Here is a 57,132-nt window from a genome sequence, read left to right as displayed (position 1 = left end):
CGCTACCTCGAGTTGATGGCCGAATCCATCGACCACCACCATCACGCCGAGGACGACATCCTGTGGCCGGTGATCGTGCAGCGGGCCGGCGCCCAGATCGACCTGACGCCGCTCACCGAGGATCACGAGGCGCTGACTCCGCTGCTGGAGCGGATGCGAGGCGGCGCGCTGGCCTTCCGGGCGGCGCCATCACGGCAGTCGGCCGCGGCTCTGGCGGCCCGGCTCGTGGAGCTGCGTGGCGTCCTCACCGAGCACATCGCCGAGGAGGAGCGCGCCACCTTTCCGGTGATCCGCCGCTATCTGTCGGTGGCGGACTGGCGCGACGTGGAAGCCCGGATCCGCCGGAACGCCCGGATGTCGTTCGAACTGCCCAGGATCGGCGCGGCGGTGACACCCACCGAGCTCGCCGCGCTGAAAGCCGACGCGGGTGCGGCGATCACGCTCATGCTGGCTCTGTTCCGGCCGGGTTACCGGCGGATGGAGCGGGCGATCTGGGGCTGAGCGCCGCTGCGACGCGCGCGCGGACCGCGTCGGCGCCGGCACGGTGGCGGGCCACCTCGTCGCCGGCGCGGCCCAGCGCCTCGGCCAGCAACGCCAGAGTGTCGTCGACGGTACCGAAAGCGACTGAGCCCGAATCGATTCCGGCCACTCGTCCCGCCCAGGGAGTGAGTTCGCGGTACACCTGCTCGCACTGCTCGAGGTCACCCAGGCGGATCGCGGCGCGCGCCAGCAGCACCATCCTGGCCAGCCAGTAGTAGTTACGCCGCACCGGAGCCCGCGAGAGCCACCATGCCCGGGCCTCCTCGGTACGTCCGGCGTCCAGCAGACACAACACCAGCGCCTCGTTCATCGCATCGGGATAGAGCTGGTGGACCGCGATCATGGCATCGGTCAGGTCCGACATGTCCCCGCGGGCGAAGGCCAGCACCAGCTCGAACACGACCGCGACCTCGGTGGCACTGGACATACCGGTCTCGGCCATCTGACCGGCCAGGCGCCGGTACCGGCGGGCGGCGTTGTCGAGATCGCCGGCCAGGACGCACAACACGGCCTGGTAGACCTCGACCACCACGACGAGTGCGGCGACCTGCCCGCTGGTCGACCGCTCGACGGCCAGATCGGCCTCGCGGATGGCCTCGGGCAGATCGGTACGGGCCGAGGCGAACATGAACAAGAACCAGTGGGCCAGCGCCTCGTAGCCGAGCAGACCGTGCGCCGTGGAGACCGCCAGCAGCTCGGCGGCGAGGCTCTCGCGTTCATTCGCCAGGTCCGGTCCGGTCGACAAATAGGCGCGCGCGTTGAGCGCGGCGCACAGGGCGACCGGGTCCCCTGAGGCGCGAGCGATCTCGAGGGCCTGGGCCGACACGTCGATCACCTCGTCCATCCCGTACGCCGCGGCGTCGTTCTCGATCTCGAAGATCAAGGCCACCATCAGCCATACCCGGGTCACTGGATCAACCCCATCGGGCTCGGCCAGCTTGCGGCGCAACGGTTCCCGGACGTCAGTGTGGTCCGGCGCCAACGCGCTGACCGTCCACGAGATCGGGGCGCGGAAGGCGGTCAGCGCGTCCAGCAACAGCGGGTCGTCGCCACTATCGGCGGCCAGCTGCACGGCCCGGGCCCGGGCCGAGCGGGCGCGGGTGGCATCCCCCGCCAGAGCCGCCGCCCGCGTGAGCAGGACCAGCAACCGGACCTGCGACGCCAGCGGGGTGCTGCTCTGCGTCAGATCGATCATGCGCACCGCGGCGTCGGCCAACGCCATGGCCTCGGCGGCGGAGTTGAGCGACAGCGCCTGCTCGGCAGCGGCCGACGCCAGCCCGGCGGCGTCCGCCGCCGTCGCGGGGGTGGCTGCCGCCAAGGCGTGGTACGCCAGCGCCGCCACGTCGGGATCCTGGACGTCGCGCAGCTCGGCCAGCGCCGCCGCATGCCAGCGCGCCCGGCGCAGCGCCGGGGTGTCCTCGTACAGGGTGTCGCGGACCAGGGCGTGGGTGAAGCGCACCCGGCCCGGTCCGGGCTCGTCGAGCAGTCCCGCCAACACGGCAGCTTCGAGGCCGTCGAGCACGTCGTCCTCGTCGTGGCGGGCGATGCGGACCAGCAGCTCCACGTCGAGCTCGCGGCCCAGGACCGCCGCCTGTTGCAGGACGGTCCGGGCCGAGCCGGGAAGGCGGGAAAGCCGGCGCCGCAACACCTCCCGCACACCAGCCGGCACAGTGGCGGAGGCGGCTGCCCGGCCTTCGGAAGCCAGCAGACGCGCGAACTCCGACACGAACAGCGGGTTTCCGTTGGTCCGTTCGATCAGGCGGTCCAGCACTCCGGCATCGTCGCCGATGGTGCTGTCAGGAGCGAGCTCGCGGACCAGTGCGACGACGCCGTCTCTGCTCAAACCGCCCAAGTCGACCCGTTCGGCGGTGACCGCGGCCAGCGCGGCCCAGGTGGCGGTGAGCTCGGGCCCGGCCTCGGTGCTGCGGTGCGCAGCCAATACGACGATGGGGCGGTCGGCGAGGTCGTGGGCGAAACCCCGCAGCAACTGCAGTGTCGCGCCGTCGGCGCGGTGCAGGTCGTCGAGAACCACCAGCAGTGGCCCGTCGGCAGTGACCCGCCGCAACCGGTCGGCGACCGCGTTGGCGAGTTCGAACGCCGACTCACAGTTCGGCGCCGGATGGCCGAGGGCCTGCACGACCTCCGACCATGCCCACGCAGGAGGAGCACCATCGACTTCGGGACAACGGCCGCGCGCCACGGTCCACCCGTCGAGGCCGAGCCGCTCGCCGATCACCTCGGCCAGAGTCGTCTTGCCCGCCCCCGGTTCGGCACCCAGCCAGATCGTCCGCAGCCCCGCGGTGAGCGCCGTCGCCGCGGCGGCGGTGATCCGCTGCACCTCGGCCGCGCGGCCGATCAGGGTCGCGCGGTGTCGCGACACGAGCACCGGGAACTCGCGGTGGCGCCTGGGTGTCTCGACCGCTATCGGGAGCGTGGGGGATCGCGGCCGGTCGAAGAGGTCCTCGGACTGCGCGAGGATCTTCGCTTCCAGCGTGCGCAACGCCGGGCCCGGGTCGATGCCGAGTTCGTCGGCCAACCGGTCACGGATCGCACGCAGTTGCGCGAGTGCGTCACGCTGGCGGCCGACCCGGTACAGCGCGAGTGCCAGCAACCGCACACCTTCCTCGCTGAGGGGGTCCTCGGTGAGGTGGCGTTCCAGCTCCGGGATGACCCGCGCTTCCCACCCCAGGTCGAGGCCGATGGCGGCGTACTGTTCGACCGCGGCGGCTCGAATCCGGGCGAGCCGAGCGGCTTCCGTTGCCGCCCAATCGGTATCGCAGAACTCCGGGAGCACCGCGCCGCTCCAGCAGTCCAATGCCGCTCGCAACGATTCCGCCCGCGACTGTGGGGCATCGCTGGCGGCGGCATCCCGCACCAGCGCCTGGAATCGCCACGCGTCCACGGCATCGACCGGGAGCCGCAACGCGTAACCCGGCGGTGAGCTGATCAGCACCCGGGCGGGCGTGCGTTTGGCGCGGCCGGGCTCCAGCAGTCGCCGCAGATTGGAGATGTGGACCTGCAGACCCCCGAGCGCCTTCGGCGGCGGGTCCATGGCCCAGATGTCGTCGATGATGCGGTCCGCGGAGACGACTTCGCCGGCCGCCACGGCCAGCCGCGCCAGCACTGCCCGGGGTTGCGGACCGCGCAGGTCGACGACCTCACCCGCCACGCGGACCGTCAGCGGCCCGAACAGGGTGATGAGGATCTCGGTCATGGCCGAGCCAGGATATGCAGGCACCCGGCGGCGCACCACTTCACCCGCCGGTCTGTCAGTCGAACACCAGCAGCAGCGCGACCAGGACGCCGATCACCGCGAAGACCAGCGCAGAACCGAACACGAATCCACCACCGCGGCTCCGAAGGATCACGAAGCCCAGGCGGGTCTCCTGCACGTAGCGGTGCCGGGACAGCGCAGCGAGCCCGGACAGCACTCCCGCGCAGATCAGTGCGATGCCCAGGACGTGGGCCGGTTCGGTGCGCACGAGCAGAATCGTCGTGACGACGAACAGTCCGGCCAGCCCCAGCATCGTCATCGTGCGCTGGGCGGCGTTGCGTTCGAACGGGTACTGGTCCCCCCACAGATTGCCGGGCGTGGTTTTCACCGGCGCTCACCCCCTGGGCATCAACACGATGACGAGGACGCCCGCTCCGGCCAGCAGCACGGCCACGATGCCGAGTAGTGGGGCGCCGAAACCGGGCAACGGCCTGCGTTGCCGGAGTGCCCGCTCGGTGACCCACCAGCGCCGGACCCCGACCCCGCACGTGCCGAAGGCGACGGCGACGAGGCCCAGCGCGAGGGCTTCACTGCCCCACCACGGGCGGTCGAGGAACAACCGGTCGATGGCGACAGCGCCGGCCAGCAGCGTGACGGCAAGACGCAGCCACGACAGGTAGGTCCGCTCGTTGGCCAGGCTGTAGAGGGGATCGGGTTCTCGCCCCACCTCGTACACGCTGCGCGGCGTGCGCGATCCGCGCTGCGCGTCGCCGTCGAAGTCCATCACCTCGTTGTCGGCCACTCCCTCACGGTAACCGGGGGCCGCAACGCAGATCAGGTAGTCCACCGATCAGTTGCGCACCCTGGTGTCGACCTTCGGCACCTTGACCGTCGGGACCAACTGGTTGATCCACGGGTTGTTGAAGCCACCGACGTCGTAGTAGCCCCCGCGGCCGTAGTAGTTGGAATCCCTGTCACGTCCGCTGTCTTCGGCACCGCCGTCATCGGCCTGGGCCGGTCCAGCCAAACCGATCACGGCCGCCGACAGTGCACCTGCGATGATTCCGACCCGTCCGATCTTCTTCATCGATCTCGCCTCTTTCCTTGCCGCTTCGTCGCGAGCGGTGGCCCTGCGACAGTGGGGTCAACGGGCTATGGGCTCGATTGATTCCTGCGGCTGATCCGCCAGCCCATGTACATCATTCCGACACCGGCGACCGCGATGATCGGGCCGGCAACAGACCACGTGGTGGTATCGGTCATCGGACTGCCGCCGACGAATCCGAACCCCTGCAATGCGAACAGCACACCTGAGAGGGCCACAAGGACTCCGACTCCGAGAAGAAAGATCCCCGAGATGGTTCTCACCCCACCGAGGCTACCGCTGCGGATTGATACGGTTCGGCAGAACGAGAAGCATCGGAGCGCGCCTGAAGGGCACCATGGGTCGGATGGACGTGTTGGTGGTCGGAGCCGGGCCGGCGGGCATGGCGCTGGCGGCACAGTGCGCCCGTCGTGGACTGCGCACCGGGCTCGTCGACCCGGCGCCGCAACGCCCGTGGACCGCTACCTACGGCATGTGGGCCGACGAGCTGCCCGCCGGCCTGCCGGCGTCGGTGGTCGCCGCCCGCGCCGCCGGCCGGGTCCACGCGGTCACCGAGCACCACGTGGGTTGGGACTACGCCGTTCTCGACGTTCCCGCTCTCCACGCGCACCTGGCCGATCAACTCACCGATGTGCGCATCCATGCCGGACGCGTCGTCGGTTCGCCGCAGCGCGGCGTCGTCGCCCTGGCCGACGGCTCCTGGCTGCGCGCGCAGATCATCGTTGATGCCGGGGGACGTTGGCGCCCAACAGATCCGGTGTCGCCACGCAGCTATACGGCCGAGCAGACCGCCTACGGGGTGATCGTCGACGACGACACCGCCGCGCCCGTCGTCACTCCCGGTCAAGCATTGTTCATGGACTGGCGCCCCGACCACGGCGAGCACGGCTGGCCGACGTTCCTGTACGGCGTTCCACTGGGTGACGGTCAGGTGCTGCTGGAGGAGACCTCGCTGGCGCGACGGCCGGGTCTGCCTCTGGCGACCCTGCGACGGCGGCTGCACGCGCGGCTGGCGCGGCACGGTGTCACCCCGGCCGCCGATGCCCGCAGTGAGAAGGTCTGGTTCCCCGTCGACCAGCCGCGACACGACGGGCGCGGCGTACTCGGGTTCGGCGCGGCCGCGCCGCTGATCCACCCCGCGACGGGATTCAGCGTGGCGGCTTCGCTGAGGCTCGCCCCTGCGGTCGCCTCGGCGCTGGCCGTGCACCTGGCCGATGGACCGGATGAAGCGCTGTCTGCCGGGAAGCGCGCCGTCTGGCCGCCGTCTGCGGTGGCGATCCACCGGCTGCGCCGCATCGGGCTGGAAGCCCTGTTGCGTATGCCGGCCGAGGATGTCCCCCTGTTCTTCGAGAAGTTCTTCGCCCTGCCCGAACACCACCGCTGGACCTACCTGACGGCCCGCGACGACGTCCGCGGAACCGCGGCCGCCATGGGCTGCCTCTACCGGAACACCAGCGGACGGTTGCGTCGAAACCTCGTCACCGCTGCGGTACGGCGACCGGTCAAAACGAACGCAACAGCCGCCGACGAGGATTCGCACGCCGGTCGACGGTGAGCGGGGCACCGGGTCATCGGCTGCCGGATCCGGTCGATGCCCGGCGTTGCCGCAGTTCCTCCAGCAGCCGGTGCTCGGCGTCTTCACCCGGTGCAACCCCGGTGGGGACCCGGAACAGGAAGAACAGACCCAGGACCCACCAGCCGCCGAACAACAACCACGGCTGCGGATCGAGGAACGCAGGCATCCCCGGGAGATACAGGCTCAACAGGCCTGCGCAGAGAACCACGGCCGCTCCGCCGATCAGCAAGCCGCCCTGACCTTTTCCACCGATCCGCAGCGGCCGGTCCATGTCCGGTTCCCGTCGCCGCAGCACGAGGAACACGATGGACACCAGCAGGTAGGCGATGACGATGCTCGGCGATCCCGAGTCGACGAGCCAGCCCAGCATCGCCTCGCCGAGGAACGGTGCGAGGAACGACAGGCCACCGATGAACAGCAACGCGTTGACCGGTGTGTGGAATCGCGGGTGCACCTTGCCGAACCAGGCGGGCAGCATGCCCGAGCGTGCCATCGAGTACATCAGCCGGGAGGCGCCCAGCAGCAGCGAATTCCACGACGTCAGGATCCCGGCGATGCCGCCGGCGATCAGCAGCTTCGCCATCACATCACTGTTGAACAGCGCGCCGAAGGCGTCCGCGGTGGCGATGTCCGCCTCACCCAGGTCACCCGGCGGCATCGCTGACGACGTGGTCGCGATGACGAGCAGATAGAAGATGGTCGCCAGGATCACGGCGATGACGACCAACCGGCCGATCTGGCGAGCGGGCACGTTCACTTCCTCCGCCGACTGCGGGATGACGTCGAACCCGACGAACAGGAACGGCACCACGACGAGGACGGCGAAGAAGCCCGCGACTCCGCCGGTGAACAGCGGCTGCATGTTGTCCGGCGAGCCGCCGGTGAACGATCCGAACACCAGCATCAAACCGATGATGAGCAGGAGTACCACGACGAACGTCTGCACCACGCTGGCGAACTTCACCCCGAGGATGTTGATGGTGGTGATGACGACCGCCGCGATCGAGCCCACCAGCGCCCAGGTGAGATGGACCTCGCTGCCCGCGACATCCCACAGGTGAATCTGGTTGAGGTCGGGGAACAGGTACAGCGCGGTTCTCGGCAGTGCCACGGCCTCGAACGCGACGATGGTGACGTACCCACCGACGATCCCCCACGAGCCGATGAACGACCAGCGCGGACCCATGCCGCGCAGCAGGAAGTTGTGTTCTCCGCCCGCCTTGGGCATCGACGCGGTCAACTCCGCGTAGGTCAAGCCGACCACGGCCATGATCACGCCGCCCGCCGCCATCGCCAGCACCGCCCCGAGGGTGCCCGCGGAGCCGATCCAGTCGCCGGTCAACACGACCCAGCCGAACCCGATCATGGCCCCGAACCCGAGCGCGAGGACGTCCCAGTTGCCGAGGACTTTCAGGAGGGAGGCATCGTCGGGCTTGGTTGCCACGTCTCGGTCCATGGTCTCCGGCCTTTCCCCAGCTCAACCAGTGCGATGGACCTACCCGTATCGGCCGGATCGGAAACCGTCGATCTGATGCGGTGGGCCCGCGACGGGGTACCCGGGCCCGATCAGCCGTTTAGGGTGGATGAAGGGCGGGCCGGCGACGGCCCGCCCTTCCGGAAGCGATGTGGAGGACACCGATGCGCCGACTGCGACTGAACAGGGCGGGAGCCAGGGCGGCGATCCTCGGCGTCGCGTTGCTGCTGGGAGGATGCACGCCCCAGGTGTCGGGCGCGCCGCCCGCCGCCGATCACACTCCGCACGCGCCGCGCCCGACCCTGATGCCCCAGGCCCCGCCCGCTGCGCCGCCGGTCCCTCTCGCCGGGCTCGACGACCGCGTTCAACAGGCGGCCGCGCAGGCCGCCGACGTGGGCGCCCAGATCGAGGCCGCCGTGTTGGACCGGCAGACCGGTCAGCTGGCGGCCCACGGCGCGAACACGCCGTTTCCGATCGCGTCGGTGGTCAAGCTGTTCATCGCCGACGATCTGCTGCTGCGGGAGTCGCAGGGGGACATCGAACTCTCGGCCGCCGATCGGCAGTCCCTGGATACGATGCTGCGGTCCTCCGACGACAGTGCCGCGCAGATGTTCTGGGACCGCAGCGGTCAGAACGCGGTGATCGACCGCATCGTCGCCCGGTACGGTCTGACCGGCACCACCGCGCCGTACAACGGACATTGGGACGTCACGCAGAGCACCGCAGGCGATCTCGTCCGTTACTACGACATGCTGTTGGCGGGCACCGGCGGGTTACCGCGCGAGCAGGCCGACATCATCATCGGCAACATCGCCCGGTTCACTGCGACGGGCAATGACGGCTATCCCCAGCGGTTCGGCATCCCCGACGGCCTCTACGCCGAACCCGTTGCGGTCAAGCAGGGTTGGTTCTGTTGTTGGAACGGCGGCAACCAGCTGCATGTGTCCACCGGCTTGATCGGGCCCGACCGCCGCTATGTGATGGCGATCAGCTCGCTGGACCCCACCGACGCCGCCACCGCGCGGGAGCACATCACCGAGGCCGTCAAGACGGTCTTCCCGGGTGGAACGGTCTGAGCGGAGAACCCCCGATAGAACAACCGCCCGTCAGCCCGCCAGCTTCGGATGACTCGCGGCGAGCTCGAGAAGTTGCAGATATCCGCGCAACTCCCAAGCGGCCCGGCCGATGAACAACCCGGTGACCTCGGCGATGCCGAGAAGATCTGCCGCGTTGTCGACGTTGACCGAACCTCCGTAGAGCAGTCCACCTATGCGTCCGAGGTATTCGCGACCGAGTTCGGCGAACGGCGCCCGCATCTCCTCGGCGGTGGCGGGGCGGCCCTTGTCGCCGATTGCCCACACCGGTTCATAGGCGATGAGGACCCGCTTCATCTGCTCGGGGGTGAGGCCATCTAATGCGCCGGCTGCTTGATCGAGAATGAATCGTGACGAGTCCCCGGCACGTCTGACTTCGTCGCTCTCGCCGATACAGAGCAAGGGAACCAGCCCGTGGGCGAGCGCGGCCGCCACCTTCAGCCGGGTTGTCGCGACTGTCTCACCGAAGTGCTCGCGCCGCTCGGAGTGACCGATCTCCACGAGCTGAGCGCCCGCGTCCTTGGCCTGAGCGACGGACACCTCGCCCGTCCACGCGCCATGGTCGTCCCAATGAGCGTTCTGCACTCCGAGCAGTACCGGCGTGTCCTGCCCCAGTGCCTCCCGGGTTGCGCTGACCGCGGTGAACGACGGAATGATGAATGGCTGCACTCCAGCGAGTTTCGTGCGCCTCAGGTAGTGGTCCAGCTCGCGAGCGTATCGACGGGCCTCGTCGAGACTCTTGTTCATCTTCCAGCTGGTGCCGACCCACAGGGTCGCCACGCCGTCGCGGGTCTCAGTCACCCTCGTACGCGCGGATGTCGTCGACCTTCGCCGCGGAGGAGGACTGTGGGTCGAACTCCAGCCCGAGCCACTCCTTGACCAGCGCACGCGCCAGTTCGAGTCCCACCACACGTTCCCCCATGCACAGCACCTGCGCATTGTTCGACAGGACGGAACGCTGGACGGAGTAGAGGTCGTGCGCGGTGACCGCGCGGACACCCTTGACCTTGTTCGCCGCGATCGCGACGCCCAATCCGGTGCCGCAGATCAACAGTGCCCGGTCCGCTTCCCCCCGTGCGATCTTCTCCGCGGCTGCGACGGCGACGTTCGGGTAGGACGTGTCGTCCTCGTCTTCCATGACCCCGACGTCCTCGACGGTGTCCACGCGCTCGTCGGACTCGAGGTCCTTGCGCAGCGCCTCCTTGTAGTTGAATCCGGCGTTGTCGCCGCCCACTACGATCCTCATTGTCATATCCGTTCCTCCACAGCGGTTGTCGTTCAGCGGGTCAGGTGCTCGCCGAGCGCCGTCATGAGCAGCGCGAAGGACAACGCTCCCGGGTCGGGGGTGCCGACGCTCTTCTCGCCCAGCACTCGCGCGCGGCCCAGCCGCGCTGTGATGTCGGCGGTCTTGGCGGCGGCGTCGTGCGCGACGCGCGCCGCAGCGGTGATCGCAGGGCCTGCGTCCGTGTCGAACGCGTCGGTCAGTGCGTCACGAAACGGCACGGCGGCGTCGACCATGGTCTTGTCTCCGGGCTCCGCTCCACCGAGCCGGAGGACGGCATCGATCCCGGCGGTGACGGCATCGACGACGCTTCGCTCGCCGGCCCCTTCGGTGTCGGTGAATTCGCCACCGGCACTGGTCAATGCGGCGCCCCACAGGGCTCCGGAAGTTCCGCCCGCAGCGTCCGCCCAGGCTTCACCGGCCATCAGCAGCGTGGTGCGAGCACCTGCGCCCTGATCGACCGCGGTGCGCGCGGCGCCGGCCGCGCCCCGGGAGCCGAACACCATGCCCTGGCCGTGGTCACCGTCACCGGCGACCGCGTCGAGTCGACCGAGTTCGCCTTCGTTGTCGGCACAGACCTGCCGGAACCTTTCGAGCACTGCGACGATCTTCTGGGCGCAGGTTCGCGAATCCTCGCTGGCATCGGGTATTTCGGTCTTGCCTGGATCCCAGGTGCCCGTGCGGGGGGCCCGATCGACGACCGGCATCGAGCCTCGCCGATAGGCCGGTGTCTCGGCCGGCGCGAGCCAGAGCTTTTCGAGTTCGTCGTCGAGGAACACCAACGTCAGCGACAGACCCGCCATGTCGAGGCTGGTGACGAATTCGCCCACCTCGGGTCTCACGACTGTCAGTCCTCGTTGTTCCAGTCGTTCGGCGATACGCCCGTAGACGACAAAGAGCTCTTCGTATTTCACCGTGCCGAGTCCGTTGAGGATCACGGCGACTCTGCCGTCGTAGCCGTCCTCGCCCCGTGGCGGCTCTTCGGCCAGCAGTTCGTCGACCAAGAGATCGGCGATGTCTGCGGCACTACCGATATCGGCGTCTCGGACCCCGGGTTCGCCGTGGATTCCCAAACCCACCCCCATGCTGCCCTTTTCGACGTGGAACAGCGGGTCGTCAGAGCCGGGTAGGGTGCAGCCCTCGAAGGCGAGTCCGAAAGAACGTGTCGCGTCGTTGGCCTTCCACGCCAGGCGTTCGGCCTCGTCGAGATCCGCCCCCGCCTCGATGGCCGCCCCGGCGATCTTGAACACGGGTAGATCGCCTGCGACACCCCGCCTGTCGCGGTGATTCTCGGAGGTGTTGGAGGCGATGTCATCGCTCACCGTGACGATACGGACGTCGATGCCTTCGTGACGGAGCTTCTCGGCCGCCAGGCCGAAGTGGAGAACGTCCCCGGCATAATTTCCGAACCCGAGGATCACGCCGCCACCGTTCTCGGCGTTGCGCACCACGGAGTAGACCTCTGAGGCTGAGGGCGAGGAGAAGATCTTGCCGCATGGGGCCCCGTGTCCCATGCCGGGGCCGACCCAGCCCGCGAATGCGGGGTAATGCCCGGAGCCGCCGCCGATCACCAACGCCGGCTGGCCCGCCGGTGTCTGCGTCGAGCGAGCTACTCCGCCGGGGACCTCGACCAGAAGGTCTGGATGAGAGGCGACGAGGCCGCGGACCGCCTCCTCGGCGAAGTCGTCCGGCGAATTGAGGAGGTACGTCATTGTTCCGTCCTTCACAACGCGCCGGCGACGAGACGTCCAGCGCTACGAACCAGAGTGTGTGCCCCCGATCCTATAGGATTCTCGGCGCTTAGTCAGCCGTGTTCACAGAATCCGACGGGCGGCGTCGCGACCTCTGCCGGCCGGTGACGCGTCGCTGCGCTTCCGCATGCTCGGCCAGCGCCCGCTCCTTCACACCGCTGATGTGGCTGTGCATGATGCGGTAGACCTCGGGCCCGTAGCCGCGCCGGAGCGCGGCCAGGATCTCCCGGTGTTCGGCGATCGCGCAGGCGGAGTCCTGCACGCCGACTCCGATGAAGAGTCGGAAACGCTGACCGTGACCGCCCAAGGCGTCATACGCCCTGAGCAATGCGCTGTTGTCTGCGTGTTCGGCGATCAGGCGGTGGAAGTGCTCATCGGCGCGGTGATACTTCCTGATCGCCGCGGCGTCAGGTGTATGAGGTGCGCGATCCTGCTCATCGATCGCCTGTTCCAGCGCATTCAACAACCGGGTATCGGAACGCTCGCAGGCCAGTTCGGCCAGCCGGGGCTCGATGAGCAGGCGCGCGTCCATGATGTCGGAGATCTCCTTGGCGCCGGGCATGTCGGGCACGCGGTAGCCCCGCATGGCGACCCGGACGACGTTGCCCGTGGACTCCAGACGGGCCAGCGCCTCGCGCACCGGAGTCGGCGAGACGCCGAGGTAGCGAGCCGTGCCGTCGATGCTGATGGGATCCCCCGACTGCAACGTGCCGTCGAGGAGCAACTCCATGAGTCGCTCGTAGACCTGGTCGACCAGCGTGTTGCGCACCGGTGCCGGGTACTCGTCGGCTCCCACTTCGGGCCTTTCCGCCGCTCCGGATCAAAGGACGAAATTCTAACCCCTGTTGACATTGAGCCCCAGAAATCCTATATCCTATGCGATCTAGAGGTTTGTGACTCAGACCACTTTGGAGGACGTCGATGCACTCGGCTCACACCTGGCCGATCTCAGCCAACATGCTCAGCTTCGGTAATCGGGCACCCGACGGCGGCCACATCAAGGACGCCCCGGCGACAGTGTGGGCTTCACAGCTGCGTCAAGTGCGCGAACTCGGGTTCGACTACATCGACCCCACCGATGCCTGGGTTCCGCTCGCCGCATTGTCGGACGCGCGCGTCGATGAGTTCGGCACCGTGCTGAGCGACGAAGGACTGGCCATCTCCTCCATCTCGATGACCCGGAACTCGGTGGTGGATGTCGAACACGGCGAGCAGAACCTGGCCGATGCCCACCGCCTCATCGACCTCGCCCCCACTTTCGGCGCCACCATCGTCAACACCGGTTTCATGCAGGCGATCACGCCCGCGCAGAGCGAGCAGATCTGGTTCTGGCTCGTGGAAGGCCACGTCGACGACCCTGCTCTGCGTGAGCTGGCGATCGAGCGGGTTCGCGAACTCGGCGATCATGCCCGCTCCAACGGAATCCAGCTGAGCCTCGAGATGTACGAGGACACTTTCATCGGCACTCCCGACGAGGCAGTGCAGTTCATCAGCGACGTCGACCACGATGCTGTCGGACTGAATCCCGACCTGGGGAATCTCATCCGGTTGCACCGCCCGATGCCGCATTTCACCGAGATGTTCGCCAAAGTGCTTCCGTACTCGAACTTCTGGCACATCAAGAACTATTCGCGTGATCACGATCCGGCGACCGGCGCGTACAGCTCGGCTCCGCTGCCACTGAAGTACGGGTACATCAACTACCGCCAGATGATTCGGCTGGCACTCGACCTCGGTTATTCCGGCCCGTTCTGTTGCGAGCACTACGGCTCTGACTCCCTGGGGGTGTGCGCCGAGAACCGCGAGTACATCCTGCAGGTTCTCACCTCCGCCCTCGCCTGACCCACGACCCGAAGGACATCCGCATGCGCACGATCAACACCGTCACCGTCGTCGGCGCCGGCTACATGGGCGGTGGAATCGCCCAGGTGCTCGCCCTGAACGGGTTCACCGTCCGGATCGCCGACGTCGACGCCGACGCCACCCGCGAAGCCCTCGCACGTCTGGAGAAGGAGGCCGAGGAGTTCGAGGAACAGGGTCTCTTCGAACCGGGCAGCGCCAAGACCATCATGGGCAACCTCACCGCGGGAGACAGCCTCGAGGACGCGGTGTCGGACGTCGACTTCGTCATGGAGGCCGTGTTCGAGGATCCCGACGTCAAGAAAGATGTGTTGAGCCGGGTGTGTGCGGCCGCCCGCCCGGAGGCGATCATCGGCACCAACACCTCGACCATCCCGGTCAAGGTCCTGGTCGAGGCGGTCACCCACCCGGAGCGGTTCCTCACCGTGCATTTCTCCAATCCCGCGCCGTTCATCCCCGGTGTCGAACTGGTCGCCGGCGAAGCCACCACCCAGGAGGTCATCGACTCGGTCAAGGACCTCCTCACGCGAGCCGGGCGCGAGGGTGCACAAGTTGCCGACACTCCGGGAATGGCATTGAACCGCCTGCAGTATGCGCTTCTCAAAGAAGCGACCCTGATCGTCGAACAGGGCGTGGCGTCGGTGGAGGACGTGGACACGATCGTGCGCACGACCTTCGGCTTCCGGCTGGGGTTCTTCGGCCCGTTCGCTATCGCCGATCAGGCCGGACTCGACGTCTATGCCAAGGGTTACACGACGCTGGAGAACGAATTCGGTGAGCGGATGGCGACCCCGAAGCTGCTCACCGACGCCGTCGCCGCGGGCCGCAAGGGAACCAAGAACGGCAAGGGTCTGACCGGTGACTTCGACGACGAGACCAAGGCGCAACTCATCGCCTACCGCAACAAGGCCTACTCCCGTATGGGTGAACTCCTTCGCGAACTCGGGCCGGCGCCGAAAGGCGACTGATGTCCCTGCTGCTCCCCACGACCGCCACGCAGACCTGATGACCACGAAGGGAATTCCATGGACGAGGTAGTCCTCGCGGAGCGGCCCGCCGGCCTGCTCGTCGCCATCGCCGTCGTGGCCATCGCCGTACTCCTCATTTTGATCATCAAGGTGAGGTTGCACGCGTTCTTCTCGCTCATCGTGGTCAGCGTGCTGACGGGTATCGCCGCCGGTATCGGCATCGGTGATGTCGTCAGCGTGGTCATCGACGGCTTCAGTACCACCGTCGGCGCGGTTGCGTTACTCGTCGGTTTCGGCGCCGTGCTCGGACGACTCGTCGAGATGACCGGCGGTGCACAGGTTCTGGCGGACAGGATGCTGGCCAGATTCGGTGAAGAGCGGGCGCCGCTGGCGTTGGCCGTGGCCTCGCTCTTCTACGCATTCCCCATCTTCCTTGATGCCGGCTTCATCGTCATGCTGCCCATCATCTACACCGTGGCGCGGCGTCTCGGTGGCTCGTTCATGCTGTACGTGCTGCCCTCAATCGGCGCGTTCTTGATGATGCACGCCCTGACTCCTCCACACCCGGGACCCACCGCCGCGGCCACGGTGATGGGCGCCGACGTGGGAATGGTGGTCATTGTCGCCCTTCTGGTCGGCCTGCCGACGTGGTATCTGGCCGGTTACCGCCTGGGCCTGTTGATCGCCAAGCGCTACCCGGACATGCCGGTGCCGACTCTGCTCGGCGAACCGAAGGACTATCCCGAGGAGGAGCGTCCGGGATTCTGGACGATCATCTTCGTCCTGCTGCTGCCGTTGCTGTTGATCTTCTTCAACACCGTGTTCTCGACACTCGAGGCCGACGGTGTCGTGACCGAGGACAACCTCGCCTTTCAGCTGTCCCGACTCATCGGCACCACCGCGATGGCTCTGCTGATCACCGTCCTGCTGGCGATGCTGTTGCTGTATGTCATTCCGAGGCGGCGCCGGGAACCCATCGGGGGAGTGCTGGAAAATCTCGTCGACGACGCCCTGGCACCTGTCTGCTCGATAATCCTGATCACCGGTGCCGGTGGAGCTTTCGGCAGGATACTCACCGAGACCGGAATCGGGCAGACCCTGGCCGACGGATTGGACGCGCTGGGCCTGCCGATCATGCTGGCCGGATTCCTCATCGCCGTCATCTTCCGCGTCGCCCAGGGCTCGGCCACCGTCGCCGCGACGACCGCAGGCTCCATCATGGCCCCGGCCGTGACCGCGATGGATGTCGGCACGATCGCGTTGGCGGCCGTGGTCGTCGGTATCAGCGCCGGTTCGATCACGTTCTCGCACGTGAACGACTCCGGCTTCTGGTTGATCGGACGGTTCTGTGGATTCGACACGGTGACCACGCTGAAGACGTGGACGGTGATCGCCACGGCCATCGGATTCATGGCCTTCGGACTGGCGTCAGTGGTCTATGTGGTGGCGAGCTGAATCGATCGACTCAGCTCGTCACCCGTCATGCCGGGATGAGTCGCACCGGAAGGTGATCGTGACGGTGGATGATGTTGTTGACCGCCCACGTCGGCGCACCGGACATCTCGATTCGCGCTACCCGGTCGACGAGAGCGCGCAGGATCGCAGTGGTCTCCAGTCGAGCCAGCCCCTGCCCGGCGCACGCGTGTGAGCCATTGCCGAATCCGACGTGCCGGCCGGCGTCGTTGCGGATGTCGAAGACATCCGGCGCTGCCCACTCGCGTTCATCGCGGTTCGCCGAGGCGTATAGCACCAGTACCCGGGCGCCGGCCGGGATGTGCGTACCGGCGACGACGTGTGCGCGCAGCACTTTGCGCGTGAACGCGCGCAGCGGCGACGCGTAGCGGACCACTTCGTTGACCGCGTTGGGAATGAGCGTCGGGTCACTCTTCACCAGCTCCCACTGCTCGGGGTGCGTGGCGAACAGGTGGATCGCACTGGAGATGGCGCTGATCGTGGTGTCCATGGAGGGGCCGATGTAATCGACCAACAGTGGCGGCACCTCGTGTGCCGGTAGGGTTCCGTCGTCGACCGCGCCGAGCAGCTCATCGGCCATGCTGCCCGGCATCACCATGCGCTCGCGGACGACACGGCGAGCGAACCGCAGCATCTGCAGGGCCCGCGGCGCCGCCTTGGCCGCCTGCCAGTTCAGCGGCCCGAGGATGTCGAATGTGGCTGCGCCCCAATCCAGCAGCTTGTCGCGTTGATCGGTAGGCCAGCCGACCAGATCGGGGACGACAGCCGCCGGAAGGGCTGTCGCGATCTCGGCGACGGCGTCGACATCTCCTTTGCGGACAGCTGCTTCGACGACCATTCCTGCTTGCTGCTCGACGCTGTCAGCCAAGGTGCGGAGTGCCCGCGGCATCAACCGGTGGGCCACGAGCTTTCGGCGGCGGTTGTGCTCGGCGTCGTCGCTGTTGAGCGTGGTGCCACGGGAGAGGCGGTTCGCGACCGAGTTGGCGCCGACCCCGTGCCCCGACCGGTAGAGACCGTCATCACGCAGGGTGGCTTTGCATTCGGTATAGCGGGGCAGGGCGTAGAGCCGGTGCCGGGCCAGCCACACCACGGGCCCGAGCGCCCTCAGGGCCCGGTAGTGCGGGTGAGGATCGAGTATCGCCGATCTGCTGTAGATGCTCGGCCGGTACAGCGCAGCATCTTTCGGGCGGGTCATCACAGGTTGCCTCTCACTCGGTCGGGACGTCCCCTGGTCCGCTGCCGGCCCTGACGGCCGGCGCATGATCGACCCGGAATGTCGGTAACGCCCGGCACAGCGCGGTCAGATCGCGCCCGGCGCACATGACCGTGCGGTCGGGTCGAACGACGACGGCCGTCACGTGCCGGTCACGCAGCCAGTCGAAAAGCTCCGAACCCGGGGAGACGGTGACGGTGTGCGCTCCCCTCTCATCGACCGTGCGCTGCTGCTGCGGTGTCAGTGGTGCTGCTGTCACCACGCCGAAGCCGCTGCCGAGCTCCTGATCGATCCGACAGCCGTTGTGCAAGCGGGCATTCGGGCACAGCCGTCCGACGACTCCACGGGTGGTGACGGTGGGTTTCACCATCCTCGATCGCCGCAGTGCAGGGGTTTCGGAGTTCGTGATCCTGGTGCGGACGCCCGGTACCAGCCGCAGCTTGGGCAGGACGAGACGTCGGACGGCCGAGCCGAATCGACCACCCGCGGTCATGGCGCGACCGATTCTCAGGGCCAGCGCGATCATCTGCCGTGCGTGTGGTTTCCGCTCCTGCTGATAGCTGTCGAGGACGTCCGCCGACAGCTCCCCGCGGCACACACCCGCGATCTTCCATGCCAGGTTCATCGCGTCGCGCAGCCCGGCACCCATGCCCTGGCCGATGAACGGCGGCGTGAGGTGCGCGGCGTCGCCGAGCAGGAAAATCAGCCCTGAGCGCCAACGGTCGGCGATCTGAGCGCGGAAGGTGTATTCGGCCACCCGCATGATCGTCAGCTCGGCATCGCCGACGTGACGAGTCCACGGAGCGATCAGAGGCCGCAGTGCCGCCAACGAGGCGAATTCGTCTGCGGACTCGTTGTCGAGGAGGGCGAACTCCCAGCGGTAGCGAGCGTCGCCGATGCGCATGTAGGTTGCGGCGCGCTGCTCGTCACAAACCTGGTGGACGCCATCCCACTGGCGCAGGTCCACCGTCGTCTCCACGTCGACCACGAGCCATCGCTGGTCGAACTTCAGGTCCCGCATCGTCGAACCGATCGCGTCACGCACGACGCTGTTGGCGCCGTCGCAGCCCAACACGTAGTCCGCCGTCACGACCGACTCATGTCCGCTCGTCCGGTCCCTCACCTGCAGGCGCGGTCGTCCTGACACCGCAGTGGTGATCCCGAGCACCTCGGTGTCCGGCCGCAGCCGGGCGCACGGGTACCGCTTCAGGTTTCGTCGCAGCAGTTCTTCGAGCGCGGGCTGGTCGAACATGTTCGCGGCCGGGAATCCGTTCGGGGTCACCGCACTGTCCCGGTTGAATTCCGCCAGCACGGCCAGGTCACGGGTGACCAGGCGCAGCCCCCGGGCCGGCCTGGAGATGACGCCGAACTCGTCGGCGACGCCGAGCCGGGCCAGGATGCGGTAGACCTCGTCGTCCAGGTGCACGGCGCGGGGCTGGGGATAGACCTGCGACCAGCGCTCCAGCACCATGGTGTCGACGCCGTACTGGGCGAGCAGCGTCGCCGCGGTGATTCCGGTGGGTCCGCCGCCGACGATCACCACTGAGACGTGCTGGCTGTCGGCGGTGGGCCCGGTTCCCGCACTCACGGCACGCTGGCGCGGAGCGGCTCCGGGACGACGCAACTCATGCGTGTCGTACCGTCAGCCGCTGCGCACCGAGGTCGATGGCACCGTCGTCGGTGGCGATCGTCGCCTCGATCCGGTCACCGTGCTGAAGGTAGTTGGGGTTCTTCGCCTGCCGGGTGAAGAACGCCTTCCATTTCACCGCCGGCGGCAACAGGTTGCCGATCAGCTCGATCGGCTTCGGCGGCGCTTTGAGCGCTGTGCCCGACGGCGTGCCGGTCAGGATCAGGTCGCCGGCACTGAGGTGTTGGAACCGCGTCAGCGCCTGCAAGGCCTGCAATGGCCGATACAGCATGTCTCCGTCGACGACGGAGTTCTGCCGCTCGTCACCGTTGACACTCAAGCGCAGCCGCAGATCGCCGAAGCGGGCCAACTCCGCTGGGTCGAGCAGCACCAGGGCCGGACCCACGGGCGTGAATGTCGGATAGGACTTCGCCTCGTAGAACTGGGTTTGCGGCAGCTGGATGTCGCGGGCCGACACATCGTTGGTGACCGTCAGGCCCGCGATGTAGTCAGCGAGATTGGCGTCGGTGAGGCTGGTGCCGACCGGGACATCTCGTCCGACGACCAACCCGATCTCCACTTCGTAATCGAGCAGTGTGACGTGGGACGGGCGCACGATCTCGCTGTGCGGGCCGCTGATCGACGCTGATGACTTTCGAAAGAAGGTCAACGGCACCGTCTTCGGGTCCATCCCGGAGTCGACTACGTGGGATTCGAAGTTCGTCATCTGCGCGACGACCCGGCACGGCGCAGTCACCGGCGACAGCAGGTCCAGATCGTCCACCGCGACCGTCCCCTCGGAGGCGGCGGCCGCGTCGACCGCGGCCCGGTCCGCGAGAAGTTCACCGGTACTGGTCGCCGTGGTCGAGATCTTGGCTGCGCCGGTCGGGGTCTGCACCCACCAGGCGTCGGCGGTGCGGAGAACGGAAACGGTCACGAGGCAGCAACTTTCAGTAGGCCGATGAGGCGGTTCAGGTCGAATTCGTTGTCGTGGCGTAGGGCGGTGAGCATGGAGGTGAGCTGATGACGCGCTGCGCGCGGGCTGGTATCGAGAAAGTCGCTGGTCGCCGGCGGTCCCCATTGCGCCAGCCCGGACGCCGTGAATGGGGCCCACCCGGGTTCGAGCGAGTTGTCGAACTTGTCGCCGTCGGCGAAGTGCTCGACGAGGAAGCCGTCAGGATCCCGCCAGTAGTCGAACAGTTGGCTGCCCTGGATGTGCCGGCCGATGCCCCAGGACCGGACGTAACCGCGGTCGTGGAGGTACTCGCCACCGGCGGCCAGGGCGTCGAGATCACAGACTTCGTAGGCGGAATGGACGTATCGATCGGCCGGGCCGAGCGCCAGCGCGAGGGTGTGATGGTCGGCGGGAACAGACCCGAGGTCGCAACGGATGAAGCTCATGGCCGGGCCCCGGTCACGTTGGCCCGGGAAGAACAGGAAATCGCTGACGATCATGCCGAGGGTGTCCAGGTACCAGTCGAGGGTCCGCCGGTAGGTGGTCGACTGCAGCACCAGATGTCCGAGCCGTTGCACACGCGCCGGAACGCGCGGCGGCCGCACCGTGGCGTTGATGCGCGCATCACCGCACCCGGTGTTGGCCACCTGCGGCGCCTGCGACGGATACGCCGGGAGCTCATGCATTCCGGCTACGACCTTGACGGCGTTGCCACTCGGGTCGGTCAGCTGCACCGACAGTCCGCCGATCGGTTCCGGCAGCCGTTGCACGGGCACTCCGAGCTTGTCCGAGAGCCGTAGCACGTCCACTTCGTCGGCCGCGCGGAAAGCGGCACCGGCGAAGCGGGTGCGCGGTCCTCGTCGCAGGATGACGCACGCAGCCCCGGCCTCGGTACCGCGAAGATGCAACTCCTGCGGGGAGCGCAGCGCGACACCGAACCCGAAGGCCCGCGCGAACGCCTCGGCGCGGACCAGGTCGGGTTTGTCGAACTCGAGCCACGCGATGTCGGCGATGCGGATGACCGGGTCGCGGGAGCGGCCCGCGTGTTCCCCGCGCAGCGCACCCCGCTCAGCGTGCAGGTCGGTGTGCGCGCCGGACATCGGCGTCTCCGTAGTCGACATGGACAACCACAACCTCTCATTGGTTGACGAAATCGTCACATGCGATCGAAGCGTCAGTCAAGAGTTTCTGACGAAATCCTCAGAATTGACTCCTGCTGGTACTCTGCCTGCCATGGATGCGCCCGAGCGCGAGAGCCGCGAGCGGTCAGAAGAACCGGTCAACCGGCTGGAACGGCGCAAGATGCGGACCCGGGCCGCCCTCATCCGTGCCGCCCAGGGATTCATCGCCCGAAGCAGAATGGACGTACCGGTCCTGGAGATCACTCAAGCTGCCGACGTCGGAATGGGTTCGTTCTACAACCACTTCGGCAGCAAGGAGGAGTTGTTCGAAGCTGCCGTGACCGACGCCCTCGACAGGTTCGGGGCTCTGCTGGACGGTCTCACGTCATCGACAACCGACCCCGCGGAGGCCTTCGCGGCCAGATTCCGCCTCAGTGGCCGGCTGTTTCGACACCGCCCGCAGGAGGCCGCGCTGCTGCTGGCCAATGGCAGCTCGCTGATCCTGTCCGAACGCGGCCTGTCTCCCCGCGCGCAGCGAGACATCACCACGGCGATCGAGCAGGGCCGCTTCACGATCGGTGATCCCGAGTTGGGCCTCGCAGTCGCCGGCGGTGCGTTGTTCGGTCTGGGCGCACTGCTGCGTGACCGTCCCGAACGGGACGTGGACGCCACGGTCGACGAGATGACCGAGAAGGTGCTGCGCATGTTCGGTATGACGCCGAAGCAGGCGCAGGCTCTGTGCCGAAAACCGTTACCCGATCTGTCGTCGTTGCACGAATCGCCGGTCGACTGGCCGACGCCGCGGCGGTGAATCGGGCCTGCTGGGCGGACGAGGCGAGGAGGCCCGCCGCTCATTCTCTCCGGACGGCCGCCGGTCCGTGCAGTACAGCCGGCGGCGGTCGGTGTCGTACCCAGGTGCTGTGATCGACGTCCGCCGCCGCGGCGTGGCGCCACTATCAACAGCTGTCACTTTGTTAACATCCCGCCGTGCCGGAGACACCATGGGCCAGAGCTGAGCAGCGCTCGCGCCCGGTAAGCCGGCGACAAGCACTGCGCATCGCGGCCGCCATGTCCGCGCTCGCCGGGTTCGGCGCCGCGTCCACCCACCGAGCGCCCGAGGCGTCCGCAGCGCTGCCGACGCTCATCGACTACGCCATGCGCCAGATACCGGCACAGGACATCCGCGCCGCCGGCCATGCCGGTGTGATCAACTACGTCTCCACGTCACGACCAGGATCGAACTTCGGCGCCAAGCCGATCACCCTGCCCTATGCCCGCTCGCTCAACGCCGCGGGGCTGGCCATCGTCAGCAACTACCAGTACGGGAAGCCCGGCGGGACGGCGCCGTCGGACTTCACCCGGGGTTATGCCGGCGGGGTCGCCGATGCGCGCACCGCATGGGCGCTGCACACCGCAGCAGGCGGCGGCCGCAGCGCACCGATCTTCTTCAGCGTCGACGACGACATCGACCGCACCGCATGGAACGACCTGGCACTGCCGTGGTTTCGCGGCATCAACTCCGTACTGGGCGCGCAGCGCACGGGCGTCTACGGCGGCGTCAACACCTGCCAGTGGGCCGCGGCCGACGGAGTCATCGGGCGATCGCTGTCACCGGGGCACGTGTGGGCATGGCAGACCCGATCCTGGTCTCGCGGTCAGATCTACCCGGCAGCAGTGCTCTACCAACGCATCATCGACACCGCCTCGAATCCCGGCCCGATCGTCGGCGGCATCCGCGTCGATGTGAACGACGTGCTGGCCCAGGACTGCGGCCAGTGGAGTCTTCACCCCTGAGCGCTGCAGCTCACCCGGGCGTCGTGGTGATGTGAACGTGGTCGTAGTGCCCGTAGCCTGAGGCTTGCGGACCGGCCGGCGTGTAGTACGTGCCGCGCCAGATCACGTCCTGCAGCCCGAACCGGGCCGCGTTGCTCATCGCGAAGGCGAGTATTTCGTCCCCGAGCGCGATGCCCTCGGGGCTTGCGGAGTTGGGAATCATGATGTCGATCGCCAGGCCGCTCGGATGCCAGGGCTTGGAGTCCGGGCGCACGCCGTCGATGGCGGCGATCTGGGGGAACCTGGCGCTGACGGCTCGGGCCGCCAGGATGGTGTTGGGCTGCAGCCCCGCCTCGTTCGCCACACCCACCGGCAGCGACTCGGGGAGGCCGGGCGGCTGCGCCGGTACCGCCGCGATCGGGGGGTCGACCGGGGCGGGCGCGGCGGGCGGGGGCGGGAGGACGGCGGCGGCGTTGTCGACAGCAGCCCGCTGGGGTGGCGTCAACGCCGCATACTGCGCCTCGGCCGCCAGGATCTGCTGTTGCAGACCGGTCCACTTGACCTGCAACTCGGTTCGCACCTTTGCCGCCTGCTCGGCGGCCCCTCGGGCGTCGGCGGCCGACTTCTCGGAGGCCCGGGCGGCCGCGGCGGCGCGTTCGCGCGCTGCCCGGAAAGCGTTCATCTGATCGGCCATCTCCGCAGCCATCGCGCGTTGCAGAGACAGCTCGTCGATCAGTTGTTGCGGGGACGCTGCGCTGAGCACGGCGGCCAACTGATCGGTGCGGCCACCCATGTACGTCATCGCTGCGACCCGGTTGACGGCCTGCTGGTATGGCTGCAGCGCCGAGTTCGCTTGCTCGAGGGCCCGCAGTTCGGCGCGGTGGCGGTCGTCGGCCGCGGCCTGGGCCGCCAGTGTGGCGTCCACGTCACGCTGCGCGTCCGTCACCGCCTGGCGCGTCTGCACCGCCTCGCGGGACAGCTCGTCGAGCCGGGACACCGCGTCCGAAGCCGGGTCCGCGTGGACGCCGACCGTCGTCACCGCCACGGTCAGGATCGCGGCCGCGAAACCGTACGTCAGGCGCCGGAGTGCGCAGCGTCCTGACGTCATGCGCAGCGTCACCATCCTTCGCGGCAGAGGCCGGTGTCATCCCGGTCACAGGTCTGGGACAGGTTACGAAGTGGCCCCGGCGATGTCCACCCGACGGGAGTTGCCCCCTGCTGGCGCTGTTCTCAGCCACATCGCCAGCACCGCGGCGATACCGATACCGCCGGTCACGGCCAAGAGCACCGACTGGCTACCCACGTTGACGACCACTCCCACCAACGCCCACACCGCGGCCACCGCGACGCCGTCGGAACCTCGCCCGAGCCGCAGGGCCGCCAGTACCGCCGCAAGCGCGCAGACCAGGACGACAGCCTGCCAACCGACCGACGCCGGATCCGCCAGTTCCTGGTCGCCGAGGGCGGAGGCAAGGTTGACGAACACTGCGACGGTCACCCAGCCGCAGTACAAACCGACCGTGAAACTCTCCAGACGCGCCTCCCAGCGGCGCACGCCCGAGCGCAGCGGATGGTTCATCGCCACCCACAGCGCGCGCAGCGCGGCAGCCACCATCACCACGAGGACGGCGAAGGTCAGCCAGGAGTTGCCGACTGTGAACGCCACCGACCACGACGCCGAGGCCAGGTACAGCGCCGCCAGGGGCGTGACCAATGCCGCCTGATCGGTGACCGCGGTGCCGTTTCGCACCACGACCACGGCGTGGACCACGCACAGCAGGTAGATGACGCCCCAGACGGCGAAGGCGTAAGGCGCGGGACTGACCAGCAGATCCACGCCGCGCCCGCCGGGTGAGTCGCCGCCCGAGAACTGCACCACGGTCATCGCCGCCTGCAGCACCGCCAGGAGCACCAGCACCCACGACCCGGCACGCCGCTGTGTCGATGTCATCGTCCCCAAGCTAACGCCTCCACCGAATCGGTGATCGGGCCCCGGGGTGACGAATCCCCCACACATGGTGATCGGAGACGTACCGCCCGGCCGTTAGGCTGAGTTCGCGAATCGGTCGGGCCTGGGGGGAGGTCGTGATGCCAGGTGAGGCACCACCCGGCTGGTACCCCGATCCGTCCGGGTCGGGGTCGCCTCGGTGGTGGGATGGACAGCAGTGGACCCTGCACTTTCGTTCCACCGGCCCGCGACCTGACGCTTCTGCGACAGCCAGGATTCCGCTCGGTGGCACCGAGCGGATCGCCGTCTTCGTCGTTCTTGCGTTGCTGACCGTGGGCATCGGCCTGGCAGGGGTGCACGTCCTCCGGGGTCGCGACGAGGGAGACTCGTTCCAGCAGGGCTACGAGCTCGGGCGGCGAGTTGTGCACTTCGTCGAGGACGGCACCTCACCGCAAACGGCGTGCGAAACCATGGTGTGGGCTGACCAGATCGGCCGGGGTGCGCGATATTCGCGAGCAGAAGTCCGGGAACGCACAGCGGGGTGTCTGGAAGCAGTGAGCGACTTGACGGAGCGGTGAAAGCGCGCGTCGACACGTCCCTGGCCGAGTCGGACTCACCTCGGCCAGCAGCCCGGGTCCCGACGCGGCCCTAATCGCACGATCAGAGGATTCCCCACGGGCTAGCCTGCACGGATGCCATCGACGCCTCTCCCCGTGGTGCTGGCCACCCTCGCCCTGCGGCGCCGCCTCAAGCAGTTCGCGGACCGACTCGTGCCGCCCCAGATCGCGATGCTCGATCTCGGCGAGGGCGTCGGCGGGGTCCAGGTCGCGGCCACCATCGCCGAACTCGGCATTGCCGACGTTCTCGCCGGTGGACCGATGACCGCACAGCAGATCGCCGCCCGACTCGACTGCGACGCGGAGACCACGCACCGCCTGCTTCGCGGCGCGGTCGCGTGCGGACTGTGCACCATGAACCGCCGCACGGGGGTGGTGACGCTGACCCGGACCGGGGCCGTGTTGCGCAGCGACCATCCCGCGTCACTACGGGCCTGGATGCGCTACAAGGGAATGCGGTCGACCGTCGACGCCTGGGGCGGGCTGGCCGAGAGCGTGCGCAGCGGCCGCAGCTCGTTCGAGATGGTGCACGGCACGTCGGTCTGGGAGTGGTACGCCCAGCATCCCGACGAAGAACGCGTGTTCGCGTCGACGATGCGTCAAGCCACCGAGATCAGTGCCCGCGCCATCGCACGGGTCTACCCCTGGCCAAAGGACGCCGTGGTGTGTGACGTGGCGGGCGGGATCGGAACGCTGCTGTCGACGGTCGTTGCCGAGTCCGGCGGGACTCTGCGTGGTGTCCTGGTCGACAGTGCCGGAATGATCGCCGAAGCCGAGCAGTTCCTCGCCGACCGGGGTGTCGCCGACCGGATCGATTGCGTCGAGGGTGACATCTTTCGCGCCGTGAACGCCACCGCCGACGTCTACCTGCTCAAAGATGTCCTGCACGACTGGGACGACGAACGCTGCCGCAAGATCCTCGCCGCGGTGGCGGCGAGCATGCCCAGCGGCGCGAAGCTCGTGGTGGCCGAATACCTCCAGGAACGTCATCGCCCGAATCCGTTCTCGCCGCTGATCGACCTGCACACGCTGACGCAGCGGGATGGCGGACGTCTGCGCTCGGAGGCTGAGCTGTCGGCGCTGTTCACCGACGTCGGTTTGCGCCCCACCGGCCGGAGATTCTCGGTGGTACCGCACGACCTCGTCGAGGCGGAGAAGATCTGATCGTCGGTAGAGTGGTTGAGCACTATGGCTGTCAGACGCGGTGCGATGCGGTGGACGCTTCTCTTCGCTGCTCTGGTGGCGAGCGCCGGCCTCGGATCGGGTACGGCCGTCGCTGCTGAACTCGGTGACTACCGCTGGGAACGCCGCCCGCTGTTGCTGTTCGCTCCGACGAACAGCGATCCACGCCTGGTGGAAACCCTGAGCCGAATCGACGCCGATCGCTGCGACGTGCTGGATCGCGACATGGTGGTCGGCGTCGTGGTCGGCGGGGGCACCAGCACTCTCAACGGTCAGGTCATCGACACCCAACAGGCGCAACAGCTGATGGGCCGATATGGCGTCGGCGATACCGACTTCACCGTGGTGTTGATCGGCAAGGACGGCGGCGAGAAGTGGCGCGTCAACGACGTGCCCAGGCTCCGAACAGTTTTCGCCGTGATCGACGGGATGCCCATGCGCAACCGTGAGATGGCCGCGGATCCCGGCCGATGCTGACTCCGGCACTAGGTCGGCGACGTGGCGACACCGTCGACCGGGGCCGGTGCTCACCACACTGTCACCCTGAGAGCGGCGCGGCGCACATATATCCATGCCGGAACGCTCAGCGCGACATTGCGTCTACCCGGAGGCCTGGTCGGCTGGTCGGAATGCTCATCTGGGTTGCACTCGTGGTCGCATCGTGCGGCAAGGCGGGGCCTTCGCCCGCCGATGACACGACGGAGCCGACGGCGACAGCCGGCGCGTCCGGGCGAGCCGTGGCGCTCGTCGACCTCGAGGATGCCCGCGAGGTGGCGGCCTGGACCACGGTGAACGACCCGGTCATGGGCGGCATGTCGACGTCGAGCATTGCGTTCGGCAACGGTGGCCTGATGTTCTCCGGGGTCATCTCGCTGGAGAACAACGGCGGATTCGCTTCGGCCCGCAGCCCGCAGAACCCGGACATCGGGCGGCGAGCCGCAGGCGCGAAAGCGCTTCGTGTTCATGCTGAGGGCGACGGCCACACGTACATGGTGAAGGTGGGCATCGCGGGGCAGCCATGGTCCTACATCCAACGCTTCCCCACCGAGGCGGGCGTCCCACGGATCTACGACCTTCCCCTCGACGAATTCGAGCCGGTGGGCAAGCGGCTCAAGCCGGCCCCCGACGCGCCCCCGACGATGGATCCGTCAACCATCGACCAGTTGGCTGTCTACATTCTCGACAAACAGCAGGGACAGTTCGACATCACCGTCACCGCGATCGACGCCACCACCTGACGACGCCGCGCGATCGACGCACGCGTGATCGGCCTCTCGTCCGCTCGGCCATTGCTGGGTTTCGGCTGAGCGCGTCGGCGTCCGATTCGCCAGCGCGGAAGTCGCGAAAGTCGTTGGGGTCGAGCGCCGAAATCCGCACGGTGTACCAACCCACGGACGGGGCAGCACCGCCGAAACCCCGGGTGCCGGTCGGTGCCTCAGATCGATGGATTGATCAGCGCGATGCTGCTGCGGACGGCCTCCTCGGTGACCTCGGCCAAGGGTCGGTCGCGTTCGACGGTGTGTGCCGTCAGTTCCCGGAGGCCACCGATCAGGAGCACCGCGCGTGCCTGGGGGATCCGGCTGATGCCCGCGGCTTTCAATTCATCGGTGTCGCTGAGCGTTTGGACCAGTTGAACGAAACGGTCCATGGCGTCACGCTGCAGCGAACGTGCCGCGGGACCGAGCGCGGGGACATCGCGGATCCAGCTGAGGGTCACATGGCGGCGACGCTCGGACCAGTCGAACCACGTCTCGACCGCTTGCCGGACCTGGGTCTGCCATGGCGCGGAGGGGTCGACCGCGGCGGCAACGGCCGCGAGGTTGGCGTCATTGGTCTCGGACAACAGCGCGAGGAGGCAGGCCTCGCGGTCTTCGAACTCCGCGTAGAACTTCGACTTCGATGTCCGCGCACGCCGCACCACGTCGGCCACCATCGTGCTGCCATACCCCACCTCGGCGATGGATTCCGCCATCGCGTCGAGGAGGCGGCGTCGGTATACGCCAGCGACATCTCCGTCCGGTCGCGCGCGTGCGCGCTCGTCCACTGCGTTCAACCCGCGTCCCTTCTGCCAGGTCGATGGTAGGCCCGGCAGCGCGGGCGATGGTGGGGCGAGCCCGCGATACCCGGTTCGCCGTTTCATCACGGCGCTGTGTGGTACACCGGTGTACTAAGGCTAGTACACTGGTGTACCAAAGGAGGCTTCATGGCTCACGCGACACTCGACCCCGTCCGGCTGCCACCCGGTCCGACGGCTCCGCGCATCGTCCAGGGCGCGGCCATGCTGCTCAACCGACCACGTGCGCTCGAGTTCGCCCGCCGGCGCCACGGCTCGGCATTCACCGCCTCGCTGCCGCTCTTCGGAGACAGCGTGGTACTCAGCGATCCCGATCTGATCAAGGAACTGTTCACCGCAGGAGACCTGGTCGAGACGATCACCAACCTCGGCGACGTCATCGGCCCGGGTTCCACGTTCAGCCTCAACGGTGAACCGCATCTGGCCCGGCGCAAACTGCTCATGCCACCCCTGCACGGCAAGCGGATGCAAGTCTACGAGCAGATCATCGAGGAGGAAGTGGCCCGCGAGCTGTCGACGTGGCCGGTGGGGACGCCCTTCGCCACGTTGCCGTCGATGATGCGCATCACCCTCAACGCGATCCTGCGCGCGGTGTTCGGCGCCGAAGGGCCGGAGCTGGCGGCCATGCGGGAGCTACTCCCGCCGGCGGTCCTGCTCGCCTCCCGGCTCACGGTGCTGCCCCCTGCCTTGCGTCGCGACCTCGGGCGGTGGAGCCCGTGGGGCCGACTGGAACGGATGCGCCGAGAATGCGACGAGCTCATCGGCACCCTCATCCACCGCGCCAGATCGGCTCCGGATCTCGACGCACGCACCGACGTGCTGGCCATGTTGGTCGCCGCCCGAGACGACAGCGGCCAACCGATCCCCGACGACTACATCATCGACGAGCTGCAGACACTGCTGGCCGCCGGCCACGAAACCACGGCCACCACGCTGGCGTGGGCTGTCGAGCGGCTCCGCCGCCACCCCGACGTCCTGTCCCGGCTGGTCGAGGACGTCGACGCAGGGGGCTCGGAGTTGCTGCAGGCCACGGTGTGGGAGGTGCAACGCAGTCGACCGGTGATTCCCGGCGTCCTGCGGGTGACGAAGGGCCGCACCCGGTTGGGCGAATGGGTCCTGCCCCCGGGGCACACCGTCATCGCCAGCATCGCGCTGTCGCACAGTTCCGCGGCGAACTACACCGACCCGTCCCGCTTCGATCCGGCCCGCTTCGTGGAGACCAAACCCGACACCAGCTCATGGATTCCGTACGGGGGCGGGGTACGTCGATGTGTGGGCGCGGCGTTCGCCAACACCGAAATGCTCATCACGCTGCGCGAGATTCTGCGCACCTACACACTCGAACCCACGTCGGAGCCGGATGAGCGCCCCCGCTCCCGAGGAATCGCCAATGCCCCGGCTGCGGGAGCCGTGGCCGTCGTGCACCCGCGGAACCTCGCACAGCCCAGCGACTCCTGACGATCCCGAACGACGGCACGCTGACCGGGACGAGGTGGTGGCTCAGGTGAAACGGCCCTGGTTCGCCGAACTGGCACCCGCCACGCCCCGTGAGATTCCCGGCGACTCCGTGCTCCCCGATCGCGCTCGGATGCTCGCCGAGCTGCTCGGGCCGGGGCCGGCCGGCTGGGCCGTCGAGCTCGGCGCCACGATGGCGGCCACCATCACCGCCGCCATCCCCGAGCTCGCGGTGGACGCGGTCGCCGACGAGGTCGCCAAGGGGTGCGAGGCTGTCGCCCTGGGAGCCCTGTCGGCGCTGGCGTTCGACGAACAGGTGCCTTTTGCGGCGATGCCGGAGGTCCTCGCAGGACCGACCGAAGTCGTCTCCCGCGGCATCGGTATCGAGCACATGCTGCGCAGCATCCACCTCGCGCACTCCACCGCCGTCGACGTCCTGCTCGACGCCGCCGAACGCGTGGTGCCCGAGCGGCAGCGCTTCACCGAGATGCGGCGGATCAACGAAGCCTTGTTCAGCATCGTCAACCTCCTGACCAAGAACATGGCCGACGAGTACGCCCGCGCGCACGAGGCATGGCTGACGAGTTCCGTGGCGCTGCGCGCGGAGATCGTCGAGGATCTGCTGCGCGGAACCGCCGTGCCGATGGACCGCGCGAACCGAATCCTGGGCTACGACCTGAGTCGCTGGCACCTGGCGGTCGTCGTCTGGACCGCCGCGACCAACCCCGCCGAGCCGATCTCACTGAGAACCGCGGCGACCCAGACGCTCTCCGCTGCAGGGTGCACGTCGACGCTCGTCCTCCCGGTGGGCGCACAGCGCGTGTGGGCCTGGGGTTCTCGAACGTCCACTCCGCCGGAACCGGTAGCACCCTCGGCGGTGCCCCCGGCACCTGTTGCACCGCAGGCACCGCCTGCACCGGGCGTTCGCATCGCCGTCGGGATGGCGGGATCCGGTGTCGAGGGTTTCCGGCGCAGCCACCGGCAGGCCGCCGAGGCCGCGCGGGTGGGTGTCCTGTCGACGCGTGAGACATCGGCGTTCTGCTATCAGGACCTCGACATCGTGGCGATGCTCAGCTCCGACCTGCCCGCTGCCCGCGAGTTCGTGGGCCGCGAACTGGGCGACTTGGCAGGCTGCACCGAAGCGGTGACCGCAGTGCGGCATACGCTCAAGCGCTACCTCGACTTCGACCGGAGTCTGGCCCGCACCGCGGCCGATCTCCACGTCGCGCGCAACACCGTGGCCTACCGTGTGCAACGCGCCGAACAACTCCGGGGTCGGCCGTTGACCGTTCGCCGCCTGCACCTGCACGCGGCCCTGGTCCTCGCCGAGGAATTCGGTGACGTCATTCTTAGGCCGGACCCATCGTTGGACTGAAGTCCATTCGGACGCCGCTATTTCTGGACCCTGGACCAGGCACCACGTGGTCGTGTCGCAGTTCACTCGGAAAGTGAGCCGGTCGACCGACCGGCAGAGGCGGAGAAGTCGATGGTCGTCCATCTCGTCCGATACGAGCACAACGCGGGAGCCTCGTGGGGTGTCCTCACCGGCGACCTCATCTCGCCGCTGCGCGGCGAGTACCCGGCCACCGCCGACCTCATCGAACACGGCAGATCCGACTGGACGGCCGCGGCTGCCCGACCCGGTGACGTGAGAGCAGGCGACGTCGAGCTGCTCTCCCCGGTCACCACGCCGTGCCGGGTGATGTGCCAGGGCGCCAACTACCGTCAGCACGCCATCGAGTCCGGGATGGACCCCGACAACCGCGACTTCAACCTGTTCTTCGACAAGACCGACGCCGCCGTCACCGGGCCCTGCGCCCCGGTCACCCGCCCGGCGCACGTCACCCTGCTCGACTACGAGATCGAGCTGGCGCTGGTCATGCGCGCCACGGTCGACGCACCGACCACGGTCACCCGGGAGAACCTGCACGACTACGTCTTCGGCGTCACCATCGCCAACGACCTGTCTGCCCGCGACGTCCAGCTGCCCCAGGGCCAGTTCCTCAAAGGCAAGAGCTACCGCGGGTTCTGCCCGCTCGGGCCTGTGCTCGCCGTCCTCGAGCCCGAGGACTTCGGCCTGCTGGACGACCTCGAGCTGCGTCTCGAGGTCAACGGGTCACTGCGCCAGACCGACAACACCGCCAACCTGCTCTACAAGCCGGCCGAGACGCTCACCGAACTGAGCGAGTTCTGCAACTCCAGCCCCGGCGACGTACTGCTGACCGGCACCCCGCACGGCATCGTCGCGGGCTCGCCGCCCGCCCTCATCCGCCGGCTCGCCACCGCGCTGCTTCCCGAGGACAAATTGTGGGCGGCGTTCGTCAAGATCAACCAGCGCAAGCCCTACCTGCAGCCCGGTGACGTCGTCACCGCCTCCATTCGCAACTCCGCCGGGACCCTCGACCTGGGCACCCAGCGAAACCCCATCGTCGCCCCCACCCGCTGAGAGGAGAAGGCGAATCATGAGCGCCACACCGAGCCCGCTGCATCCGTCCGACCCGGACCGTTCCGACACCGAGGACTCCGCTCCGGATCTCAGTCAACTCCCCGACCGGCTGGTACCCGACTTCATCGCCCACTGGGTCGTCAAGACCGCACGCAGCGCCGAGATGATCGACTGGTACGGCCACGTTTTCGGCGCACGTGTCGTGCACGAAGACGACCAAATCGCCTTCCTGACATGGGATCACGAGAGCCACCGGCTGGCGTTGGTGAAGCTCCCGCCGCCAGTTCGACTCGCGTTCCCGCTGTCGCGCTGGCGCCGCAAGACCTATGGCATCGACCATCTCGCGTTCACATTCACCTCGGTGGAGAAGTTGCTGCTGACCTACGAACGGCTCAAGAAGGTCGGGATCCGCCCTGTGTGGTCCATCAACCACGGACCCACGACGAGCCTCTACTACGAAGACCCCGAGGGTATCCGGCTGGAGTTCCAGACGGAGAACTTCCCCACCGCTCAGGGGACCGCCGAGTACTTCACCAGTCCCGACTTCGCCGAGAACCCCATCGGTACCGACATCGACCCGGACTACCTGCTCGAACAGCTCCGCGCGGGAGTGGAACAAGAACAGCTACTCAAGCGTGGTGCCGGCACCCGGCCCGGCACCAAGCCGCGCTCCAACAAGCGAGCCATCACGTGGAAGACGCTGTGAGACAGAGATGTTAGATACGGACACCGAATCTGTGGTCATTGTCGGCGCCGGCGCCGCGGGATGCACCATGGCGCTGCTGCTGGCCCGCTACGGCATCGCCACCACCGTGATCGAAGAACGGCAGGACACCCGACTGCATCCGGCCGCGCACGTCATCAACGCCCGCACGCTGGAGATCTGGAATCAGGCTTCCCCCGCCCTGGGACGGGCCCTGGCAGCGATCACGCCGCCGATCGACACCGTCAACATCATCCGCTGGTGCACCGACGTGCGATCCGATCCGATCGGTGAGATCGACCTGCTCTCCCAACCGGACCGGCTCGCGGAGGTCCGCTCGCACAGCCCTCACCTGATTTCCCACATCGGTCAGCATCTGCTGATGCCCGAGATGTGGCGGGCTCTCGACGATGAACCGCTGGTTGAGCTGCGGCGTGGCTGTCGTGCCGAGCTCGATGGTGAGCGGTTGACCCTGAGGTCGGCGGACGCCGATCCTGTTGTTGTCGAGCCGAGGTTCATCATCGCCGCAGACGGCGCGAACAGCGGGTTGCGCGATGCCGCCGAGATCGCCATGACCGGGCCAGTCCTGGCCAACATGGGCAGCGTGTTCTTCCATGCGCCGCAGCTCTACCCGAGCGGTGCCAGCCGTCCACTGCTCAGCTGGATCTACCACCCACGATTCAGTGGCGTGATGATCGCCCATGCCGACGACGACTACGTGTTGATGACACCCTATCTGCATGCGGCCCAGTCGATTGCGTCGGACAGTCGGGGGTACTGGAATCGCGTTCTCCCCGAGGTGATCGGGTCCACCGACTACCGCATCCGGTCGACCGGAACATGGACGATGACCAAGCAGATCGCCGATCGGTTCCGGCGCGACACGCTCCTGCTCATCGGAGACGCTGCTCACCGCTTCCCCCACACCGGTGGCTTCGGACTCAACAGCGGTGTGCAGGACGCGCACAATCTGGCCTGGAAGCTCGCCGCCATCCTGCGCGGCGGCGCGTCGGAGTCCCTGCTCGACACCTACGAAACCGAACGACGTCCCGTCGTCGCACGGTTCGCCGAGCAGAGCACCAGCAATCACTTCAAACTCGACGACGTCACCGCGCCGCTGGGCATCACCAACCGCTCGCTGCACACAGCCACCGAGATCATCGGCAAGCTCCCGGTGAACTGGCTGCCCGATCCGGTGATCGCACGTGCTGCCGATGCACTGACCGGCGCGCAGATGTCGCGAACACGACGACTGCTCCGTCAGAATGCGCGCAGCAATCTGCTGCGCCAACGGATGTCGGCCGCGATCCCGGGCCAAGAGGAACATTTCGTGGCCAGCGGCCTGGAATTCGGCTACGCCTACGCCAGTCCCCTCATCGACACCGCCGAGGGTCGTTGTCCCGACGGGGACGTCGCCCTTTACCACCCCACCACCCAACCCGGTGCGCGCCTCCCGCACGCGATCGTCCGCGATCAGGAAGGCAGGGAGGTGTCGACCCATGACGTCATCGCGCGCAGAGGACTGACGGTGTTCACCGCCGATGCGAGCGGCTGGACCGATGCCGTCAACAGCACATCGGTATCGGTGCCGCTCACCGTGGTGGCTCTGACGTCCGCCAGCGGTGAAGGTCGTTCCGCGGTCGAACTGTTCGAGGTCGGCGACCGGGGCGCGGTGGTGGTACGACCCGACGGTCACGTCGTATGGCGTAGCCGCATCGGCCCGTCCGAGGTGGACCGACTCCGGACGTTCCTCGTGCGCCGCTGGGAGTCGGTGTATCCGGACATCCCCGCCGACGTGAATCTGTACTCCGTGAAGGCCGAAGGACGGTAACGTCATGACGATCGCTACGCCCTCTGGACCCGTGCCCGGCGCCGAAGCCCGCTCGGATCCCGCCGATCTGGATCTGATCGCGTCGCGGGTACTGTGGCTGTCGACCGCGATGGTTCATCACGCCAACCGGATCCGGCCCAACCCGACCGGCTTGAAGGTCGGCGGCCACCAGGCCTCGTCTGCGTCGATGGTGCACATCATGACCTCGCTGTACTTCGGCCAGCTTCAGGTTGATGACCGCGTGTCGGTGAAGCCACATGCCTCACCGGTGTTACACAGCATCAACTACCTTCTCGGCGCGCTCGACGAGCGCTACATGACGACGCTGCGCGAGTTCGGCGGCATCCAGAGTTACCCGAGCCGGAGCAAGGACCCCGATCCCGTCGACTACTCCACCGGTTCGGTGGGCATCGGTGCCACGGCCCCGATCTGGGCCGGCTTCGCGCGCCGTTACGTCGACACCGTGTTCGGTGGCGCCGGGACCGGGCGTCAATACTCACTGGTCGGCGATGCCGAACTGGATGAGGGGGCGATCTGGGAGGCGGTGATGGATCCCGCGGTGCAGGACCTGGGTGAGATCGTCTGGATCGTCGACATGAACCGCCAGTCGCTGGACCGCGTCGTACCCCACATCGCGTCGGGGCGGCTGCAGAACATGTTCGCCGCCGCGGGATGGCAAGTCCTCACCGTCAAATTCGGCACACTGCTCGACGAGTTGTTCAGCCGTCCCGGCGGTCAGGATCTCCGGACCCGGATCCTGACCATGCCCAACGCCGAATATCAACGGCTGCTGCGCTGTTCAGCGGACGAACTACGCAGCAGGATACCCGGCGACGGCGCGGAAGCCGGCGGTGTGGCCGCGCTGACAAACGACCTCGACGACGCCACGCTGCTGAAGGCGATCGGCAACCTGGGTGGGCACGACATCGCGACGATGCAGCAAGCCTACGGACAGATCGACGATACGCGTCCCACGGTCATCTTGGCTTACACGGTCAAAGGCTTTGGCCTGCCGACGCAGGGCCACCCGCAGAACCACTCGTCGCTGTTGACCGACGAACAATTCGCGCAGCTGGCCGGGGAACTCGGCGAGGACCCCCAGCATCCATTCCGGCGTTTCGACCCCGAGTCGGCGCCCGGAAAGCTGTGCCGGGAGGTCGCCGAGCGGTTACGTCGAGACGACGTCCGCTGCGTCGACCCGCCACGGGTCCCGACCGAGATCGGACGCACCCCACCGGCGGTGTCGAACACCCAGAGCGCGCTCGGACGCACTCTGCTCGACCTGACCCGCGACGCACCCGAGGTCGCGCAGCGCGTGATCACCGTGAGCCCGGACGTCAGCTCCACCACCAACCTGGCCGGCTGGGTCAACAAGGTCGGCGTGTGGTCGACATCGGAACGGCCCGACTGGTTCGCCGACGACGCCGACACCCTCCTGCACTGGCGTGAACGCCCGACCGGGCAGCACATGGAACTCGGTATCGCCGAGGTCAACCTGGTCGGTCTGCTTGGCGAACTGGGCGCCACCTGGAGCCGGTGGGGGCAGGCGCTGTTCCCGATCGGCGTGCTCTACGACCCGTTCGTCGAGCGTGCTCTCGAACCGTGGTCATTCGGTATCTACGCCGGTGGCCAGTCCATTCTGGTCGGCACGCCCTCCGGGGTCACGTTGGCGGCAGAAGGTGGCGCGCACCAGTCGATCACCACACCGTCCATCGGGCTCGAGCAGCCCGGTTGCCTCAGCTACGAGCCCGCCTTCGCGGTCGAGGTGGAGTGGATCCTCCTGCATTGCCTGAGCCAACTGGGGCGACCGGACGGCTCGTCGTCCTATCTTCGGCTGTCGACCCGGCCGGTCCAGCAGGAACTGGCCGGCATCCCCTCCGATCCCGCGGCTCGCGAGCGACGCCGCCTCCAGGTGATCGCGGGTGCGTACACGGTGCGTCACTGCGCTGCACCGGAGGTGTGCATCGTGGCAGTCGGCGCCCTGGTCACCGAGGCCGCTACGGCTGCCGATCGGCTCGCCGACATGGGTGTCGATGCCGAGGTCGTGTGCGTGACGAGTCCAGATCTGCTGTACCGCGCCCTCCAGGCCCGCAGCGGTCTCTCCGACGCGCCGACCTGGATCCTCGACCAGGTCTTCCCCGCCGAACGCGCCGCGCCGATGGTCACCGTTCTCGATGGACACCCCCATACGCTGACCTTTCTGGCAACGATCAACCAGGTTCGCGGTAAGTCGTTGGGCGTCAGCACTTTCGGACAGGTCGGCGACCTCGACTCGGTTTACCGCTACCACGGCATCGATTCCGACAGCATCGTCCGGGCAGCGCTCGACGCCGTCGGGTAGCCGGTCCGCTTCGGCGGGCAATCGCACCGACGCCTGCCACGATTTTGGTAGCGTGCGCAGACCATTCGTCAGAGTCCGAGGAGTCCGCATGCGCGTCGCCGCGCCGATGTGCCCGCAGTACGCGCCGTCTCGCGGTGTCGTTCGGCATCCGGCATGACCGACGAACCAGAGATCGCGCCGCCTGGCTGGCTGTCGGCGACGATCCAGACCTACCTGCGGGTGTACCACCGCCATGAGGTTCGCGTCGACGCCCCGGTCCCCGACCGTCCCGTGCTGTTCGTCTGCAACCACGGCTTCGGCGGCGTGATCGACCTCAACGTCGCGGCTTTCGTCGCGGCACGGCAGGCTGCCGGGGTCACACGCCCCACCACCGCGATGGTGCACCAAATCGCCTGGACGCTCGGTGCCGGCCCGCTCGTCGAGCGATTGGGCGGCACACCCGGCAGCCGCGAGGCCGCCAACGCCGCGTTCGAGGCGGGTCACAACGTGCTCGTCTTCCCTGGCGGTGACGTCGACGCCGGCAAGTCGTGGCGCGACCGCAACACCATCAAGTTCCATGGCACGGGTTTTGCGCGACTGGCGCAGGAACACCGCGTGCCCATCGTGCCGGTCGTCACCGCCGGCGCAGGTGAATCACTCCTGGTCCTCAGCGACGGTCAGGCTGCGGCCAAGGCGCTGCGGTTGCCGAAGTTGTTGCGGGTCAAATCTCTTCCGCTCAGTGTCTCGGTCCCCTGGGGTCTGAACTTCGGCGTGGTCGGCTTGTTGCCTTATCTGCCGCTGCCCAGCAAGCTCGTCACCGCGGTGCTGCCCGAGATGCTCTCAGGGGACGACGAATCGGCGGAGGACTTCGCGGAGCGGGTGCGGGAGGCCATGCAGGATCGACTCGACACGTTGACCGCCCGGCGCAAGCCGCTCATCGGCTGATCGGCGACGCGCTCCGGCGGGCGTCTTCGCCGTTCCGGTGGGCTGGCTACGGTTCGGTCGGCCAAGTGATTCTCACCGGTCCAGGTCGTGCCTACCGGTACTGGTCGTCCTCGATGGTGCGGCGGACGGTGGTGAGTGCGTCGGCGAGTGTGCTGAGTTCTGTGGAGCCGAGGGCCAGGCGGATGGCCTGTGGTGGGTTCTCGGTGATGGCGAACGGCTCGGCGGTGGATATCGAGACCCCGTGTGTCGCGAGCGTCGCAGCGATGCGGTCGGCGCGCGCGTTCTCGGGTAACGGCACCCAGGTGAAGTATGAGTTCGGATGTGCCATCGGGCGAAAGGGTTTCAATACTTCGTCGGCGAGGGTCTGCCTCTGCCTGGCGTCGACACGCTTCTCTGCTTCGAGGCGGTGCACGGTGCCGTCCTCGAGCCAGCGGGTGGCAATCGCGGCGGTGAGAGCGGGGGTGTTCCACGCGGTTGCCCGGATCGCCCGCTCGATGGCGGGCATGTGCGATCGCGGCGCGGCGACGAATCCGACGCGAAGTCCGGTGGCCACGTTCTTGGACAATCCGGAGACATACACGGTGATATCGGGAGCGGTGGCGGCCAGCGGCGCCGGCGGCCGGTCGGCGAGGTAGGCGTAGGAGGCGTCCTCGATGAGCAGTAACCGATGCCGTCGGGCGATGGCGACCAGTTGTCGGCGTGCGGCATCGTCCATCACCCAGCCCAGCGGGTTGTGCAGGGTCGGCATGGTGTAGACGGCGCGGACCGGCCGAGCCACGCACAGGTGCGCCAGCGCGTCCAGATCAGGTCCGGTGGGAGTCGTTGTTATGGGCACCAATTCGAGGCGCAGAGCTTCAGCGATCACCTTGAACCCGGGGTAGGTGATGGCGTCGGCGGCGACCAGGTCACCCGGCCGCAAAGCGGCCAGGGCGACGACGGTCAGACCGTGTTGGGCGCCGTTGACCACGACGACGCCGTCGGGCGTGGTGTCCAGTCCGCGGTGGAGCAGATGGTTGGCCACGGCCGCCCGGTCGCGCTCACGGCCGCCGTGCGGTTGGTAACGCAGGAGTGATTCCAGGTCGCCGGAGCCGGCCAGCTCGCGCAGCGCCAGGCGCAGTAGGTCGACCTGGCCGGGCACGGCTGGATAGTTGAAGTTGAGGTCGACGGTGTCGGCCGCGAGCGCCTGCTGGTCGATACCGTGGCCGGGAGGCAGCGCCTGATCTCGAACGAAGGTTCCGCGGCCGTGCTCACTGCTCACCAGACCCATCGCTTCGAGTTCGGTGTAGACGCGAGAGGCGGTGACCACGGCGATGCCCTCCCGCTCGGCGAGGCGGCGGTGGGTGGGCAGCTGCGTGCCGGAAGTCAGCTGGCCGGAACGAATCTCGGCAGCGAAGGCGTCGACGAGACGTTTGTATCGCGCGGCGGGCACCCGTGAAGTGTATCCATGACAATTCTTTGATAGTCCTGCACAGTGCGTCCTACGGTGGTGACACCACCGATGAGAGGACATCGACCTTGCACATCGCCATTCTGACTTTCGAGGGATACAACGAACTGGACTCCCTGATCGCGCTCGGGGTGCTGAATCGCATCAGCCGCGACGGTTGGCGAGTGACGATTGCGACTCCGACCGCCCGGGTGACGTCGATGAACGGCGTCACCGTGGAACAGATGTCCGGCCTCAAGGAGGCGGTGGAAGCCGACGCGGTCATCGTCGGCAGCGGCATCGCCACTCGCGAGGTGGTCCGAACCCCGGCGATCATGCAACTGCTGGGCGGGTTGGACCCGGGCCGTCAACTGATCGCCGCGCAGTGCTCCGGGGCCCTGGTGCTGGCCAAGCTCGGCCTGCTGCGCGATGTGCCCGCCTGCACCGATCTGGTCACCAAGCCCTGGGTGATCGCCGCAGGCGTGCACGTGCTGAATCAGCCGTTCTTCGCCAAGGGCAACATCGCCACCGCCGGCGGCTGCTTGGCGTCGCAGTACCTCGCCGCGTGGGTGATCACGCGACTGCTCGGGAGGGACGAGGCCGAAGCGGCGTTGCACTACGTGGCCCCGGTCGGTGAGAAGCAGGACTACATCGAGCGAGCGTGGCACAACATCGAGCCTTATCTGCCGGCCGAGAACCGTGTACCTCTCGGTGACACCGCGTTGCCCACTCCTCGCCTCTCGTCATAGGTGATCCACCCACTGCGAAGATGATCGCGTCGTCACCAGAGATTTCGGCGAAGCAGGTCGTGCACGCGCTCCCAGTGCAGTTCGGAGGCGGCCCGGTCATAGCGCAGCCCGGCTGGGGCGAACCCGTGCACCGCATCGGTGATGACGTCGACGGTGTACACCACCCCGGCATGGTCGAGCGCGTCGCGTGTCACGCCGAGGGTTTCCGGCGGAGCCGTGTCGTCGGGGTCCACCCACGCGAAGTAGAACTCGGCCTGGGTCGTGTCGTGGTGCAGATGCGGTGAGTCGTCACTGTCGCGGACGATCCAGGCTCCGTGGATCGACGCCGCGGCGCGCACCCGGCCCGGGAACGCGCGGGCCACCGACAACGCCAGCCCACCGCTCATGCAGAACCCGACGGCTCCGGCCGGGCCGTCACCCGCCGCCGGGTCGTCGGCTGCTGCGGCGAACAGCGCCGCGGCGTCACCGACGATGTTGCCCGGCGTGACCGAACCCATCAGATCCTTTCGGGCGTGCATGTCCTCATCGCTCGTGCCGAACTCGCGAAACGGACCGCCGCGGTAATAGAGGTAGGGAAGCATCACGTAGTACCCCGCCGACGCCAGACGGGTGGCCATGTCGACGAGCGCCGGCCGGATGCCCGGCGCATCCATCAGGTACATCACCACGGGATGGGGGCCACCGTGGGTCGGATGGACGATGAAGGTGGGCATTTCGCCCTCGGGCGTGGTGACGTCGATCCTGCGCTCGATCATGGACCGAGTGTTGCACGCTGCCCTGGCGAGATAAGTCTCGCGGCCATGCGCCACGAACCAAGGACTACGGGGTTTCCGTGGCGCCTGTCGCGCGCCCGGCTGTCATCGTCGTAGGTGTGCACGACTCGACACCGCGTCGCGCACGATTCAGCGGAGCATCACCACGTGGTGGAGTCAACCTCCGGCGAAGCCCTGCTCGCCTCCGCCCGACCTCTCCAGCAGCGTCAAGGAGCCACCATGACCATCACCCGCGTCGTGCTCGTCGGCGGCGGATATGCCGGCGTGCTCGCCGCCAACCGCTTGAGCCAGCGCTCGGACCTCGACATCACCCTGGTCAATCCGCGCCCGATGTTCGTCGAGCGAATACGGCTGCACCAGTTGGTTGCCGGTAACGACGACGCCGTCGAGGACTATGCCGACATCCTCACAGACCGCGCCGAACTCGTGGTCGACAGCGCTCAACGCATCGACGTCGCCGGCCACCGACTGCGGCTGGCCTCCGGCGCCTCCCTGGGCTACGACTATCTGGTCTACGCCGTGGGCAGCACCGCCCCGGTGCCCGCCACTGTGCCTGGTGCTGCGGAACACGCCTGGCCGCTGGGCGAATGGGAATCGGCGCAGCGCCTGGCCGAGCGACTGGCCCAGATCCCACTGCAGGCGCCGATCGTCGTCGTCGGCGGGGGCCTGACCGGAATCGAAGCCTCCTCGGAGTGGGCCGAGCTCGGCCGAAACGTCACCCTTGTCACCGGTGTGCTCGGCCCGTCGCTGGCCAACGATGGTCGCCGATCTGTGACCAAGCGGCTGAGGAAGCTCGGCGTCAGCGTCGTCGAGAACGCCACCGTCAGCCAGGTGGCAGGCAACCGAATCACGTTGCGCGACGGCACGGAACTGCCGAGTGCGGTCACCGTGTGGACCGCGGGCTTCGGTGTTCCCACCCTTGCCACTGACAGCGGACTCTCCACCGACGCACTCGGTCGGCTGCTCACCGACGAAACCCTCACCAGCATCGACGATCCCTCGATCATCGCGGCCGGTGATGCCGCTTCCCCGTCGGCGCAGCCGCTACGGATGAGCTGCCAACTCGCGATGCCACTGGCCTCGCATGCCGCCGACACGTTACACGCGCGACTCGACGGCAAGGAGCCCACGTGTCTGAACCCGGCGTCGGTGGGTCAGTGCATCAGCCTCGGCCGCCACGCCGGCACCATCCAGATGTCACACCTCAACGACGAGGCCCTGCCGTTGCACATCGGCGGCCGTCTGGCCGCCACCATCAAAGAGTCGGTATGCAAGGGCACACTGTCGTTCCTGGCGAAGGAGGCTCGCAAGCCCGGCAGTTACTTCTGGCCCAGAGGCGGCAAGCGGCAGAAGCGGTATCAATTGCACCGCCCTCCAGCCCGCCTCCGCGGAACCCAGAACGTCGCCACCGACGACTGATATGGACGACGCGTTGTCACTCACCACGGGTCAGCCGAAGATCCGGTGGAAAGAGGAACTGGGCGCGCCGCCGCGGCACGCCCCGCAGAGTCTCAAAGACGAGCTCCGCGCCCTGCTGCTGTTCAAATTCCTCACCGATGACCAACTCGATGCCCTGTGCGGCAACGGCCGTTGTATGTCGGCTGCCGTGGGCGCGATCTGCCGCGAGGGTGACCCGGCACAGTTCTTCCACGTGCTACTCGACGGCGGTGACGTGGTGGTGTCGAAGCGCTGGGGCAACCGCGACGTCGAACTTCACCGCACGTCGGAGCGCGGAACCTACTTCGGTGCGATCTCCGGCGCCACCCACGTGTACGACGTGTCGGTACGGGCGACGGGTCCGTCGCGGATGTTCGTCGTCGAGGCCGGATTCTTCGCGCGGTTCACCCAGATGGTGTGGCCGGTAGCAGTCCACCTGCTCGAACGCTCCGTCACCAGCGACTTGCGGCAGCGTCAGCTCCTCGGCCTGCAAGAGAAGCACGACGCGCTTGCGACCATCACGGCGGGACTCACCCATCAGCTGAACAATCCTGCGGCGGCCGCCGTACGGGCCGTCGCCGACCTGCGAGACAGCATGGCCGAATCGCACCGCCATCTCGCGGAGCTCGCCATCACCGCTCCGCACGCGCTGAGCGGACTGCTCGCCATTCAGGACGGGATCGCCGAACTGTCGGCCGGCGCGACGACGCTGTCGCCTCTGCAATCCGCGGATCGCGAAGAGACGCTGGACGACTGGCTCGCCAATCACGGTGTGGCGGAAAGTTGGCGCTACGCCTCGACCTTCGTGGAGGCCGGTGTTGATGAGAGCTGGCTGGACCGTATTGCTGCCGCTACGCAGTCATCGCTGCCCAGCGCCATCTGCTGGCTCAAGCACATCATCGACGTCGAGATGCGGACCCGGGAGATCGCTGAGGCCACCAGCCGCGTATCGACGCTGGTCAACGGCGCAACGACCTACTCCCAGATGGACCGCGGACCCTACCAGTGCATCGACGTCCACGACATGCTGCGAAGCACGGTGCTGATGTTCGGCGACAGGATCGCCACGGTCGGCAAACGCATCACCTTGGTCAAGGACCTCGACCACTCACTGCCACAGTTGTGCTGCTATCCAGCCGATCTGAACCAGGTGTGGACCAATCTGATCGACAACGCCGTGTATGCGATGAACGGACGCGGCACGCTGACGGTGCGCACCCGACGAGAGGGCGATTCGATGATCCGGGTGGAGGTCTGTGACGACGGACCCGGCATCCCCGACGACATCGCCACCCGTATCTTCGACCCCTTCTTCACCACCAAACCCGTAGGCGAAGGACCCGGTCTGGGTCTGGATCTGGCACGGCGAATCGTCGTGGACCGGCATCGCGGCAACATCTGCGTGCAGTCGAAGCCCGGTGACACCCGCTTCATCGTGTGCCTGCCGTTGGAAGCGCCCAGTCCGGGCTGAGCGTGGTCGGGCGACCACGCCGGAAGCGAATGCTCCTACCTCGATCAGCTCGCCGCTCGCGCTCTTCTGCCCGGGTTGGTGCGTTCACACCTGCTGGCACAGTGTGCTATTTCGCCACGTCCCTATTCTTCTCCGCGGAAATAGGGTTCCACCGTGCCCTTCAGCTTGACGACCATGGGATTCCCGCGGCGATCCTTGGCGGTAGGAACCTCGACACGCACCCAGCCCTCGGTCACGTCGTATTCGTGCACATTCGTTTTCTCGACGCCGTTGAAACGGATGCCCACATCACGCAGCAGGACCTCTTCGTCGTAGAACTCGCTGCGCGGATCGATGGACAGATGATTCGGCGGGACGTCGGGGTTCTGATCGTCAGACATGATGGCCTTCGTCGGATGCTGCTTCTGGTGCTGGGATTGCGGGAACGAATCTACGCGAACCTGCCCTACCGGGCTGCGGGTAGGTCGGAGGATCCGCCACATCACCGCGACCCGCACCGTCCGGCCATTTTCACGCGGCCACTTCTTGCCTGAAAGCAACGTGTCTTGCCGGGTGGTCAGCGGTGACGTCATCCTCACGAGGAGACCGGATCATTCAACCCATTCGACGACCCGCCCGGTCTCGGTGATGGCGCTTCGGACCCACACCGCCATTCTCCAGGAACCGGCGCCGATCTGACACCCGACGGCCCGCTGCAGCCATCACGGGCACCACCGACTGGTCGAGGGAAACCTCCAGGGTGGACACTGAGGCGTGGCCCTTTCCGCAACGGTGTTCAAGGTGGAACTCGGCGTCTCCGATATCGATCACGGTTACTACGCCGATCACTCGCTGACCGTCGCCCGTCACCCCAGTGAGACCGATGAGCGGATGGTATTGCGCTTGCTGGCATTTGGGCTGCGTGCGCACCGGTTGAGCGACGTCGACGGCGAGTTGACGTTCGGAGCGGGCCTGTCCACTCCTGGCGTACCGGACTTGCGACTCGCCGATTACACGGGCCGGATTCTGGAGTGGATCATCGTCGGCCAGCCCGATGAACGCGCCTTGAGCAAGGCGGCCGGCCAAGGCGAACAGGTGCTGCTGTTCCCCTTCGCAGCCGGAGTGCCCAGCTGGTGGCGCACCGTCGGCCCCAAAGTGGCGGGACTGTCGAATCTGTCCGTGGTGCAGATACCGCACGATCCGGTGCAGCGGCTGGCTGAGACTGTCGATCGGCGGATCGCGGCGCAGGTGATGGTGCTCGAAGGTCAGGTCACCATGACGGTGGGCGGAGTTGACGTCACCTTCACACCCGACCGATTGATGTGATGGTGACGTCGGCGATCCGCGCGACGTCGCCTGGCGAGTCATCGTTCCCGCCTCGGGCTGGCCTTCGAGGTGTCCGGTGTCCCATTCGGGGTGGGGCATCACGCAAGCCAGCGTGCATGCACTACAGCACAACCGGTCTTGGTGCGAGCACGATGCGCCCAGATGTGTTGTCCAGCTTGCGCAGCCGAGCGTAAGACCTCAACTTCGGTTCAGGTCAAGCGGCAGGCTGCATCAGTCAGCGGCGGCGACAGGCGATCCGGATCAGCATGGTTTGCCGGGTCGTAGCCATCGGGCCCGCTCGTCTAACAGGACCACTACGCCGACGGACCTAAAGTTACGCATCGCGCAATATTGCGTGCCCAGCAATAATTAGGTAGCGTTGCTAACCATGCCGAAGCCTTCAGTCTTGATTTCCGGTGCCAGTCTCGCCGGCCCTGCTACTGCGTACTGGCTCGTCCGAGGCGGTTTCGAGGTGGCCATCGTTGAGCAGGCCCCCGCCCTGCGCGCAGGCGGCAATGGTGTCGACATCCGGGGTGAAGCGCTGGACATCATCAACCGAATGGGCCTCAGTGCGGCCGTCCGGGCCCACGCGCTCAACACCCAAGGCATGCGATTCGTAGACAGCCGCGATCGTCAACGCGCACGCGTCACGACAGCCGGCCTGCATGCCATGGTGGGTTCCGAAGACATCGAAATCACCCGCGGAGATCTGGCGTCCCTGCTCAACGAGGCGACTCACGACGACGTCGAGTACCTGTTCGACGATGCAGTCACTGCCCTTGATCAAGACCGTGACGGAGTCGACGTGACCTTCCGCGGCGGGTCTCAGCGACGCTTCGATCTGGTAGTCGGCGCTGACGGAATCCATTCCGGCGTAAGACGTCTGGCGTTCGGGCCGGAAGAGAGTTTCCGTGTCTTCAAACACCACTATTACGCAGTCGCCAGCGCCGATCTTGCTGTGGGCGAGAGCCTTTGGACCACGTTCTACAACGAGCCCGGCCGGTCGGCAGCCGTGTTCCGCGCTGAGACCGGGCAGGGGCTGATGAACTTCATGTTCCACAGCAAGTACCCGCTGAGCTATGACTACCGCGATATCGCCGCGCAGCGGCGGCTGCTTCGGGAGGCGTTCGCCGGGATGGGATGGTATGTCCCCCAGATGCTCGCTGCCGCCGATGCCGCCGGGGATTTCTACTTCGACGCCCTGGACCAAGTGCAGATGCCGTCCTGGTCGAAGGGACGCGTCGTCCTGGTCGGCGATGCCGCCTACTGCGCATCACCGGCCTCGGGCGCCGGCGCACTACTGGCGCTGGCCGGCGCGTACCGACTCGCCGGCGAGATAGCTGCGGGCGGCCCGATCACCGCAGCATTGGACCGCTACGAAGCGGCCCAACGCCCTCTGGTCGCACAGAAGCAGTCCGGACTCTTCACCAACATCTCGGTACCGAGGACTCGACTCGGTATCCTCGCCCGGAACATGCTGCTGTCCACCCGCCTGACGTCCTACCTGTTGGGTCACCAATCGGACACGCCACGTACCCTGCGCGAGTACGCCTTTGCCCACAGCAACGAAAATTCACCCCATGACCGCCCCTGAGCATGACGACGGCCTCGGACTGCGCGAACGCAAGAAACGCCACACCCGCGCCCAGCTCAGTTCCATCGCACTGCGGCTGGCAGTCGAACGGGGAATCGCGCACGTCCGCGTCGAGGACATCGCCGCGGAGGCAGGAATCTCGCCACGCACGTTCAACAACTATTTTCCCAGTAAAGAGGCCGCCATCGTCAGCGTCGCGACCTTTCGCGCCGAAAACTTCTGTTCAGCCCTGCGCGCGAGGCCAGCCCACGAATCCCTCCACGATGCGCTCACTGCTGCCGTGCTCGAGCTGTTCCCCGGCGAACCCGACCGCGACTGGATCGCTCGGTCACAGCTGATCCGCAACGAACCATCCCTGTTCGCCGAAGAGCGAAAATCCGATGCCCACGTCGAACAGGCCATCGCCGCCGAAATCGCCACCCGCACCAGCTCAGACCCAGCAGAACTCAAACCCCGCCTGACGGCTGCCCTGGTCGTCGCCGCCATCCACACCGCAGTCCGCTACTGGCTCGACACCCCCGCAGTCGGCACCCTGCGTGAGGCACTGACGGCGTCGATGCAGGAATTCCACCTTCCCGAGATACCTCCCACCAAGCCGAATTGACTGACGCTCATCCGTTTACAGGTTCTGGTTCTCCTGGCTCGACCAAGCGTGGGGTCAAACTGCTGGTCCTGCCGTAACGTACGGCACCATGCGCGGGGCGAATGCGGGAAATCCGGAGTCGACGATTCGGGTCAGTGCTGTCGTTCTTCGCGACGACCGTGGCGGTGTGCTCACGGTTCGCAAACGGAACACGAATCGTTTCATGCTCCCTGGTGGTAAACCCGAGGCCGGTGAGTCCTCGACAGCTGCGGCGATTCGTGAGGTGGCCGAAGAGCTTGCCGTGGAGCTGGATGTAGCACGGTTGACGTTGCTCGGTGTGTTCACCGCCGAGGCTGCCAATGAGCCCGGCCGCATGGTTGAGGCGACCGTGTACACGCACCCGTGGGTGGCTGTGCGTGGGGCTGCCGCTGAGATCGAGGAATTGCGCTGGCAACCGGTGCGGCAATGCCCCTACCCCGGCGACTTGGCGCCGCTGCTCGTTGATCACGTCCTTCCGGCAATGTCGGGACGCTGAAGCGGCGCTCACCCATAGCGGCACCGGCAAATGGGGGCACGCGCGCATCTGCCGGTCCCGGCGGCCTGCCATGCCGCCCTCGGCCGCAACGGGTTCCGCTTGGTCCCTGCCATGTGGGACTCCTGAGGACCGCGGCGCCCAGTTCAGGGGTTTCGAGAGCCTGTCGGAACCCCTGAGCTAAGCCACGTGAGTTCTCCCTGAGGGCAGCCCACGGCCGGCACTACTCCTCGGGCGAGACTCGCAGGTGCTTGCGGGCGTCGAGCTCGTCGTCGTCGACCAGTACGAGCATGGGTTCGCCCGGAGCGCACAGCATCGTGACGGTGAAGCGGCATCTCATGTCGTCGCGGTTGTTGGCGTCCGAGTAATGGATCACGTCGCCGCCGGGTTCCCAGAAGGCTTGCCCTGCCCGTACCACCCGGGGTGGCTGGCCTTCGACTTCGAAGAGCATTTCGCCCTCCAGCACCAGGCCGAATGCCGGCCCGCCAGGATGGCGGTGTGGCGGGGCGCCGGGGCTGCCCGGCGGGTAGTCCACGACAACGGTCATGGCGTGCGCACCGGACGGGATGAACGGGGGCGTCACCTCCTGCAGAACCGTCAGCGCGTCCTCCCAGGAGGGATCGTATCGAGTGACCATGTCTTCCTTCGGGTATCTCAGATGGCGCTGCCGCCACCGTCGGCGTGCAGCACCGAGCCGGTGATGAATGTGGCGCGCGGCGAGGCGAGGAACAGCACGGCCTGGGCGATCTCGTCGGGGCTGGCCGTGCGTCCCAGGGGCAGTGAGCGCCCCAGTTGTTCGTTGGTTTCGCCCCACTCTGCCTCGACGCCTTCGGTTCTGGTCGGCCCCGGGGCGACGCTGTTCACCCGGATTCCTGACGGACCGAACTCGGCCGCCCAGGTTCGGGTGAGGGATTCCAGAGCCGCCTTGGATGCGCTGTAGGCACCGGCCCCGGGTACGCCTTTGGACGCGACCATTGTGGTGACGTTGATGATGCTGCCGTGCCCTCGGTCGAGCATGCCGGGCACGAGGCCGGCAGCCAGAAAGTAGGCGCCGCGGACGTTGGTGTCGAATGTCGTCTCGAACGAGTCGAGTTGCTGGTCCAGGGTCAGCGCTGCCGGGAAGCTCGCGGCGTTGTTGACGAGGATGTCGACCGCACCGGCGTGCCGCACCAGTGCCCACACCGACTCCACGTCGGCCAGGTCGGCTCGCAGGAATCGGACGGCAGCGCCGATCTCCGCGGCCGCGGCGGCACCGCGGGCCGCGTCACGCCCGGTGATGGCGACGGTGGCGCCCTCACGGGCGAACAGGCGCGCACAAGCCAGTCCGATGCCCGCTGTCCCGCCGGTGATCAGGGCAGTCTTGTTCGAAAGTTCCACTGGGATCCTCCACTCAGGCGACGACGGGCGCGGTCACGGATTCGATACGGAAGTGAGCCCGGTGGGCCAGCGCGAGGCGCAGCCGCTTGCGGGCGCGGAAGACCCGCGACATCACGGTTCCGGCCGGAATTCCGAGTATTTCGGCGGTTTCGGCGTAGGTGTAACCCTCGACATCGGCGTAGTACAGGACTTCGGCGAAGCCGTCGGGTAGGGCGCGCATTGCCGCCTTGATGTCGGCGTCGGGCAGTGATTCGAGTATCTCGGTTTCGGCCGATCGGCCGCTACCGGGCAGGTAGGACGCCGTAGCGGCCAGGTCGCGCTCGTCGACACTGTCCGTCAGCACCTCGGCGACCCGTGCCTGCTTCGCGCGGTAGCCACTGACCCACCGGTTGTAGAGGCAACGGAACAACCACGCCTTGAGGTTGGTGCCTGCTTCGAAGGTGTGGAAGCCGGTGTACGCCCGCAACAGGGTGTCCTGCAGGAGGTCCTCGGCATCGGCCTCACACCGAGTGAGCCGCCGGGCCCGGCGGGTGAGGACGTCGATGAGTGGCTCGACCTCCCTCGCGAATCCAATGGCGAGGGCAGGGTCGGGCGTCGTCGCGGTGGGCAGATAGGTGACGGTCATGATCGGGTCTCCTCATTTCCGGCTGCTGTCGTATTTCACGATCGCGGCAGCGCGGCCGATGCGGACCCTTGGTTGTCCGTAGTGGCGTATCGAGGGTCCGTAGGTGTTGGCGGAGAGTCCGCTGCCCAGGGGTGCGTGACGCACGGAGAACCCGGCGACGGTGCCCGGATGGGCTCAGAAGGACAATGCGCGCAGTTGCCGGCGCGAGGTCACTCCCAGCTTGGGAAAGACCTTCCGAAGATGCCATTCCACGGTGTGGGAGCTGATGAACAGTTGGGCGCCGATTTCTTGGTTGGTCAGTCCCTCGGCGGCCAGACGGGCGATCTGCGCCTCCTGGGCAGTCAGCTCCCCGCCCGTGCGCGTCTGCTGCCGGCGGACCTTCTCGCCGGTGGCCGCCAACTCGCGGCGGGCCCGTTCTGCGAATCCCTGCGCGCCCATCCGGTCGAAAGCATCGTGCGCCGCGGCGAGCTCGCGTCGAGCGTCGGTGCGCCGATTCGCCCGCCGCAACCATTCGCCGTACAGCAGCCGCGTCCGGGCCAGGTGCACTGCGATGGGGGTGCGGCTCAGCCGCTCGACGGCTTCGGTGAACAGCCCGTCGGCGGTGTCGTCGGCTGCCCGCATTGCCTGTGCACTCGCCAAAACTCCTAAGCCCCAGTCGGTTCCGCTGACTCCTGCACTGTCCTCGAGGCGAGCGACCGCTTCCTTCGCCGCGTTGTCTTCTCCGCTGCGGGTGGCGGCCTCCACCAGTTCGTACAGGCACCAGCCGTGGAAACCCAGGTCCAGATGGTTGCACGCGACGCGGGCGGCGGCGAACGCCTCGTCGTAGCGGGCCAGGCCGTTGTTCAGCACGGCGGAGGCGTAACGGGTGAGGCCGTGTAGTCGTCCCTCACCGCGGAGAGTGCCGTCGTCGGCGGCGGTGTCGACGAGGTGGCCGGCGGTCGCGGAGTCGCCACGCCATGCGGCCAGCAACACCGAGTGGTAGCGCACCGGCGACCTACCAGCGGTTGCCTCGGTGATCGAGGCGGCCTCGCCGAGTAGCTGCCCGGCCTGGGCGAACTCTCCTGAGAGCAGGTGCACTCCGGCGCGGTAGGTCAGCGCGCGCGGCAGGCCGGCGAGCGCACCCGTGTCGCGCGCATGGTTCACCGCGGTGGTCGACAGGTGCCGCACGGTCTGTTCGTCCCACAGTTCGTGGGCGGCCGATTCCTGCAGGATCGGAAAGCCGGGCACCCGCAACCACCGCCCGACGGCGGGCGGGTCTGTGTCAGCCTGGTGGCGCATCCCGGCAAGGGCCGCGCGCAACGTGTCGGCGCCGGCTCGGAGACCGCCGGTGATTCGCTGCGCCATGCCTTTCAACAAGAGGTCGACGGGTCGCAGGTCTCCGGCAGTATGGGCGAGGGCGGCGAGCGCGGCCTCGGCGACCTGCTGGAGGGCGACCGGGTCGGCGAGGCGGCCGGCGTAGATCAGGGCTGCTATCGACTCGAGGTAGCATTCCCGCGAGCTGTAGTCGTCGACGCGTTCGAGCCTTCGGGCAGCATCGAGCAGTGCCGCCGCGGTCTCGGCGACCCGCGGGGCGCCCGTCTCACCGGATCGGCTGCCTACGAAGTCCATCTGGGCTCGGAGCCTCGCCACCTGTGCCTGCTGCAGCGGCGAGACATCGCTGGTCTCGGCGATGGACAACAACGCGTGGGCAGCTGAGGCGTCGGCCGCATCGCGCTTGGCCTGTGCCGCGGCCAGAGCCCGGGTGCCTCGCATCCCAGGGTCTGCCGTCAACGCCGTCGCGCGTTCCAGAAATGTCGCCGCCGCAGCAACTCCGCCCCGCTGCTGAGCGCGCTGCGCCGAACGTTCGAGGTCGGCGGCGATCGTCTCGTCGGGACCAGCGGCGGCCTGCGCCGCATGCCACGCCCGACGGTCCGGATCTGTCATGGCGTCCGTCGCATCACCCAAGGCGCGGTGGGCCGCCCTGCGGTCAGCCAGATCTGCCGCCCGGTAGGCGGCGGATCGAATCAGCGGATGACGAAACCGCATCTGGGGACCGAAGACGATCAGACCGTCCGCCTCAGCAGGGGCCAGAGCATCGATGGACACTCCCAATTGTGCGGCCGCGCCGAGGAACAACCCGGCATCGCCGATGGGCTCGGCCGCGGCGACGAGCAACAGCAGTTGCGTCTTCTCGGGAAGTGCCTGAATCCGGCGCACAAAACCCTTCTCGACAGCCGCCGGCGAGGAGCGCTTCCCCGAAATCCAGAAGCCACCCGACAGTTCCGCGGCAGAGATGCTTCTGGGCACCTCGAGAATTGCCAGCGGCAGGCCGCGGGTCTCGGCGACGATCCGGTCACGCACGCGCGGATCCATGCCACCCACCATCACCGATTCGAGCAACTCCCTCGCGTCGGCGTCCGACAGGCCGCTGACGGTCAACTCTGGCAGTCCCTGCAACAACTCGGGGCTGTCCCGCACAGCGAATACCAGTGCGACCGGTTCAGCAAGCAGGCGCCGGGCCACGAATGCCAGGGTTTGCACCGTCACCTGATCCAGCCATTGGGCATCGTCGATGACGCACACCAGCGGCCGGGCCGCGGCGGCCGCGGCCAGCAGACTCAACACCGCCAACCCCACCAGGAAGCGGTCGGGCGGGGCGCCGACCTCCCGACCGAACGCCACCTCGAGCGCGTGACGCTGCGGCTCGGCCAGGACGTCCAGGTGCGCGAGCATCGGTGCACACAGTTGCTGCAGGCCGGCGTAGGCGAGCTCCATGTCGGACTCGACGCCCGCGATCTGCACGAGGTGGTGGTCGCGGGCACGCTCGACGAGGTAGTCGAGCAGGGCGGTCTTGCCTGCGCCGGCCTCGCCGCGCAGAACCAGCACCTGCGAGCTACCCGGTCCGACACCTGCGATGAGGTCATCGAGGGTCTTGCGCTCGGCCTCGCGACCGCGAAGAGGCACTTCCCGACCCCGGGTCGACATTCGCATCACCGCGCCCGCTGTGCGTGGACCTCGCCGTCACCCTTGCCGCGGGCTGGTCCGGTCTTGATGTGGCGGTGTGCAGTCTAACCCGCCCCACTGCGCGCTCGTGCGGCCACGGACGCCGCCGCCTCAGCCCCGGGCTGCTGCCCTGACGATCCAGTCCTCGAACCGCGTGGCGAAGAGGCGGGCCGCCGGGCCGGGCAACAGGGTGCGTTCTCCGAGTTCGATACCCCAGTACTTGGCCTCGGGGTCGGCCACCACGGCGCGGCTGTCGCCGACGGCGGTCAACGCCGTGCGCAACAGGTCGGGCAGCAGGACCGCTGTCGGACCCCCGATCTCGACCACGCCGTTGACCGGCTCCTCGACCGCAGCGCCGGCGACGCCTTCGGCGACGTCCGCGGCAGCCATCGGTTGGAAGTAGGCCGGTGGCATCCGCACTGTGTCATCCACGGTGGCCGAGTCGGCAAGGGTGTTCAGAAACTCGAAGAACTGCGTCGCGTGCACGATCGTGTATGGGATCGGCCCTTCGGCAATCAGGTTCTCCTGGAGCAGCTTCGCGTCGAAGTAGCCGCTCTGCGCAGCCAACTGGTCGGTACCGACGACGGACAGCGCAACGTGATGGGCCACACCGGCGCTCTCCTCCGCGGCGAGCAGATTGGTCGTCGCGGTCTGGAAGAACTCCCGCGCAGCGTCATCGAGTGTCGGCGAGTTCGAGACGTCGACGACGACGTCCGCCCCGGACAACACCTGAGCCAGGCCTTCCCCGGTGTAGGCGTTGACGCCCGTCGACGGGGCTGCGGGGGTGACGTCATGACCACGTTCGGTCAGCGTCTCCACCAACTTCGAGCCGATGAGCCCGGTTCCGCCTATGACAACGATCTTCATGGTGAGCCTTCCTTGTCGCTACGACACTGCTTCGACTCCCAAGAACCGCCGGCAGCTGTCCAACTCATCCCCACGAAGCAAGAGGCTTGCCACGGCAAAGGCTGATCGTGTCCGGACCGACCTACCCCTCGTCGACGACGAACGTGACCGTCTCGTCCATCGCTGCGCGACCCGTGCAGGTGTGGTTCACGCTTTCGATGCTGCTGGCAGCCGAGTTCGAGGGCAGAATGTCAACTCGCCGCGAGCAACGGGTTCCAGACCTGGCTGAGTGACGGATGAGGCGCGACCACGTGGCGCAGCACCGACAGCGGGACCTCGCCGACCACGGCAACGGTCGCCGCCTGTACGAGTTCCGCGACATCCGGTCCGACGAACGTGGCTCCCAGAAGCGTGTCGCGGTCCGCGTCGATCACCAGCTTCCCCTCGGCGTCGAAGCCGTCGCGGAGTATCGACAGCTCTGCGAGCTCTCCGGGGTAGTGCGCGTTGCGCGTCGTCACGGTGAATCCTGCTGCGCGCGCGACTGCTTCGGTATAGCCGACCTCCACCACCTGCGGATCTGTGAAGATGATCTGTGCCAGGCGGCCGGTGTCTCGTGCGGTCGACTCCGGACCGTCGGCTCCGGCGCCCCGCGCGCGGCTTGCCACGATATCTGCCACGATGCCGGCGTGGTACTGGGAAACATGCGACAGCAGTGCCCGACCGGTCGTATCACCGATCGCGTAGAGCCACTTGCCGTCGACCCCGGTCGCCGTGAGGTGGTCATCGACCGCGACGAAGCCTCCCACGGGCAGGCCGACGGTCTCCAGCCCCAAGTCCCCGGTGTTGACCGAACGGCCGGTGGCGACGACGATTTCGTCGGCTCTGAGGTCGGTATCAGTCGTGGTGACGCTGACACCACCGGAATCATTTCGCGCAACCGATGTCACCGTGGAGTCGAAATGAATCTCGACGCCGCGATCCTGCAGCGCGCGCGCGACACGCGCACCGACGAAGGGTTCGGAACCCCGCAGCAGTGCGGGCCCACGCACCAGCAGGGTGACGTCGCTTCCGAGCCCGGACAGGATCGTCGCGCTCTCCACACCGACGACTCCGCCGCCGAAAACGATGCTCCTGGCAGGAACGCCGGTCATGGTCGCAAGATCTCGATTGGTCCACGGCGCCGCAGACCTCAACCCGTCGAGGTCAGGGACAAAAGGGCTTGTTCCGGTGGCGAGTATGACGGCGTTGGTGGCGTACAGGCGATGCTGCGAGCCATCGGGTTCGACGACCGCCACCGTGCGCTCCCCGTGGAGGCGACCTCGACCGTGAACGACCTCGATGCCGTTCTGCCTCAGGTTGGCGACAATGTCGCGATCGGTGAGGTGATCGACGATGACGTCTCTCTTGTTCAACACGGCTTCGACGTCCACATTCTGGCTCGTCACGACCTCCCGCACTCCGGGAACCGCTCTGGCGAGCTGGAGGACCTCGATGGGTCGGATCAGCGTCTTGGTTGGATTGCATGCCCAGTAGTGGCATTCCCCGCCGACCAGTCGGTCTTCGATGAGGGCGACGGCGAGCCCGTGGGCTGCGAGGCGAACAGCCGCAGTCACACCGCCCGGGCCGCCGCCGACCACCACCGCGTCGAATCGGTCGGCACCGCTCATGGCTTCTCCTCGACAATCGTTACTTCACTGCAGATTTCGGTTCATGTGAAAGGTCTGGAACACATGCGATGACCGCGCTTGTTCAAGCGCTCCTCGCCCTTCTCGCTTCGCCCGGACGGGGAGGTCCGGTGAGTGCCGCGTCGGCGACTCCCCGAAGGGCTCGCCGCAACGGCGCCACGTCGCCGGTCGCATTGGACAGCAGCACGCCGCCCTGGTAGGCCGCGAGCAAAGCGGAGGCCAACGCGCCGGCATCCGTACCCTTGTTCAGGCCTCCGGACTCATCCACACGTTGAAGTCCGGCCTCCAGCAGCTGTTCCCATCGTGCGAAACCGGCGACCAATGCCCGGCGGGCTGCCACATCGTCATCCCGGAGTTGGTGGATCAGCGACCCGATGGGGCAGCGAATGGACGTCGTGGACGCGGCGTGAAAGGTGACGACCTCGTCGCACCAGGCGTAGACGTCGGCCGCTGTCGACATCGCCTCGAACGTCGGGGTGAGGCCGGCAACGACACGGTCGACCTGAACGGCGACCACCTCGGCGATGAGATCGGACTTGTCGACGAAGAAGTGATAGAGCTGACTGCGTCCGACGCCGGCGGAAGCGCTGATCTCGTCGAGCGAGGTGGACTGAATGCCCTGCGTACCGAAGAGATCACAGGCGGCGTCGATGATTCGCCCGACGGTCGCGCGACCGCGGTCCGTAGTCGGTGTCGCTTTGATGGTCGCCTCCTCGATCCGCTGGCTGAAGGCTGCTGTACTGAATAGTACATTCCTTGTATCGCCCAGTACAGTTTGGGCCACCAGGCGTCACTTGCCGTCTCCCACCAGGACCTGGAGGTGAGCACCGGCAACGGATAGCGTGGTGCGTTCAACGCCAAGGCTTCCGATGGCCCGGCCGCATGATTAGGCGCCGGTGTACACATACCCGTGGGTGGCAGTGCATGAGGCTGCCGCCGAGATCGAGGCGTTGCGCGGATGTCTGCCAGGCGTCGCCGCTCGGCCAGCTCGTGTGCGCTTCTCAACGAACCATCGCGAGCACATCACGGACCAGCCGTCGTGCGTACTCCTGATCGACATCGAGCGCGAAAGCGACGTGGTGATAGAGCGGAGCGATGACGTGGTCGAGGATCTGTGAGACCGTCGGCGTGGTCTCGCCGCGCTCATGGGCTCGGCGGACCATCTCCGACGCCTGCTCGCGCCGCGTCTCCATGACGGGG

Annotated in this window: 54 protein-coding genes (2 of these 54 running past the window's edge); 26 read left to right on the top strand and 28 right to left on the bottom strand. The window is 67.4% G+C overall.

Annotation, left to right across the window (positions count from 1 at the left end):
* Nucleotides 1–501: the 3' portion of a hemerythrin domain-containing protein gene (locus ACEWX3_RS00525; protein ID WP_374158420.1), read on the top strand. It extends 171 nt beyond the left edge of the window; the window shows 501 of its 672 coding nt (coding positions 172–672); its start codon lies off the left edge, out of view; it ends in the stop codon at nt 499–501.
* On the opposite strand, the gene ACEWX3_RS00520 is transcribed toward ACEWX3_RS00525, so the two are convergent.
* From ACEWX3_RS00520 to ACEWX3_RS00500, 5 genes are all read right to left on the bottom strand, one after another.
* The gene (locus ACEWX3_RS00520) at nt 443–3,754 is read right to left on the bottom strand and encodes a BTAD domain-containing putative transcriptional regulator (protein ID WP_374158419.1); all 3,312 of its coding nucleotides are present in this window, start codon (nt 3,752–3,754) and stop codon (nt 443–445) included. The two genes, ACEWX3_RS00525 and ACEWX3_RS00520, sit on opposite strands and share 59 nt — an antisense overlap.
* Before the next feature lie 55 nt (nt 3,755–3,809).
* The gene (locus ACEWX3_RS00515; protein WP_207066188.1) at nt 3,810–4,142 is read right to left on the bottom strand and encodes a hypothetical protein; all 333 of its coding nucleotides are present in this window, start codon (nt 4,140–4,142) and stop codon (nt 3,810–3,812) included.
* Nucleotides 4,143–4,148: 6 nt separating this feature from the next.
* Complete coding sequence (locus ACEWX3_RS00510; RefSeq protein ID WP_374158418.1) at nt 4,149–4,556, bottom strand: YidH family protein; 408 nt, start codon at nt 4,554–4,556, stop codon at nt 4,149–4,151.
* Between the two features lie 48 nt (nt 4,557–4,604).
* On the bottom strand, nt 4,605–4,841 hold the full coding sequence (locus ACEWX3_RS00505) for a hypothetical protein (protein ID WP_207066193.1): 237 nt from the start codon (nt 4,839–4,841) through the stop codon (nt 4,605–4,607).
* 65 nt (nt 4,842–4,906) lie between these two features.
* The gene (locus ACEWX3_RS00500; protein WP_221361960.1) at nt 4,907–5,113 is read right to left on the bottom strand and encodes a hypothetical protein; all 207 of its coding nucleotides are present in this window, start codon (nt 5,111–5,113) and stop codon (nt 4,907–4,909) included.
* A gap of 92 nt (nt 5,114–5,205) precedes the next feature.
* On the opposite strand from ACEWX3_RS00500, the gene ACEWX3_RS00495 reads away from it, so the two are divergent.
* Nucleotides 5,206–6,414: a lycopene cyclase family protein gene (locus tag ACEWX3_RS00495; protein WP_374158417.1), complete on the top strand. Its 1,209-nt coding sequence runs from the start codon at nt 5,206–5,208 to the stop codon at nt 6,412–6,414.
* Nucleotides 6,415–6,427: 13 nt separating this feature from the next.
* Here the strand turns inward: ACEWX3_RS00495 and ACEWX3_RS00490 are convergent, their stop codons facing one another.
* Entirely contained in the window at nt 6,428–7,879 is a 1,452-nt protein-coding gene (locus ACEWX3_RS00490; RefSeq protein WP_374158416.1) for an APC family permease, read from the bottom strand.
* Between the two features lie 194 nt (nt 7,880–8,073).
* On the opposite strand from ACEWX3_RS00490, the gene ACEWX3_RS00485 reads away from it, so the two are divergent.
* A complete protein-coding gene (locus tag ACEWX3_RS00485) occupies nt 8,074–8,985 on the top strand; it encodes a serine hydrolase (protein WP_374158415.1) in 912 nt (303 codons plus the stop codon).
* A gap of 30 nt (nt 8,986–9,015) precedes the next feature.
* On the opposite strand, the gene ACEWX3_RS00480 is transcribed toward ACEWX3_RS00485, so the two are convergent.
* The 4 genes from ACEWX3_RS00480 to ACEWX3_RS00465 all read right to left on the bottom strand — a co-directional run bounded on the left by ACEWX3_RS00480 (nt 9,016) and on the right by ACEWX3_RS00465 (nt 12,832).
* On the bottom strand, nt 9,016–9,804 hold the full coding sequence (locus tag ACEWX3_RS00480) for a triose-phosphate isomerase (RefSeq protein WP_286182798.1): 789 nt from the start codon (nt 9,802–9,804) through the stop codon (nt 9,016–9,018).
* Nucleotides 9,797–10,255 carry a ribose-5-phosphate isomerase gene (locus ACEWX3_RS00475; RefSeq protein WP_152519334.1) on the bottom strand — a complete coding sequence of 153 codons (459 nt, stop codon included), beginning with the start codon at nt 10,253–10,255 and terminating at the stop codon, nt 9,797–9,799. Before ACEWX3_RS00475 ends, ACEWX3_RS00480 begins: the two co-directional genes overlap by 8 nt.
* Before the next feature lie 26 nt (nt 10,256–10,281).
* Nucleotides 10,282–11,997 carry an L-erythrulose 1-kinase gene (lerK, locus tag ACEWX3_RS00470; protein ID WP_374158414.1) on the bottom strand — a complete coding sequence of 572 codons (1,716 nt, stop codon included), beginning with the start codon at nt 11,995–11,997 and terminating at the stop codon, nt 10,282–10,284.
* Between the two features lie 88 nt (nt 11,998–12,085).
* Nucleotides 12,086–12,832 carry a GntR family transcriptional regulator gene (locus ACEWX3_RS00465; RefSeq protein ID WP_286182800.1) on the bottom strand — a complete coding sequence of 249 codons (747 nt, stop codon included), beginning with the start codon at nt 12,830–12,832 and terminating at the stop codon, nt 12,086–12,088.
* Between the two features lie 125 nt (nt 12,833–12,957).
* Between ACEWX3_RS00465 and ACEWX3_RS00460 the strand changes: the two genes are divergently transcribed.
* From ACEWX3_RS00460 to ACEWX3_RS00450, 3 genes are read left to right on the top strand one after another with little or no spacing between them, the layout of a single operon-like run.
* Complete coding sequence (locus ACEWX3_RS00460; RefSeq protein ID WP_374158413.1) at nt 12,958–13,878, top strand: sugar phosphate isomerase/epimerase family protein; 921 nt, start codon at nt 12,958–12,960, stop codon at nt 13,876–13,878.
* 23 nt (nt 13,879–13,901) lie between these two features.
* Nucleotides 13,902–14,864, top strand: a complete 963-nt coding sequence (locus ACEWX3_RS00455; protein WP_374158412.1) for a 3-hydroxyacyl-CoA dehydrogenase family protein — start codon at nt 13,902–13,904, stop codon at nt 14,862–14,864.
* A gap of 57 nt (nt 14,865–14,921) precedes the next feature.
* Complete coding sequence (locus ACEWX3_RS00450) at nt 14,922–16,319, top strand: GntP family permease (RefSeq protein WP_374158411.1); 1,398 nt, start codon at nt 14,922–14,924, stop codon at nt 16,317–16,319.
* 25 nt (nt 16,320–16,344) lie between these two features.
* On the opposite strand, the gene ACEWX3_RS00445 is transcribed toward ACEWX3_RS00450, so the two are convergent.
* From ACEWX3_RS00445 to ACEWX3_RS00430, 4 genes are read right to left on the bottom strand one after another with little or no spacing between them, the layout of a single operon-like run.
* Nucleotides 16,345–17,532 carry a cytochrome P450 gene (locus ACEWX3_RS00445; protein WP_374158410.1) on the bottom strand — a complete coding sequence of 396 codons (1,188 nt, stop codon included), beginning with the start codon at nt 17,530–17,532 and terminating at the stop codon, nt 16,345–16,347.
* 13 nt (nt 17,533–17,545) lie between these two features.
* The gene (locus ACEWX3_RS00440) at nt 17,546–19,138 is read right to left on the bottom strand and encodes a bifunctional 3-(3-hydroxy-phenyl)propionate/3-hydroxycinnamic acid hydroxylase (protein ID WP_374158409.1); all 1,593 of its coding nucleotides are present in this window, start codon (nt 19,136–19,138) and stop codon (nt 17,546–17,548) included.
* 37 nt (nt 19,139–19,175) lie between these two features.
* Entirely contained in the window at nt 19,176–20,114 is a 939-nt protein-coding gene (locus ACEWX3_RS00435; protein WP_207066204.1) for a fumarylacetoacetate hydrolase family protein, read from the bottom strand.
* Nucleotides 20,111–21,253, bottom strand: coding sequence for a VOC family protein (locus ACEWX3_RS00430; RefSeq protein WP_374158408.1), 1,143 nt, complete (start codon nt 21,251–21,253; stop codon nt 20,111–20,113). Before ACEWX3_RS00430 ends, ACEWX3_RS00435 begins: the two co-directional genes overlap by 4 nt.
* A 112-nt stretch (nt 21,254–21,365) precedes the next feature.
* Between ACEWX3_RS00430 and ACEWX3_RS00425 the strand changes: the two genes are divergently transcribed.
* Both ACEWX3_RS00425 and ACEWX3_RS00420 read left to right on the top strand, forming a co-directional pair.
* Complete coding sequence (locus tag ACEWX3_RS00425) at nt 21,366–22,064, top strand: TetR/AcrR family transcriptional regulator (RefSeq protein ID WP_374158407.1); 699 nt, start codon at nt 21,366–21,368, stop codon at nt 22,062–22,064.
* Nucleotides 22,065–22,321: 257 nt separating this feature from the next.
* Entirely contained in the window at nt 22,322–23,047 is a 726-nt protein-coding gene (locus tag ACEWX3_RS00420) for a DUF1906 domain-containing protein (RefSeq protein WP_163679737.1), read from the top strand.
* A gap of 10 nt (nt 23,048–23,057) precedes the next feature.
* On the opposite strand, the gene ACEWX3_RS00415 is transcribed toward ACEWX3_RS00420, so the two are convergent.
* Nucleotides 23,058–24,134, bottom strand: a complete 1,077-nt coding sequence (locus ACEWX3_RS00415; RefSeq protein ID WP_374158406.1) for a coiled-coil domain-containing protein — start codon at nt 24,132–24,134, stop codon at nt 23,058–23,060.
* Nucleotides 24,135–24,197: 63 nt separating this feature from the next.
* Nucleotides 24,198–24,977: a hypothetical protein gene (locus ACEWX3_RS00410; RefSeq protein WP_374158405.1), complete on the bottom strand. Its 780-nt coding sequence runs from the start codon at nt 24,975–24,977 to the stop codon at nt 24,198–24,200.
* Nucleotides 24,978–25,114: 137 nt separating this feature from the next.
* Between ACEWX3_RS00410 and ACEWX3_RS00405 the strand changes: the two genes are divergently transcribed.
* From ACEWX3_RS00405 to ACEWX3_RS00390, 4 genes are all read left to right on the top strand, one after another.
* Nucleotides 25,115–25,552, top strand: coding sequence for a DUF2510 domain-containing protein (locus tag ACEWX3_RS00405; protein ID WP_374158404.1), 438 nt, complete (start codon nt 25,115–25,117; stop codon nt 25,550–25,552).
* 114 nt (nt 25,553–25,666) lie between these two features.
* Nucleotides 25,667–26,755, top strand: coding sequence for a methyltransferase (locus ACEWX3_RS00400; protein ID WP_374158403.1), 1,089 nt, complete (start codon nt 25,667–25,669; stop codon nt 26,753–26,755).
* A gap of 24 nt (nt 26,756–26,779) precedes the next feature.
* A complete protein-coding gene (locus ACEWX3_RS00395; RefSeq protein WP_374158402.1) occupies nt 26,780–27,250 on the top strand; it encodes a DUF4174 domain-containing protein in 471 nt (156 codons plus the stop codon).
* A gap of 152 nt (nt 27,251–27,402) precedes the next feature.
* A complete protein-coding gene (locus ACEWX3_RS00390) occupies nt 27,403–28,011 on the top strand; it encodes a CIA30 family protein (RefSeq protein WP_374158401.1) in 609 nt (202 codons plus the stop codon).
* Nucleotides 28,012–28,208: 197 nt separating this feature from the next.
* On the opposite strand, the gene ACEWX3_RS00385 is transcribed toward ACEWX3_RS00390, so the two are convergent.
* Entirely contained in the window at nt 28,209–28,817 is a 609-nt protein-coding gene (locus ACEWX3_RS00385; RefSeq protein ID WP_374158400.1) for a TetR/AcrR family transcriptional regulator, read from the bottom strand.
* A 159-nt stretch (nt 28,818–28,976) separates the two neighbouring features.
* Here ACEWX3_RS00385 and ACEWX3_RS00380 point away from each other — a divergent pair, with 159 nt between their 5' ends.
* The 7 genes from ACEWX3_RS00380 (at nt 28,977) to ACEWX3_RS00350 (ending at nt 38,547) form a co-directional block, all read left to right on the top strand.
* Complete coding sequence (locus tag ACEWX3_RS00380) at nt 28,977–30,305, top strand: cytochrome P450 (protein ID WP_374158399.1); 1,329 nt, start codon at nt 28,977–28,979, stop codon at nt 30,303–30,305.
* A 46-nt stretch (nt 30,306–30,351) separates the two neighbouring features.
* Entirely contained in the window at nt 30,352–31,677 is a 1,326-nt protein-coding gene (locus ACEWX3_RS00375) for a PucR family transcriptional regulator (RefSeq protein WP_374158398.1), read from the top strand.
* 111 nt (nt 31,678–31,788) lie between these two features.
* Entirely contained in the window at nt 31,789–32,748 is a 960-nt protein-coding gene (locus tag ACEWX3_RS00370) for a fumarylacetoacetate hydrolase family protein (protein WP_374158397.1), read from the top strand.
* A gap of 16 nt (nt 32,749–32,764) precedes the next feature.
* Complete coding sequence (locus tag ACEWX3_RS00365) at nt 32,765–33,454, top strand: VOC family protein (RefSeq protein WP_374158396.1); 690 nt, start codon at nt 32,765–32,767, stop codon at nt 33,452–33,454.
* Nucleotides 33,455–33,461: 7 nt separating this feature from the next.
* Complete coding sequence (locus tag ACEWX3_RS00360; protein ID WP_374158395.1) at nt 33,462–35,282, top strand: FAD-dependent monooxygenase; 1,821 nt, start codon at nt 33,462–33,464, stop codon at nt 35,280–35,282.
* Nucleotides 35,283–35,286: 4 nt separating this feature from the next.
* Nucleotides 35,287–37,623 carry a pyruvate dehydrogenase gene (locus tag ACEWX3_RS00355; RefSeq protein ID WP_374158394.1) on the top strand — a complete coding sequence of 779 codons (2,337 nt, stop codon included), beginning with the start codon at nt 35,287–35,289 and terminating at the stop codon, nt 37,621–37,623.
* Nucleotides 37,624–37,776: 153 nt separating this feature from the next.
* Nucleotides 37,777–38,547, top strand: a complete 771-nt coding sequence (locus ACEWX3_RS00350) for a 1-acyl-sn-glycerol-3-phosphate acyltransferase (RefSeq protein ID WP_374158393.1) — start codon at nt 37,777–37,779, stop codon at nt 38,545–38,547.
* Nucleotides 38,548–38,638: 91 nt separating this feature from the next.
* Here ACEWX3_RS00350 and ACEWX3_RS00345 read toward each other — a convergent pair whose 3' ends face one another.
* The gene (locus tag ACEWX3_RS00345) at nt 38,639–39,976 is read right to left on the bottom strand and encodes a PLP-dependent aminotransferase family protein (RefSeq protein ID WP_374158392.1); all 1,338 of its coding nucleotides are present in this window, start codon (nt 39,974–39,976) and stop codon (nt 38,639–38,641) included.
* A gap of 86 nt (nt 39,977–40,062) precedes the next feature.
* Here ACEWX3_RS00345 and ACEWX3_RS00340 point away from each other — a divergent pair, with 86 nt between their 5' ends.
* The gene (locus ACEWX3_RS00340) at nt 40,063–40,722 is read left to right on the top strand and encodes a DJ-1/PfpI family protein (RefSeq protein ID WP_374158391.1); all 660 of its coding nucleotides are present in this window, start codon (nt 40,063–40,065) and stop codon (nt 40,720–40,722) included.
* Between the two features lie 32 nt (nt 40,723–40,754).
* On the opposite strand, the gene ACEWX3_RS00335 is transcribed toward ACEWX3_RS00340, so the two are convergent.
* On the bottom strand, nt 40,755–41,477 hold the full coding sequence (locus ACEWX3_RS00335; protein ID WP_374158390.1) for a dienelactone hydrolase family protein: 723 nt from the start codon (nt 41,475–41,477) through the stop codon (nt 40,755–40,757).
* Nucleotides 41,478–41,714: 237 nt separating this feature from the next.
* Between ACEWX3_RS00335 and ACEWX3_RS00330 the strand changes: the two genes are divergently transcribed.
* Together ACEWX3_RS00330 and ACEWX3_RS00325 are read left to right on the top strand one after the other, a co-directional pair.
* Nucleotides 41,715–42,914: an NAD(P)/FAD-dependent oxidoreductase gene (locus tag ACEWX3_RS00330; RefSeq protein WP_374158389.1), complete on the top strand. Its 1,200-nt coding sequence runs from the start codon at nt 41,715–41,717 to the stop codon at nt 42,912–42,914.
* A gap of 1 nt (nt 42,915) precedes the next feature.
* Complete coding sequence (locus ACEWX3_RS00325; protein ID WP_374158388.1) at nt 42,916–44,403, top strand: ATP-binding protein; 1,488 nt, start codon at nt 42,916–42,918, stop codon at nt 44,401–44,403.
* Nucleotides 44,404–44,525: 122 nt separating this feature from the next.
* On the opposite strand, the gene ACEWX3_RS00320 is transcribed toward ACEWX3_RS00325, so the two are convergent.
* Nucleotides 44,526–44,783, bottom strand: a complete 258-nt coding sequence (locus tag ACEWX3_RS00320; RefSeq protein ID WP_221361957.1) for a DUF3297 family protein — start codon at nt 44,781–44,783, stop codon at nt 44,526–44,528.
* A gap of 373 nt (nt 44,784–45,156) precedes the next feature.
* On the opposite strand from ACEWX3_RS00320, the gene ACEWX3_RS00315 reads away from it, so the two are divergent.
* From ACEWX3_RS00315 to ACEWX3_RS00300, 4 genes are all read left to right on the top strand, one after another.
* On the top strand, nt 45,157–45,708 hold the full coding sequence (locus ACEWX3_RS00315) for a YaeQ family protein (RefSeq protein WP_374158387.1): 552 nt from the start codon (nt 45,157–45,159) through the stop codon (nt 45,706–45,708).
* 388 nt (nt 45,709–46,096) lie between these two features.
* Complete coding sequence (locus tag ACEWX3_RS00310; RefSeq protein WP_374158386.1) at nt 46,097–47,302, top strand: FAD-dependent monooxygenase; 1,206 nt, start codon at nt 46,097–46,099, stop codon at nt 47,300–47,302.
* Nucleotides 47,289–47,906, top strand: a complete 618-nt coding sequence (locus tag ACEWX3_RS00305) for a TetR family transcriptional regulator (protein WP_374158385.1) — start codon at nt 47,289–47,291, stop codon at nt 47,904–47,906. The genes ACEWX3_RS00310 and ACEWX3_RS00305 overlap by 14 nt, the downstream gene beginning before the upstream one ends.
* A gap of 88 nt (nt 47,907–47,994) precedes the next feature.
* Nucleotides 47,995–48,420, top strand: coding sequence for an NUDIX domain-containing protein (locus ACEWX3_RS00300; RefSeq protein WP_207066229.1), 426 nt, complete (start codon nt 47,995–47,997; stop codon nt 48,418–48,420).
* A gap of 220 nt (nt 48,421–48,640) precedes the next feature.
* On the opposite strand, the gene ACEWX3_RS00295 is transcribed toward ACEWX3_RS00300, so the two are convergent.
* The 8 genes from ACEWX3_RS00295 to ACEWX3_RS00260 all read right to left on the bottom strand — a co-directional run.
* Nucleotides 48,641–49,054 (bottom strand): cupin domain-containing protein, encoded by a 414-nt coding sequence (locus ACEWX3_RS00295; protein WP_374158384.1) that lies wholly within the window; start codon nt 49,052–49,054, stop codon nt 48,641–48,643.
* 17 nt (nt 49,055–49,071) lie between these two features.
* Nucleotides 49,072–49,794: an SDR family NAD(P)-dependent oxidoreductase gene (locus tag ACEWX3_RS00290; protein ID WP_374158383.1), complete on the bottom strand. Its 723-nt coding sequence runs from the start codon at nt 49,792–49,794 to the stop codon at nt 49,072–49,074.
* A gap of 13 nt (nt 49,795–49,807) precedes the next feature.
* Nucleotides 49,808–50,419 carry a sigma-70 family RNA polymerase sigma factor gene (locus ACEWX3_RS00285; protein WP_207066232.1) on the bottom strand — a complete coding sequence of 204 codons (612 nt, stop codon included), beginning with the start codon at nt 50,417–50,419 and terminating at the stop codon, nt 49,808–49,810.
* Nucleotides 50,420–50,593: 174 nt separating this feature from the next.
* Nucleotides 50,594–53,383: an AAA family ATPase gene (locus ACEWX3_RS00280; protein WP_374158382.1), complete on the bottom strand. Its 2,790-nt coding sequence runs from the start codon at nt 53,381–53,383 to the stop codon at nt 50,594–50,596.
* A 129-nt stretch (nt 53,384–53,512) separates the two neighbouring features.
* Nucleotides 53,513–54,268, bottom strand: a complete 756-nt coding sequence (locus ACEWX3_RS00275; protein ID WP_207085986.1) for an SDR family oxidoreductase — start codon at nt 54,266–54,268, stop codon at nt 53,513–53,515.
* Nucleotides 54,269–54,498: 230 nt separating this feature from the next.
* Entirely contained in the window at nt 54,499–55,914 is a 1,416-nt protein-coding gene (locus tag ACEWX3_RS00270) for an NAD(P)/FAD-dependent oxidoreductase (RefSeq protein WP_374158381.1), read from the bottom strand.
* Between the two features lie 82 nt (nt 55,915–55,996).
* Nucleotides 55,997–56,716: a TetR/AcrR family transcriptional regulator gene (locus tag ACEWX3_RS00265; protein ID WP_374158380.1), complete on the bottom strand. Its 720-nt coding sequence runs from the start codon at nt 56,714–56,716 to the stop codon at nt 55,997–55,999.
* Between the two features lie 217 nt (nt 56,717–56,933).
* A protein-coding gene (locus ACEWX3_RS00260) for a TetR/AcrR family transcriptional regulator C-terminal ligand-binding domain-containing protein (RefSeq protein WP_374158379.1) crosses the window boundary here: on the bottom strand, nt 56,934–57,132 show its 3' portion. Its footprint extends 365 nt past the window's final position; only the last 199 of its 564 coding nucleotides appear in the window; the start codon falls outside the window, past its right edge — the gene reads right to left on this strand; it ends in the stop codon at nt 56,934–56,936.

The sequence above is a fragment of the Mycobacterium sp. G7A2 genome, assembly GCF_041902445.1.
In the GTDB taxonomy this organism is placed as follows: domain Bacteria; phylum Actinomycetota; class Actinomycetes; order Mycobacteriales; family Mycobacteriaceae; genus Mycobacterium.
Note: the sequence above shows the minus strand (reverse complement) of the source record. Positions and strands in the feature narration are given on the sequence as shown.

Coding starts and splice junctions, on each gene's coding strand:
- ACEWX3_RS00335 (WP_374158390.1), bottom strand. CDS start 41,477: ATGATCGAGCGCAGGATCGACGTCACCACGCCCGAGGGCGAAATGCCC.
- ACEWX3_RS00280 (WP_374158382.1), bottom strand. CDS start 53,383: ATGTCGACCCGGGGTCGGGAAGTGCCTCTTCGCGGTCGCGAGGCCGAG.
- ACEWX3_RS00330 (WP_374158389.1), top strand. CDS start 41,715: ATGACCATCACCCGCGTCGTGCTCGTCGGCGGCGGATATGCCGGCGTG.
- ACEWX3_RS00475 (WP_152519334.1), bottom strand. CDS start 10,255: ATGACAATGAGGATCGTAGTGGGCGGCGACAACGCCGGATTCAACTAC.
- ACEWX3_RS00485 (WP_374158415.1), top strand. CDS start 8,074: ATGCGCCGACTGCGACTGAACAGGGCGGGAGCCAGGGCGGCGATCCTC.
- ACEWX3_RS00380 (WP_374158399.1), top strand. CDS start 28,977: ATGGCTCACGCGACACTCGACCCCGTCCGGCTGCCACCCGGTCCGACG.
- ACEWX3_RS00425 (WP_374158407.1), top strand. CDS start 21,366: ATGGATGCGCCCGAGCGCGAGAGCCGCGAGCGGTCAGAAGAACCGGTC.
- ACEWX3_RS00455 (WP_374158412.1), top strand. CDS start 13,902: ATGCGCACGATCAACACCGTCACCGTCGTCGGCGCCGGCTACATGGGC.
- ACEWX3_RS00445 (WP_374158410.1), bottom strand. CDS start 17,532: ATGACCCGCCCGAAAGATGCTGCGCTGTACCGGCCGAGCATCTACAGC.
- ACEWX3_RS00365 (WP_374158396.1), top strand. CDS start 32,765: ATGAGCGCCACACCGAGCCCGCTGCATCCGTCCGACCCGGACCGTTCC.
- ACEWX3_RS00400 (WP_374158403.1), top strand. CDS start 25,667: ATGCCATCGACGCCTCTCCCCGTGGTGCTGGCCACCCTCGCCCTGCGG.
- ACEWX3_RS00320 (WP_221361957.1), bottom strand. CDS start 44,783: ATGTCTGACGATCAGAACCCCGACGTCCCGCCGAATCATCTGTCCATC.
- ACEWX3_RS00430 (WP_374158408.1), bottom strand. CDS start 21,253: ATGTCGACTACGGAGACGCCGATGTCCGGCGCGCACACCGACCTGCAC.
- ACEWX3_RS00460 (WP_374158413.1), top strand. CDS start 12,958: ATGCACTCGGCTCACACCTGGCCGATCTCAGCCAACATGCTCAGCTTC.
- ACEWX3_RS00350 (WP_374158393.1), top strand. CDS start 37,777: ATGACCGACGAACCAGAGATCGCGCCGCCTGGCTGGCTGTCGGCGACG.
- ACEWX3_RS00275 (WP_207085986.1), bottom strand. CDS start 54,268: ATGAAGATCGTTGTCATAGGCGGAACCGGGCTCATCGGCTCGAAGTTG.
- ACEWX3_RS00395 (WP_374158402.1), top strand. CDS start 26,780: ATGGCTGTCAGACGCGGTGCGATGCGGTGGACGCTTCTCTTCGCTGCT.
- ACEWX3_RS00300 (WP_207066229.1), top strand. CDS start 47,995: ATGCGCGGGGCGAATGCGGGAAATCCGGAGTCGACGATTCGGGTCAGT.
- ACEWX3_RS00370 (WP_374158397.1), top strand. CDS start 31,789: ATGGTCGTCCATCTCGTCCGATACGAGCACAACGCGGGAGCCTCGTGG.
- ACEWX3_RS00420 (WP_163679737.1), top strand. CDS start 22,322: ATGTCCGCGCTCGCCGGGTTCGGCGCCGCGTCCACCCACCGAGCGCCC.
- ACEWX3_RS00305 (WP_374158385.1), top strand. CDS start 47,289: ATGACCGCCCCTGAGCATGACGACGGCCTCGGACTGCGCGAACGCAAG.
- ACEWX3_RS00415 (WP_374158406.1), bottom strand. CDS start 24,134: ATGACGTCAGGACGCTGCGCACTCCGGCGCCTGACGTACGGTTTCGCG.
- ACEWX3_RS00505 (WP_207066193.1), bottom strand. CDS start 4,841: ATGAAGAAGATCGGACGGGTCGGAATCATCGCAGGTGCACTGTCGGCG.
- ACEWX3_RS00310 (WP_374158386.1), top strand. CDS start 46,097: ATGCCGAAGCCTTCAGTCTTGATTTCCGGTGCCAGTCTCGCCGGCCCT.
- ACEWX3_RS00355 (WP_374158394.1), top strand. CDS start 35,287: ATGACGATCGCTACGCCCTCTGGACCCGTGCCCGGCGCCGAAGCCCGC.
- ACEWX3_RS00450 (WP_374158411.1), top strand. CDS start 14,922: ATGGACGAGGTAGTCCTCGCGGAGCGGCCCGCCGGCCTGCTCGTCGCC.
- lerK (WP_374158414.1), bottom strand. CDS start 11,997: ATGACGTACCTCCTCAATTCGCCGGACGACTTCGCCGAGGAGGCGGTC.
- ACEWX3_RS00325 (WP_374158388.1), top strand. CDS start 42,916: ATGGACGACGCGTTGTCACTCACCACGGGTCAGCCGAAGATCCGGTGG.
- ACEWX3_RS00410 (WP_374158405.1), bottom strand. CDS start 24,977: ATGACATCGACACAGCGGCGTGCCGGGTCGTGGGTGCTGGTGCTCCTG.
- ACEWX3_RS00495 (WP_374158417.1), top strand. CDS start 5,206: ATGGACGTGTTGGTGGTCGGAGCCGGGCCGGCGGGCATGGCGCTGGCG.
- ACEWX3_RS00360 (WP_374158395.1), top strand. CDS start 33,462: ATGTTAGATACGGACACCGAATCTGTGGTCATTGTCGGCGCCGGCGCC.
- ACEWX3_RS00390 (WP_374158401.1), top strand. CDS start 27,403: ATGCTCATCTGGGTTGCACTCGTGGTCGCATCGTGCGGCAAGGCGGGG.
- ACEWX3_RS00405 (WP_374158404.1), top strand. CDS start 25,115: ATGCCAGGTGAGGCACCACCCGGCTGGTACCCCGATCCGTCCGGGTCG.
- ACEWX3_RS00295 (WP_374158384.1), bottom strand. CDS start 49,054: ATGGTCACTCGATACGATCCCTCCTGGGAGGACGCGCTGACGGTTCTG.
- ACEWX3_RS00285 (WP_207066232.1), bottom strand. CDS start 50,419: ATGACCGTCACCTATCTGCCCACCGCGACGACGCCCGACCCTGCCCTC.
- ACEWX3_RS00270 (WP_374158381.1), bottom strand. CDS start 55,914: ATGAGCGGTGCCGACCGATTCGACGCGGTGGTGGTCGGCGGCGGCCCG.
- ACEWX3_RS00520 (WP_374158419.1), bottom strand. CDS start 3,754: ATGACCGAGATCCTCATCACCCTGTTCGGGCCGCTGACGGTCCGCGTG.